The 49,380-nt window shown below is 70.6% G+C and carries 45 protein-coding genes (1 of these 45 running past the window's edge); 25 read left to right on the top strand and 20 right to left on the bottom strand.

The window, feature by feature from the left end; all coding sequences use genetic code 11:
• Positions 1-133 precede the first annotated feature (133 nt).
• The 9 genes from HNQ01_RS17115 to HNQ01_RS17075 all read left to right on the top strand — a co-directional run bounded on the left by HNQ01_RS17115 (position 134) and on the right by HNQ01_RS17075 (position 11,738).
• Positions 134-817 carry an acyl-CoA dehydrogenase family protein gene (locus tag HNQ01_RS17115; protein WP_173806633.1) on the top strand — a complete coding sequence of 228 codons (684 nt, stop codon included), beginning with the start codon at positions 134-136 and terminating at the stop codon, positions 815-817.
• Positions 818-835: 18 nt separating this feature from the next.
• Positions 836-2,251 carry a cytochrome c oxidase accessory protein CcoG gene (gene ccoG / locus HNQ01_RS17110; protein WP_173806632.1) on the top strand — a complete coding sequence of 472 codons (1,416 nt, stop codon included), beginning with the start codon at positions 836-838 and terminating at the stop codon, positions 2,249-2,251.
• Positions 2,252-2,280: 29 nt separating this feature from the next.
• Positions 2,281-2,787 carry an excalibur calcium-binding domain-containing protein gene (locus HNQ01_RS17105; RefSeq protein ID WP_217427586.1) on the top strand — a complete coding sequence of 169 codons (507 nt, stop codon included), beginning with the start codon at positions 2,281-2,283 and terminating at the stop codon, positions 2,785-2,787.
• A 242-nt stretch (positions 2,788-3,029) separates the two neighbouring features.
• Positions 3,030-4,874, top strand: coding sequence for a type I restriction-modification system subunit M (locus HNQ01_RS17100; RefSeq protein ID WP_173806631.1), 1,845 nt, complete (start codon positions 3,030-3,032; stop codon positions 4,872-4,874).
• A 35-nt stretch (positions 4,875-4,909) separates the two neighbouring features.
• Complete coding sequence (locus tag HNQ01_RS17095) at positions 4,910-5,179, top strand: DUF4160 domain-containing protein (protein WP_149503639.1); 270 nt, start codon at positions 4,910-4,912, stop codon at positions 5,177-5,179.
• 8 nt (positions 5,180-5,187) lie between these two features.
• The gene (locus tag HNQ01_RS17090) at positions 5,188-5,454 is read left to right on the top strand and encodes a DUF2442 domain-containing protein (RefSeq protein WP_173806630.1); all 267 of its coding nucleotides are present in this window, start codon (positions 5,188-5,190) and stop codon (positions 5,452-5,454) included.
• A complete protein-coding gene (locus HNQ01_RS17085; RefSeq protein WP_173806629.1) occupies positions 5,451-6,830 on the top strand; it encodes a restriction endonuclease subunit S in 1,380 nt (459 codons plus the stop codon). Before HNQ01_RS17090 ends, HNQ01_RS17085 begins: the two co-directional genes overlap by 4 nt.
• The gene (locus HNQ01_RS17080) at positions 6,808-8,616 is read left to right on the top strand and encodes an AAA family ATPase (protein ID WP_173806628.1); all 1,809 of its coding nucleotides are present in this window, start codon (positions 6,808-6,810) and stop codon (positions 8,614-8,616) included. Before HNQ01_RS17085 ends, HNQ01_RS17080 begins: the two co-directional genes overlap by 23 nt.
• Positions 8,613-11,738 (top strand): type I restriction endonuclease subunit R, encoded by a 3,126-nt coding sequence (locus tag HNQ01_RS17075; protein ID WP_173806627.1) that lies wholly within the window; start codon positions 8,613-8,615, stop codon positions 11,736-11,738. The genes HNQ01_RS17080 and HNQ01_RS17075 overlap by 4 nt, the downstream gene beginning before the upstream one ends.
• A 186-nt stretch (positions 11,739-11,924) precedes the next feature.
• Here HNQ01_RS17075 and speB read toward each other — a convergent pair whose 3' ends face one another.
• The 6 genes from speB to gabT all read right to left on the bottom strand — a co-directional run bounded on the left by speB (position 11,925) and on the right by gabT (position 19,333).
• Positions 11,925-12,875, bottom strand: coding sequence for an agmatinase (gene speB / locus HNQ01_RS17070; protein WP_173806626.1), 951 nt, complete (start codon positions 12,873-12,875; stop codon positions 11,925-11,927).
• A complete protein-coding gene (locus tag HNQ01_RS17065; RefSeq protein WP_173806625.1) occupies positions 12,872-13,705 on the bottom strand; it encodes an ABC transporter permease in 834 nt (277 codons plus the stop codon). Before HNQ01_RS17065 ends, speB begins: the two co-directional genes overlap by 4 nt.
• A 38-nt stretch (positions 13,706-13,743) precedes the next feature.
• A complete protein-coding gene (locus HNQ01_RS17060; protein ID WP_173806624.1) occupies positions 13,744-15,009 on the bottom strand; it encodes an ABC transporter permease in 1,266 nt (421 codons plus the stop codon).
• Positions 15,010-15,064: 55 nt separating this feature from the next.
• Positions 15,065-16,105 (bottom strand): ABC transporter substrate-binding protein, encoded by a 1,041-nt coding sequence (locus HNQ01_RS17055; protein ID WP_173806623.1) that lies wholly within the window; start codon positions 16,103-16,105, stop codon positions 15,065-15,067.
• An 86-nt stretch (positions 16,106-16,191) separates the two neighbouring features.
• The gene (locus tag HNQ01_RS17050; protein WP_173806622.1) at positions 16,192-17,274 is read right to left on the bottom strand and encodes an ABC transporter ATP-binding protein; all 1,083 of its coding nucleotides are present in this window, start codon (positions 17,272-17,274) and stop codon (positions 16,192-16,194) included.
• Positions 17,275-18,028: 754 nt separating this feature from the next.
• Positions 18,029-19,333 (bottom strand): 4-aminobutyrate--2-oxoglutarate transaminase, encoded by a 1,305-nt coding sequence (gene gabT / locus HNQ01_RS17045; protein ID WP_173806621.1) that lies wholly within the window; start codon positions 19,331-19,333, stop codon positions 18,029-18,031.
• Between the two features lie 177 nt (positions 19,334-19,510).
• On the opposite strand from gabT, the gene HNQ01_RS17040 reads away from it, so the two are divergent.
• Together HNQ01_RS17040 and alaS are read left to right on the top strand one after the other, a co-directional pair.
• Positions 19,511-20,965: an aminotransferase-like domain-containing protein gene (locus HNQ01_RS17040; protein WP_173806620.1), complete on the top strand. Its 1,455-nt coding sequence runs from the start codon at positions 19,511-19,513 to the stop codon at positions 20,963-20,965.
• Between the two features lie 57 nt (positions 20,966-21,022).
• Positions 21,023-23,749: an alanine--tRNA ligase gene (gene alaS / locus HNQ01_RS17035; protein ID WP_173806619.1), complete on the top strand. Its 2,727-nt coding sequence runs from the start codon at positions 21,023-21,025 to the stop codon at positions 23,747-23,749.
• Here the strand turns inward: alaS and HNQ01_RS17030 are convergent.
• The 3 genes from HNQ01_RS17030 to HNQ01_RS17020 are packed head-to-tail and all read right to left on the bottom strand — an operon-like array spanning position 23,722 to position 25,441.
• Positions 23,722-24,390, bottom strand: coding sequence for a cytochrome b/b6 domain-containing protein (locus tag HNQ01_RS17030; RefSeq protein ID WP_173806618.1), 669 nt, complete (start codon positions 24,388-24,390; stop codon positions 23,722-23,724). The genes alaS and HNQ01_RS17030 overlap by 28 nt on opposite strands.
• A 10-nt stretch (positions 24,391-24,400) precedes the next feature.
• Entirely contained in the window at positions 24,401-24,898 is a 498-nt protein-coding gene (locus HNQ01_RS17025) for a diheme cytochrome c (RefSeq protein WP_173806617.1), read from the bottom strand.
• Between the two features lie 54 nt (positions 24,899-24,952).
• Positions 24,953-25,441: a DUF1924 domain-containing protein gene (locus HNQ01_RS17020; protein WP_173806616.1), complete on the bottom strand. Its 489-nt coding sequence runs from the start codon at positions 25,439-25,441 to the stop codon at positions 24,953-24,955.
• Positions 25,442-25,557: 116 nt separating this feature from the next.
• Here HNQ01_RS17020 and HNQ01_RS17015 point away from each other — a divergent pair, with 116 nt between their 5' ends.
• Genes HNQ01_RS17015 through HNQ01_RS17005 form a run of 3 tightly spaced genes read left to right on the top strand, consistent with a single transcriptional unit; the run spans position 25,558 to position 28,030 of the window.
• Positions 25,558-25,884 (top strand): PepSY domain-containing protein, encoded by a 327-nt coding sequence (locus HNQ01_RS17015; RefSeq protein WP_353621730.1) that lies wholly within the window; start codon positions 25,558-25,560, stop codon positions 25,882-25,884.
• Between the two features lie 23 nt (positions 25,885-25,907).
• The gene (locus HNQ01_RS17010; RefSeq protein ID WP_173806614.1) at positions 25,908-26,579 is read left to right on the top strand and encodes a response regulator transcription factor; all 672 of its coding nucleotides are present in this window, start codon (positions 25,908-25,910) and stop codon (positions 26,577-26,579) included.
• Complete coding sequence (locus tag HNQ01_RS17005) at positions 26,576-28,030, top strand: sensor histidine kinase (RefSeq protein WP_173806613.1); 1,455 nt, start codon at positions 26,576-26,578, stop codon at positions 28,028-28,030. The genes HNQ01_RS17010 and HNQ01_RS17005 overlap by 4 nt, the downstream gene beginning before the upstream one ends.
• On the opposite strand, the gene HNQ01_RS17000 is transcribed toward HNQ01_RS17005, so the two are convergent.
• The 4 genes from HNQ01_RS17000 to HNQ01_RS16985 all read right to left on the bottom strand — a co-directional run bounded on the left by HNQ01_RS17000 (position 28,009) and on the right by HNQ01_RS16985 (position 31,613).
• A complete protein-coding gene (locus HNQ01_RS17000; RefSeq protein ID WP_173806612.1) occupies positions 28,009-28,815 on the bottom strand; it encodes a peptidylprolyl isomerase in 807 nt (268 codons plus the stop codon). The two genes, HNQ01_RS17005 and HNQ01_RS17000, sit on opposite strands and share 22 nt — an antisense overlap.
• 137 nt (positions 28,816-28,952) lie before the next feature.
• Entirely contained in the window at positions 28,953-29,219 is a 267-nt protein-coding gene (locus HNQ01_RS16995; protein ID WP_173806611.1) for a BolA family protein, read from the bottom strand.
• 86 nt (positions 29,220-29,305) lie between these two features.
• Positions 29,306-29,941 (bottom strand): septation protein A, encoded by a 636-nt coding sequence (locus HNQ01_RS16990; protein ID WP_173806610.1) that lies wholly within the window; start codon positions 29,939-29,941, stop codon positions 29,306-29,308.
• 145 nt (positions 29,942-30,086) lie between these two features.
• Complete coding sequence (locus HNQ01_RS16985; protein ID WP_173806609.1) at positions 30,087-31,613, bottom strand: protein adenylyltransferase SelO; 1,527 nt, start codon at positions 31,611-31,613, stop codon at positions 30,087-30,089.
• 208 nt (positions 31,614-31,821) lie between these two features.
• Between HNQ01_RS16985 and HNQ01_RS16980 the strand changes: the two genes are divergently transcribed.
• Positions 31,822-33,504, top strand: coding sequence for a 3-(methylthio)propionyl-CoA ligase (locus HNQ01_RS16980; RefSeq protein ID WP_286180919.1), 1,683 nt, complete (start codon positions 31,822-31,824; stop codon positions 33,502-33,504).
• Positions 33,505-33,641: 137 nt separating this feature from the next.
• Positions 33,642-34,475, top strand: coding sequence for a hypothetical protein (locus HNQ01_RS16975; protein WP_173806608.1), 834 nt, complete (start codon positions 33,642-33,644; stop codon positions 34,473-34,475).
• 9 nt (positions 34,476-34,484) lie between these two features.
• Here the strand turns inward: HNQ01_RS16975 and mdoH are convergent, their stop codons facing one another.
• Together mdoH and HNQ01_RS16965 are read right to left on the bottom strand one after the other, a co-directional pair.
• The gene (mdoH, locus tag HNQ01_RS16970) at positions 34,485-36,647 is read right to left on the bottom strand and encodes a glucans biosynthesis glucosyltransferase MdoH (protein WP_173806607.1); all 2,163 of its coding nucleotides are present in this window, start codon (positions 36,645-36,647) and stop codon (positions 34,485-34,487) included.
• Positions 36,644-38,158, bottom strand: coding sequence for a glucan biosynthesis protein G (locus HNQ01_RS16965; RefSeq protein ID WP_434801521.1), 1,515 nt, complete (start codon positions 38,156-38,158; stop codon positions 36,644-36,646). The genes mdoH and HNQ01_RS16965 overlap by 4 nt, the downstream gene beginning before the upstream one ends.
• A gap of 283 nt (positions 38,159-38,441) precedes the next feature.
• Here HNQ01_RS16965 and HNQ01_RS16960 point away from each other — a divergent pair, with 283 nt between their 5' ends.
• The gene (locus HNQ01_RS16960; protein ID WP_173806606.1) at positions 38,442-39,356 is read left to right on the top strand and encodes a YbgC/FadM family acyl-CoA thioesterase; all 915 of its coding nucleotides are present in this window, start codon (positions 38,442-38,444) and stop codon (positions 39,354-39,356) included.
• Here the strand turns inward: HNQ01_RS16960 and HNQ01_RS16955 are convergent.
• From HNQ01_RS16955 to ygfZ, 3 genes are read right to left on the bottom strand one after another with little or no spacing between them, the layout of a single operon-like run.
• The gene (locus HNQ01_RS16955; protein ID WP_173806605.1) at positions 39,310-40,347 is read right to left on the bottom strand and encodes an NRDE family protein; all 1,038 of its coding nucleotides are present in this window, start codon (positions 40,345-40,347) and stop codon (positions 39,310-39,312) included. The two genes, HNQ01_RS16960 and HNQ01_RS16955, sit on opposite strands and share 47 nt — an antisense overlap.
• Positions 40,322-40,663: a DUF4936 family protein gene (locus HNQ01_RS16950; protein ID WP_173806604.1), complete on the bottom strand. Its 342-nt coding sequence runs from the start codon at positions 40,661-40,663 to the stop codon at positions 40,322-40,324. The genes HNQ01_RS16955 and HNQ01_RS16950 overlap by 26 nt, the downstream gene beginning before the upstream one ends.
• Before the next feature lie 10 nt (positions 40,664-40,673).
• Positions 40,674-41,657 carry a CAF17-like 4Fe-4S cluster assembly/insertion protein YgfZ gene (gene ygfZ / locus HNQ01_RS16945; RefSeq protein WP_173806603.1) on the bottom strand — a complete coding sequence of 328 codons (984 nt, stop codon included), beginning with the start codon at positions 41,655-41,657 and terminating at the stop codon, positions 40,674-40,676.
• An 88-nt stretch (positions 41,658-41,745) separates the two neighbouring features.
• On the opposite strand from ygfZ, the gene mltG reads away from it, so the two are divergent.
• The 6 genes from mltG (at position 41,746) to HNQ01_RS16910 (ending at position 46,769) form a co-directional block, all read left to right on the top strand.
• The gene (gene mltG, locus HNQ01_RS16940; RefSeq protein ID WP_173806602.1) at positions 41,746-42,759 is read left to right on the top strand and encodes an endolytic transglycosylase MltG; all 1,014 of its coding nucleotides are present in this window, start codon (positions 41,746-41,748) and stop codon (positions 42,757-42,759) included.
• A 63-nt stretch (positions 42,760-42,822) separates the two neighbouring features.
• Positions 42,823-43,464, top strand: a complete 642-nt coding sequence (tmk, locus tag HNQ01_RS16935; RefSeq protein ID WP_173806601.1) for a dTMP kinase — start codon at positions 42,823-42,825, stop codon at positions 43,462-43,464.
• Entirely contained in the window at positions 43,461-44,486 is a 1,026-nt protein-coding gene (locus HNQ01_RS16930) for a DNA polymerase III subunit delta' (protein WP_353621729.1), read from the top strand. Before tmk ends, HNQ01_RS16930 begins: the two co-directional genes overlap by 4 nt.
• A 187-nt stretch (positions 44,487-44,673) precedes the next feature.
• Positions 44,674-45,015 carry a PilZ domain-containing protein gene (locus tag HNQ01_RS16920; RefSeq protein WP_173806638.1) on the top strand — a complete coding sequence of 114 codons (342 nt, stop codon included), beginning with the start codon at positions 44,674-44,676 and terminating at the stop codon, positions 45,013-45,015.
• A 31-nt stretch (positions 45,016-45,046) separates the two neighbouring features.
• Positions 45,047-45,826 carry a TatD family hydrolase gene (locus HNQ01_RS16915; protein ID WP_173806599.1) on the top strand — a complete coding sequence of 260 codons (780 nt, stop codon included), beginning with the start codon at positions 45,047-45,049 and terminating at the stop codon, positions 45,824-45,826.
• 202 nt (positions 45,827-46,028) lie between these two features.
• On the top strand, positions 46,029-46,769 hold the full coding sequence (locus HNQ01_RS16910; protein WP_173806598.1) for a glycoside hydrolase family 19 protein: 741 nt from the start codon (positions 46,029-46,031) through the stop codon (positions 46,767-46,769).
• An 18-nt stretch (positions 46,770-46,787) separates the two neighbouring features.
• Here HNQ01_RS16910 and HNQ01_RS16905 read toward each other — a convergent pair whose 3' ends face one another.
• A complete protein-coding gene (locus HNQ01_RS16905) occupies positions 46,788-47,348 on the bottom strand; it encodes a PAS and helix-turn-helix domain-containing protein (RefSeq protein ID WP_173806597.1) in 561 nt (186 codons plus the stop codon).
• Between the two features lie 78 nt (positions 47,349-47,426).
• Between HNQ01_RS16905 and HNQ01_RS16900 the strand changes: the two genes are divergently transcribed.
• Complete coding sequence (locus HNQ01_RS16900) at positions 47,427-48,128, top strand: CoA transferase subunit A (RefSeq protein ID WP_173806596.1); 702 nt, start codon at positions 47,427-47,429, stop codon at positions 48,126-48,128.
• 28 nt (positions 48,129-48,156) lie between these two features.
• Positions 48,157-48,795 (top strand): CoA transferase subunit B, encoded by a 639-nt coding sequence (locus HNQ01_RS16895; RefSeq protein WP_173806595.1) that lies wholly within the window; start codon positions 48,157-48,159, stop codon positions 48,793-48,795.
• 13 nt (positions 48,796-48,808) lie between these two features.
• On the opposite strand, the gene HNQ01_RS16890 is transcribed toward HNQ01_RS16895, so the two are convergent.
• A protein-coding gene (locus HNQ01_RS16890; RefSeq protein ID WP_173806594.1) for an arginyltransferase crosses the window boundary here: on the bottom strand, positions 48,809-49,380 show its 3' portion. 172 nt of this gene lie beyond the right edge of the window; only the last 572 of its 744 coding nucleotides appear in the window; the start codon falls outside the window, past its right edge — the gene reads right to left on this strand; its stop codon occupies positions 48,809-48,811.

The following is a 49,380-nucleotide window of genomic DNA, read 5'->3' as shown; positions in this document are numbered from 1 at the left end:
CCGCAAACCGCTCTCGGCTGATGTCACTCGCGTAGGCTTTTCTCGTCGGCATCCCCGCATTTTCAGGGCAGTCGGGATCGTGAACACGCTCTGAGTCTGTCGGATCAGAAGGGGCGCGCGCACAGTCGGCGCCATGCCTGCTGATCCTGTCTTTGCCGCCGTTCCTGTCCACCTGAACCCGGTCATCCAGGGTGATCTGTGGCTTTCCTGGATCGCCCGCGAGGGCCTGACCGCGCTGGCGCTGCCGCCCGAGGCCGGCGGGCAGGGCGGTACGCTGGCCGAGCTGGGCCGCGCGGCCCGGACGCTGGCGCGCCATGCGCCCGGCGCGGCGTGGGTGCTGTGGGCGCAGCGCCTGTGCATCGAGCAGCTGCACGCCGCGCACAACCGCGCGGTGGCCGACTACCTGCTGCCCGACCTGATCGCAGGGCACCGCGCCGGCGCCTGCCTGCTGCCGACCGACTCGGCGCCGGTGCCGCTGGCTGCGCGCCGGCTCGAGCGCGGCTGGCGGCTGCAGGGGGGGCTCGGCCTGGCGGCCAATCTGCAGTGGGCCGGCTTCGTGCTGGTGGCGCCCGCCTGCTTCGAGGGCGGCCGACGCGCGCGGGTGCTGCTCAGCGGCGACGACGACGGCCTGCGTCGCGGCCCCGACCGGCCCGAGGCCGACTGCCACGGCACCCGCACCGCCGAGCTGCAGGCGCAGGCGCTGTTCTTCCGCGACGACGAGATCCTCGATGCCGAGGACACGCCGCCCGATCCCCGCGTGACCGAGGTCGACCGCGTGCTGCGCGCCGCGCTGCTCGACGCCGGTGTCCCCGTCTGAATCTTCCTGTCGACGACCATGAAACCCGACGATGCCTCTCCCCGCGTGTCCCCGCGGGTGATCCCGATCCAGCCGGTCATCGAGCCGGCCCGCCGCATCCAGCCCCGCGCCACGCAGGGGCGCATCACCCGCTGGCGCTGGGCGATGGTGCTGCTGACGCAGGCCTTCTTCCTCGGCGTGCCGTGGCTGCAGGTCGACGGCCGCCAGGCGCTGCTCTTCCATCTGGAGCGCCAGCGCTTCGACGTCTTCGGCCTGGTGCTGTGGCCGCAGGACCTGATCTATCTGACCGGCGTGCTGGTGGCCTCGGCGCTGGCGCTCTTCCTGGCCACCGCGCTGGCCGGGCGGGTGTGGTGCGGCTTCAGCTGCCCGCAGACGGTCTACACCGAGATCTTCCTGTGGATCGAGCACCGCTTCGAGGGCGACCGCAGCGCGCGGCTGCGGCTGGATGCCTCGCCGTGGACGGCGGACAAGATCCTGCGCCGCGGCGGGCGCCATCTGGCCTGGATCCTCTTCAGCCTGCTGACCGGCTTCACCTTCGTCGGCTACTTCACGCCGATGCGCGAGCTGGCGGCCTCGGTGCCGGCGGGCACCACGGGGCCGTGGGAAGTCTTCTGGGTGCTGTTCTACGGTCTGGCGACCTGGGGCAACGCGGGCTGGCTGCGCGAGAAGGTCTGTCTGCACATGTGTCCGTATGCGCGCTTCCAGGGCTCGCTGATGGACCCGCGCACGCAGGTGGTGAGCTACGACGTGGCGCGCGGCGAGCCGCGCCAGCCGGGCAAGGAACGCACGCCCGGCGCCGGCGACTGCATCGACTGCACGATGTGCGTGCAGGTCTGCCCGGTCGGCATCGACATCCGCGACGGCCTGCAGTACGAGTGCATCGGCTGCGGCGTGTGCATCGACGCCTGCGACCGGGTGATGGAGCGCCTGCAGCGCCCGACCGGCCTGATCCGCTTCGCGGCCCGCGACGGTGCCGTGGCTGGCGGTCTGGCGGGGCTGCGCGGCTGGCTGGCCCGCCCGCGGGTGGCGGTCTACGCCGGGCTGCTGGCGCTGACGCTGGCGGCGATGGCCTGGGGGCTGGAGGCGCGCGCGCCGCTGGGCTTCGACATCCTGCGCGACCGCGGCGTGATGGCCCGTCCGGTCGAGGACGGCGCGGTCGAGAACGTCTACCGCCTGCGCCTGCGCAACCACACCGGCCGCCCGCTGGACGGCCAGCTCGTGGTGCGCACCGCCGACGGGCTGGCGCTGGTCGCCGAGCCCGCGCGCATCGCGCCGCTGCCGGCGGCCGGTGCCACCGACATGGCGCTGAGCGTGCGCCTGCCGGCCGAAGCCGCGCTGGAGCGCGCCGGCCGCACGCTGCCGGTCGAGCTGACCGTCACGACGCCCACCGGCGAGCGGGTGAGCGAGCGCAGCACCTTCATCGTGCCCGGATAATCCCGAATTGAAAATTTTCGGGAGGATCCATGACGAAGAAGACGATGGCGCTGCGCCTGGTGCCGGTGATGGCGCTGATGGCGGGCCTGCTGACGGCGGCGCTGCCCGCGCGGGCGCAGCTGATGTTCAAGTGCGTCAACGGGGGGCAGGTCACCTACCAGCAGACGCCCTGTCCGGGAACGGGTCCGGTGCGCAGCCTGGAGGCCGATCGTGCCGAGGCCGAGCGGCGCCATCGCGACCGCGACCCGCGCCCGGTGGCGCCGCGCCCTGCGGTGGCCGCTGCTGCCGCGTCGGCCGCACCTGCCGGGCGCCCGCCCGCGACAGCTTCGGCGACAGGCACCCCGCCGACCGCCGCGGCACCGTCCTCTCTGCCGACCGCACCTTCGCGCTGGCGCTGCGACGGCCGCCGCCATTGCTCGCAGATGAGTTCCTGCGAGGAGGCGAAGTTCTTCCTGGCCCACTGCCCCGGCGTGAAGATGGACGGCGACCATGACGGCGTGCCGTGCGAGGAGCAGTGGTGCCACAGCGGGTGGTGAGCCGGCGGGGCTGAGGGCGGGGCAGGGTGGCGGGCGTGGTTCCTCGCCTTCGCGAGGATGACGGGAGGGGGCGCGAAGCTGGTGGAATGGTTCGCGAGGCCGGCGGGAAGCCCCGATGACGGCGGGGCCGTTCCCCTCCGTCATGCCCGCGAAGGCGGGCACCCACGAGCGGCCGAGGCGCCAGGCCCGCGGCTATCATCGCCCGGCCCTGAAGCCGACCGGTCTGATCGCCGCTGCCTTGCATGAATTCCCAAGCCCTCTCGTCCTTCATCTGGTCGGTCGCCGACCTGCTGCGCGGTGACTACAAGCAGTCCGAATACGGCCGCGTCATCCTGCCCTTCACCGTGCTGCGCCGGCTGGACTGCGTGCTGGAGGCCACCAAGCCGGCGGTGCTGGCCGAGCATGCGGCGCGCACCCAGGCCGGGCTGAACCCCGAGCCCTTCCTGTTGCGCAAGACCGGCGTGGGCTTCTGCAACGCCAGCCCGCTGGACCTGCCCACGCTGCTGGGCGACCAGGACCACATCCGCCAGAACCTGCACGCCTACCTGCAGGCCTTCTCGCCGGCGGCGCGCGACATCTTCGAGCGCTTCGACTTCGCCAGCCAGATCGAGCGCCTGGCCAAGGCCGATCTGCTCTATCTGGTCACCGAGAAGTTCGCCCGCATCGACCTGCACCCGGACGTGGTCGACAACGCCACGATGGGCAGCGTCTTCGAGGAGCTGATCCGCAAGTTCGCCGAAATCAGCAACGAGACGGCCGGCGAGCACTTCACCCCGCGCGAGGTGATCCGGCTGATGGTGAACCTGCTGTTCATCGAAGACAGCGAGGTGCTGGCGCCCGGCCGCGCGGTGGTGCGCACCGTCTACGACCCGACCGCCGGCACCGGCGGCATGCTGTCGGTGGCGGCCGAGCACCTGCTGGCGCATAACCCACAGGCGCGCCTGACCATGTTCGGCCAGGAACTCAACGACGAGTCCTTCGCGATCTGCAAGGCCGACATGCTGATCAAGGGCCAGGACGTGGGCAACATCGTCTGCGGCAACACGCTCAGCGACGACGGCCATGCGCAGCGCCAGTTCGACTACATGCTCTCCAACCCGCCCTTTGGCGTGGAGTGGAAGAAGGTCGAGCGCCAGGTGCGCCAGGAGCACGAGCTGAAGGGCTTCGACGGCCGCTTCGGCCCCGGCCTGCCGCGGGTGAGCGACGGCTCGATGCTGTTCCTGCTGCATCTGGTGAGCAAGATGCGCCCGGCCGCCGAGGGCGGCAGCCGCTTCGGCATCGTGCTCAACGGCTCGCCGCTGTTCACCGGCGGCGCCGGCAGCGGCGAGAGCGAGATCCGCCGCCACCTGCTGGAGAACGATCTGGTCGAGGCCATCGTGGGCCTGCCGACCGACATGTTCTACAACACCGGCATCGCCACCTATGTGTGGATCGTCTCCAACCGCAAGCCCGAGGACCGGCGCGGCTTCGTGCAGCTGATCGACGCCAGCGGCTTCTGGCAGAAGATGAGGAAGAGCCTGGGCTCGAAGCGCCGGGAGATGAGCGACGAGCACATCGCCACCGTGACCCGCCTCTTCGGCGACTTCGCCGAGGCCGAACAGGTCACGGTGCTCGACGCCCAGGGCCAGTCGGTGGGCGAGCCGCGCCTGGTCACCGGCACCGACACCGCGCCGCGGCCGCCCGAGGGCGGGCGCCTGAAGCGCGTGCCCATCGCGCGCATCTTCAAGAACGAAGAGTTCGGCTACACCACGATCACCGTCGAGCGCCCCTTGCGCGACGCCGCCGGCGCGGTGGTCCTCGGCCAGAAGGGCAAGCAGAAAGGCCGTCCCCAGCCCGACAGCGCGCTGCGCGACACCGAGAACGTGCCGCTCGCTGACGACATCAGCGCCTACTTCGCCCGCGAGGTGCTGCCGCACGCGCCCGACGCCTGGATCGACGCCGAGAAAAGCAAGATCGGCTACGAGATCCCCTTCAACCGCCACTTCTACGTCTTCGAGCCGCCGCGCAGCCTGCACGCCATCGACGAGGAGCTGAAGGCGGTCTCAGTCAACATCATGGCGATGCTGGGCACCCTGGCCCAGGGCTGACGCACACTGAACACTCCGACGAAGGACTTTGCACCATGCCCACCATCAGCATGTTCTACGGCATCCTGGTTTTGATGTTCTACCGGGACAACCGACGCCACCATCTGCCGCACATCCACGTGCGCTATCAAGGGCAGGAAGCGGCCATCGCCATCGCCGATGGAACCGTGCTGGATGGCGCCATTCCGGCCCGACAGCTGAAGCTGGTGCTGGCATGGATCGAGATTCATCAGGAAGAACTGATGGTCGACTGGGACCTGGCCGTCAATGGCGACGAGCCCTTCCGCATCGCCCCGCTGCAGTGAGGTGCGCCATGTTGTTGGACGTGAAGACCATCGCGCCTCGGCCGGATTTCCATCTCGACCTCGAATTTGAAAATGGCGAGCGCCGCCGCTTCGACATGCGCCCGCTGCTGGCCATGAAGCCCTGGAACCGCATCGCCACGCCGGCCTTGTTCGAGCGCGTGCGTGTCGAATATGGCACCGCCGTCTGGCCGGGCGACATCGACATTGCGCCCGAAACGCTTTACGACGATTCCGTGCCCCTGCCGGACGATCAGCGGCAAGGTGCGTCCGAATGAGCTTGCCGAAATATCCGCACTACAAGCCCAGCGGCGTGCAATGGCTGGGGGACGTGCCGGCGCATTGGGATGTTGTTCCGCTGAAATATGTGGTTTCTATGCGCAGCGGAGGCACGCCCGACAAAAGCAATACTGATTATTGGGATGGATCGGTTCCCTGGGCGTCAGCCAAGGATCTGAAGGTTGATGATTTGTGGGATACGGCCGACCACATCACGGACGACGCTGTTTCCTGTGGCGCGGCGACATTGGTGCCCGTAGGTTCGGTTCTGGTGGTCGTGCGCGGCATGATTCTCGCCCGGCTGTTTCCCGTCGTGGTTGCCAAGGTTCCGATGGCCATCAATCAGGATCTGAAGGCTGTCATCGCGGGCGATCGGCTCTGTCCCGATTTTCTTGCGTGGCTGCTGCGCGGTTCTTCAGAGGAAAGCCTCAGTCGGCTGGACGAAGCAGGGCACGGAACCAAGGCTCTGCGCATGGATTCATGGAGCGCGATGCAATTGCCCGTGCCGTCGCTTCATGAACAAACCGCCATCGCGCATTTCCTCGACCACGAAACCGCCAAGATCGACGCCCTGATCGCCGAGCAGGAGAAGCTCATCCATCTGCTGGCCGAGAAGCGCCAGGCCACCATTTCCCACGCCGTCACGCGCGGCCTGAACCCCGATGCGCCGATGAAGGATTCCGGCGTGGCGTGGTTGGGGGAGGTGCCGGCGCATTGGACTGTGACGCCTCTCAAGCATCTTGTGAATTTTCGCAGCGGCGGAACCCCCAGCAAAGAAAAGCTGAACTACTGGAATGGCGATGTGCCTTGGGCTTCAGCCAAGGACATGAAAACCGATCGACTGGCCGATACCATCGATCACATCACGGCAGTCGCGATTGAGGAAAAGGCGGCCGATCTGGTTCCACGCGGTGCGGTTCTCGTCGTGGTTCGGGGAATGATCTTGGCGCGGATGTTTCCGGTGTCGATCGTGGACACGCCGATGGCGATCAATCAGGACTTGAAGGCGGTCATTCCGGGCGAAAGAATAGACGCCGAGTTTCTAGCTTGGCTGCTGCGCGGCACGTCCGATGATTCCCTTCGGCGACTGGATGAAGCCGGGCATGGAACCAAGGCGCTGAGAATGGATGCTTGGGCGTCGATGCTTCTGCCTGTTCCGCCCATTCCAGAGCAGATGCGTATTGCGCAATTCATTGAACAGGAAATGACAAGGCTTGCGCAGTTGCAGAACGAAGCCGAACGCGCCATCGCCCTGCTCAAGGAGCGCCGCGCGGCGCTCATCGCGGCGGCGGTGACCGGGCAGATCGACGTGCGGCAGAATTCGGAAATTCTGAACGGCGGGGAGGCGTGCGATGCGGTTGCTGCACTATCTTGAGATCCAGAACTTCAAGCGCTTCGGCGAGTTGCAGCGCATCGAGCTGGATCATCCGGCGGTGCTGATCGGGCCGAACAACTGCGGCAAGACGAGTGCCATCCAGGCGCTGGCGCTGTGGTCGCAGGCGGTGCAGACCTGGTTTGACGTGCGCAAGGCCTCCTCGGCGCGCGAGCGCACCGCCACCTCGCTGAACCGGCTCAACATCGTCGCAGTGCCGGTGCAGCGCACGCGTTTCTTCTGGCACAACACGCAGGTGCGCACCGGCAACCGCGACATTCCGCTGGTCATCACGGTCGGCGTGGAGTTTCGCGGCCAGGTGCGGCCGTTGTCGATGCGCTTTCGCAACCAGGGCGACGAGCTGGTCTACTGCACGCCCGACCCGGCCGTGATCGGCGACCTGGAGCTGATCGCCCACGCCGCCTCGCTGAACGTCGAACTGCTCTACCCGATGTCGGGCCTCGACACCGAGGAGCCGATCCTGCAGCCCGGCCGCATCGACGTGCTGCTCGGCCAGGGCCGCACCGCCGATGTGCTGCGCAACCTCTGCCTGAGCGTGGTGAAGTCGTCCGCCGACGACTGGCAGCGCATCACCACCTTGATGCAGCGGCTGTTTGGCGTCGAGCTGCAGCAGCCCCAGGAAACCGCACGCGGCAGCATCGCGCTGCACTATCGCCAGCCGGGCGCCAAGGAACTGCTCGACGTGTCGTCGGCCGGACGCGGCTTTCTGCAGATGCTGCTGGTGGTGGCCTACCTGTACTCGCACCCGCGCAGCGTGCTGCTGGTGGACGAGCCGGATGCGCATCTGGAGATCCTGCGCCAGAAGCAGGTCTACGTGCTGCTGCGCGACATCGCCAGCGAGAACGGCTCGCAGGTGGTGCTGGTGACGCACTCCGAGGTGATCCTCGACGAGGCACTCGACACCAACCTGACGCTGCTGCTGGACGGCCAGGCGGACAACCTGGCCAGGAAGACCGAGATCCGCAACAGCCTCAAGCACTTCGGCGCCGACCACTACATCAAGGCGCGAGAGCGTGGCTATGTGCTGTACGTGGAGGGCGGCACCGACGTGGACATGCTGCGCGCGCTGGCCAGGCGGCTGCAGCACCCGGCGGCGGCGTGCTGGGATGAGCGCGTCAATTCCTTCTACGTGCAGAACAACTACCCGGACCAGGACCTGCAGGCCGAGCTGGAGCGGGTGGAAGGCGGCTTCGGCATCACGCCCAAGGACCATTTCATGGGCTTGCGAAACCTGCTGCCCGAACTGCGCGGGCTGGCCATCCTCGACAACGACGGCCGCGACCGCCGATCCGTGCGGCTGGGCGGGCTGACCATCAGCTACTGGCGCCGCTACGAGACCGAAAACTATTTCGTCACGCCCGAGCTGCTGCGCCGCTACGCGCTGTCGTGCTACGCCGACCTCGATCTGTTCGACGCCCACCGCCTGGAAATCGATGCGGTGCTCGACGAGCTGGTGCAGGACCAGGTGTTCGACGGCATCGAAAGCGATTTCCGGATCTGGAAACAGTCCCCCCCGGAGGTGGCGCGCCTGGTCTGGGACACCAAGACCGAGCGCCGCAAGCTCAGTCGGCTGGCCGAGGAGTTCTTCCGCCAACTGGCTGCCCGGCTCGGCGGCCCCATGCTGCTGACCAAGGGGGAACTGCACCGTCTGGTCGCGCTCGCCCCGGTCGAGGACCTGCCCACCGAAGTGGTGGAAAAGCTCGATCTGCTGGCAGGATTGTTTGCGCAGGCGGTCCCGCCAGAGACCGAGGAGGCGAGCGAGACATGAGCAGCACGCTGCACCGCGAAATCCACTTCGAGACCGAGATCTGCCAGCACCTGGGCGCGCACGGCTGGCTGCACGAGGATCGCGCCGCGCGCGATTTCGACACCGCGCGCGGGCTTTATCTGCCCGATCTGCTGGCGTGGGTGCAGGACAGCCAGCCCGAGGCCTGGCAGCGCCTGACCCAAAGCCACGGCGCGGCCGCCGGGCGCGTGCTGGCCGAGCGGGTGCGCAAGCTGCTGGACGAGCGCGGCACGCTGGAGGTGCTGCGCCGCGGCGTGGAGATGCTGGGCCTGCGCGAGCCGCTGGCGCTGGCGCAGTTCCGGCCCGCGCTGGCGCTGAACCCGACCACCCAGGCGCGGCTGGCCGCCAACCGGCTGCGGGTGCTGCGCCAGGTGCACCACTCGCCCAACCAGCCGCGCGACGCGCTCGACCTGGTGCTGTGCCTCAACGGCGTGCCGGTGGCCACCGCCGAACTCAAGAGCGACTTCACCCAGAGCGTGCACGACGCGGTCGACCAGTACCGCCTCGACCGCCATCCCCACCCCAAGGGCGGCGTGCCCGAGCCGGTGCTGGGCTTCCCCGGCGGCGCGCTGGTGCACTTCGCCGTCAGCCAGAGCGAGGTGATGATGTGCACCCGGCTGGCGGGGGCGGCCACCCGATTCCTGCCCTTCAACCGCGGCTGCGAGGGCGGCGCCGGCAATCCGCCCAACCCCGAGGGCTTCGCCACCGCCTACCTGTGGAAAGAGGTCTGGGCGCGCGAGAGCTGGCTCGACCTGCTGCACCGCTACCTCACGCCCAGGCGCGACCGCAGGCAGCAGCTGCAGACCTGGATCTTCCCGCGCTATCACCAGCTCGACGCCACCCGCCGGCTGGTGGACGACGTGCGCCGGAGCGTCAACCGCGGCGAGGACGCCGGCGGCCTGCGCTACCTGATCCAGCACTCGGCCGGCTCGGGCAAGACCAACTCGATCGCCTGGGCCGCGCATTTCCTGGCCGATCTGCACGACGACCAGCACCGCAAGGTCTTCGACAGCGTGCTGGTGGTGAGCGACCGCAATGTGCTGGACGCGCAGCTGCAGGAGGCGCTGTTCGAGTTCCAGCGCACCACCGGCGTGGTGGCCACCATCACCAGCGAGTCCGGCAGCAAGAGCGGCCAGCTCTCGCAGGCGCTGGAAGAGGGCAAGAAGATCATCGTCTGCACGCTGCAGACCTTCCCGTTCGCGCTGGCGGCGGTGCAGGCGCTGGCCGCCACCGAGGGCAAGCGCTTCGCCGTCATCGCCGACGAGGCGCACAGCTCGCAGACCGGCGAGGCGGCCGCCCGGCTCAAGCAGCTGCTGTCGGCCGAGGACTGGGCCAGCCTGTCCGGCAGTCTTCAGGACGGCGGCGAGATCGACACCGAGGCGCTGCTGGCCGCGCAGATGACCGCCAAGGCCAGCCCGAAAGGCCTGACCTCCATCGCCTTCACCGCCACCCCGAAGGCCAAGACGCTGGAGCTGTTCGGCCGCCGCGACCCGGCCGACGGGCCCGACGGCCTGCCGCAGCCCTTCCACGTCTACCCGATGCGCCAGGCCATCGAGGAGGGCTTCATCCTCGACGTGCTGAAGAACTACACCAGCTACCAGCTCGCCTTCCGGCTGGCGCACGAGGGCCGCACGCTCGACGAGCAGCAGGTCGAGCGCAGCACCGCGATGAAGGGCCTGATGCAGTGGGTGCGGCTGCACCCGTACAACATCGCGCAGAAGGTGCAGATCGTCGTCGAGCACTACCGCGAGAACGTGCAGCCGCTGCTGGACGGGCGCGCCAAGGCGATGGTGGTGGTGGCCAGCCGCCGGGAGGCGGTGCGCTGGCAGAAGGCGATGCGCGCCTACATCGCCCGCCAGGGCTACGCGCTGGGCGTGCTGACGGCGTTCTCGGGCGAGGTGGACGATCTTGAGAGCTACCCGGCGCCGGTCGGCGAGGCCAGCGCCGACGTCAACCCGGCGCTGAAGGGCCGCGACCTGCGCGACACCTTCGCGCGGGAGGATCAGCACCTGCTGGTGGTGGCCAACAAGTTCCAGACCGGCTTCGACCAGCCGCTGCTGTGCGGCATGTATGTCGACAAGCGGCTCGGCGGCATCCAGGCGGTGCAGACGCTCAGCCGCCTGAACCGCGCCCACCCGGGCAAGGACACCACCTACATCCTCGACTTCGTCAACGACCCGGCCGAGGTGCTGGCGGCTTTCCAGACCTACTACCAGACCGCCGCGCTGGAGGCGCCCACCGATCCGAACCAGGTCTTCGACCTGCGCGCCAAGCTCGACGCCGCCGGCCACTACACCGAGGCCGAGGTCGAGCGCGTCGCCCGCATCGAGCTGGACCCGGCCGGCACGCAGAAGCAGCTCCACGCCGCCCTGGGCCCGGTGGCCGAGCGGCTGCTGCGCCGCTACAAGGCCGCGCAGGGACCCGAGGCCCAGGACATGCGCGACGCGTTGCTGCTGTTCAAGGGGGATCTCGGCGCCTATGTGCGGCTGTACGCCTTCCTCAGCCAGATCTTCGACTACGGCCAGACGGCGCTGGAAAAGCGCTTTCTCTTCTTCCGCCGGCTGCTGCCGCTGCTGGACTTCGGCCGCGAGCGCGACAGCGTCGACCTGAGCCAGGTGGTGCTGACCCACCACACGCTGAAGAACCGCGGAGCGCAGCCGCTGGCGCTGACGGCCGGCGGCCTCTATCCGCTCGCCGGCCTGGACGGCACCGGCACCGGCCAGGTGCAGGAAAAGCAGAAGGACTATCTGGCCGAGATCATCGAGAAGGTCAACGGCCTGTTCGAGGGCGAGCTGTCCGACACCGACCAGCTCGTCTACGTCAACGGCGTGCTGCGCGGCAAGCTGCTGGAGAACGCGCTGCTGGTGCAGCAGGCCGCCAGCAACAGCAAGGAGCAGTTCGCCAGCTCGCCCGACCTGCGCTCGGCGCTGCTCGACGCCATCATGGACGCGCTCGACGCGCACCAGACGATGAGCACGCAGGCCCTGGGCTCGGCGCGGCTGCAGGACGGCCTGTGCGACGTGCTGCTCGGGCCGGGGCAGCTCTGGGAGGCGCTGCGCGAGCGCGCGGGGGCGGGGCGTGGGTCCTCGCCTTCGCGAGGATGACGGGAGGCGGCGCGAAGCTGGTGGAATGGTTCGCGAAGCTGGCGGAATGGTTCGCGAGGGCGGCGGGAGGCCGCGAGGACGGCGGGGCCGTTCCCCTCCGTCATGCCCGCGAAGGCGGGCACCCACGAGCGGCAGAGGCCTCGGCTGGCGCTGGGCGCGGCGCTCCGGCGCCGGCCGCCCTGCATCTCACCGCACCGGCACGCCCGGCAGCACGCACAGCATCTCGTACAGCAGGTTGGCGCCCAGCAGCGCGGTGTTGCCGCTCGGGTCGTACGGGGGCGAGACCTCGACCAGATCGGCGCCCACCAGGTTCAGGCCGCGGCAGCCGCGGATGATCTCCAGCGCCTGCGGCACGTTCAGGCCGCCGATCTCGGGCGTGCCGGTGCCGCCGGCGTAGGCCGGGTCGATGCCGTCGATGTCGAAGCTGAGGTAGCAGGGCGTGTCGCCGATGACCGCGCGCACCTTGTCCATGATCGGCGCGAGCGACTGCCACCAGACCTCGTGCGCCGGGATGACGGTGAAGCCCTGGCGGCGCGGCCAGTCGAAGTCGTCGGCGGCGTAGCCCGAGCCGCGCAGGCCGATCTGCCAGACCTTGTTCGTCTGCAGCAGGCCTTCCTCGACCGCGCGGCGGAAGGGCGTGCCGTGCGCGATGCGCTCGCCGAACATCTCGTCGTTGACGTCGGCGTGGGCGTCGACATGGATCAGCGCGACCGGCCCGTGGCGCTCGGCCACCGCGCGCAGGATGGGCAGCGCGATGGTGTGGTCGCCGCCCAGCGTCAGCGGCACGCAGCCGTGGCCGAGCACCTCGCGGTAGAAGTCGGTGATGATGCCGACCGACTTCTCCAGCGAGTAGGTGTTGATCGGCACGTCGCCCAGGTCGGCGACCTGCAGCGCATCGAAGGGCGCGGCGCCGGTGGCCATGTTGTAGGGCCGGATCAGGCTGGACTCGGCGCGGATCTGGCGCGGGCCGAAGCGCGCGCCCGCCCGGTTGGAGGCGCCGATGTCCAGCGGCACGCCGATGAAGGCGGCGTCCAGGCCGGCGGCATGAGTGGCCACCGGCAGGCGCATCATCGAGGCCAGCCCGCCGAAGCGCGGCATCTCGTTGCCGCCGAGCGGCTGGTTCAGCGGGCGGCTCATGCGCGGCGGCCCCGGACCCACTCGAGCGCCAGCATCAGGCCGGTGGTGAAGATCGTCAGAAGCGTGGCCACCGCGGCGATGGTCGGGCTGATGTTCTCGCGGATGCCGGTGAACATCTGGCGCGGCAGCGTGACCTGGTCCGGGCCGGCGACGAAGAGCGTCACCACCACCTCGTCGAAGGAGGTCGCGAAGGCGAACAGCGCGCCCGAGATCACGCCCGGCGCGATCACCGGCAGCGTGATGCGGAAGAAGGTCTCGACCGGGCCGGCGCCCAGGCTCAGCGAGGCGCGCACCAGGTTGTGGTTGAAGCCCTGCAGCGTCGCCAGCACGGTGGTCAGCACGAAGGGCGCGCCCAGCGCGGCGTGCACCACGATCAGGCCGAGGTAGCTGTCGGCGAAGCCCAGCCTGGCGAAGAACAGGTAGCAGGCCACGCCCACCACCACGATCGGCACCACCATCGGCGCGATCAGGATGCTCATCAGGAGGCCCTTGCCGGGAAAGTCGGTGCGCGACAGGCCCACGGCCGCCAGCGTGCCCAGCACGGTGGCCAGCACGGTGGCCGCCGGGGCGACGATGAAGCTGTTGCGCGCGGCGCGGCCCCATTCCGGCGCGTGGAACAGGTTCTCGTACCACTGCAGCGACCAGCCCGGCATCGGATACGCCAGGAAGGAGCTCGACGAGAAGGACAGCGGCACGATCACCAGGATCGGCAGCAGCAGGAACACCAGCATCCCGATGCAGAACAGGCGCATCAGCCACCAGCCGAGCTTGTCGGCCAGCGTGGCGTAGGCCGGGAACTGCGGGTTCATCGCGGACAGGATCGCGTTCATCGGTCGTCTTCCTTCTTCTTGCTTGGTGCGGGCGGCGATCAGCCCAGGCTCAGCTCGGACTTCACCACGCGGCGGTAGACGCCGTAGAGGATCAGCGTGGCGGCGAGCAGCACCGCGCCCAGCGCGCAGGCCATGCCCCAGTTGATCTCGACGTTGGTGTACTGGGCGATGTAGTACGACAGCATCTGGTCGTCGGCGCCGCCCAGCAGCGCCGGCGTCACGTAGTAGCCGATGCTCAGGATGAAGACCAGCAGCGCGCCGGCCCCGACGCCCGACCAGGTCTGCGGCACGTAGACGCGGAAGAAGGCCGCCAGCGGCGAGCTGCCCAGGCTGATGGCCGCGCGCAGATAGGTCGGCGGCACCGACTTCATAACGCTGTACAGCGGCAGGATCATGAAGGGCAGCAGGATGTGCACCATCGCGATGATCACGCCGGTGCGGTTGAACAGCAGGGTCAGCGGCTCCTCGATCAGGCCCATGCCGACCAGCGCCGAGTTGACCAGGCCCTCGCGCTGCAGCAGCACGATCCAGGCCGCCACCCGCACCAGGATCGAGGTCCAGAACGGCACCAGAACCAGGATCATCAGCAGGTTGGCCCGGCGCGCGTCGAGCGTCGACAGCCAGTAGGCCAGCGGGTAGGCCAGCAGCAGGCACAGCACCGTGACCACCGCGGAGATGTTGAAGGTGCGCAGCAGGATCTTGCCGAAGACCGCCTGCTCGGCGGGCATCGCCTCGATGTGGCCGGCCGCGTCGCGGTGCAGGTCGACCGCGGCGAGCAGGTAGTCGGGCGTCCAGCGGCTGGCGTTCTTGGCGATCGCCTGCCAGTAGAGCGCCTCGCCCCAGCGGGCGTCGACCTCGAGCAGGCGGTCGCGCGTCTGCTCGGGGCTCAGGCCCTCGCCCAGCGGCAGCGCCCGGTAGGTCTTCATGACCAGCGAGCGCGCGCCCGGCACCTCGGAGTTGAGCCGGCGCGCCAGCGTGCCGGCCTGCGCGCTGTCGGGCAGCGCGCCCAGGTCGCGTGCCAGGCCGGCGAAGGCCGCCGGCGGCGGCAGGTCCTGGCGGTTCCAGCCCGACAGCGCCGTGCCGGTGTGCACCAGCACGTCGGCCACCTCCGGGTTCTCGACCGCGCGCTTGAGCAGCGCGCCGATCGGCACCAGGAAGGTCAGCAGCAGGAAGACCAGCAGCGGCAGCGTCAGGCTGGCGGCGGTCAGCTTGCGGCGCCGCTCGGCGCGCTGCAGCGCGCGGGCAAGGTCCTGGCCGCCCGCGCGGGCGGAGGCAGCATGGTCGTCGAGGGCGAGGCTGTGCATGGTGTCGATCGGACGGGAACTCGGGAGGGGCAGGCGAGGGCGGCGCGCGTGCGGCTTACTGGGCGGCCCAGGCGGCGAAGCGCTTCTCCAGGGCCTCGCCCTGGTCGGCCCAGAAGCTGATGTCGAACTTCAGCGCGTCGTGGCTGTTGGCCGGCGAGGTCGGCAGCAGCGCCAGGGTCTTGGCATCCAGGCTGCCCAGGGCCTTGTTGTTGGTCGGGCCGTAGGAGATCAGCTTGGCGTATTCGGCCTGGGCGGGCGCCTGCGAGGCCGAGGCGATGAACTTCATCGCCAGGTCCTTGTTCGGCGTGCCCTTCGGGATGACCCAGTAGTCCAGGTCATAGATGCCGCCGGTCCAGCTGATCTTCAGGTTCTTGCCTTCGCGCTGCGCCGCGTCGATGCGGCCGTTGTAGGCGGTGGCCATCACCACGTCGCCGGCGACCAGGAACTGCGGCGGCTGCGCGCCGGCCTCCCACCACTGGATCGAGGGCTTGAGCTCGGTCATCTTCTTGAACGCGCGCTCGGCGCCGGCCGGCGTGCCCAGCACCTTGTAGACGTCCTTCGACGGCACGCCGTCGGCCATCAGCGCGAACTCGAGGTTGTAGCGCGCGCCCTTGCGCATGCCGCGCTTGCCGGCGAACTTCTTGGTGTCCCAGAAGTCGGCCCAGGTCTTCGGGCCGTCCTTCAGCTTGTCGCCGTTGTAGGCCATGACGGTCGACCAGATGAAGATGCCGACGCCGCATTCCTGCACCGCCGCCGGCTGGAAGTCGGCCTTGTTGCCGACCTTGGCCCAGTCGATCTTCTCGAACAGGCCTTCGTCGCAGCCGCGTGCCGCGTCCGGGCTCTCGACCTCGACGACGTCCCAGGTCACCTTCTTCGTCTCGACCATGGCCTTGATCTTGGCCTGCTCGCCGTTGTATTCGACGCCGACGATCTTGGTGCCGGTGGCCTTCTCGAAGGGCTCGACATAGGCCTTCTTCTGCGCGTTGCCGTTGGCACCGCCGAAGTTGACGACGGTCAGCTGGCTCTGCGCGAGCGCCGAGCCGGCCAGCAGCGAGGCCGCGGCGGCCACGACCAGGGAAACGGTAGCGTTCTTCATGACGAGGGTTCCTCAGTGAGAGCGGAAGGGGCGGGGGAAAACCGGAAGAGACAGGAAGGAAAGAGGGTGCGGCCGATCGGGCGTGATCAGGCGTAGACGCGCAGGAACTGCGGCGCGATGCGCAGCCACACCGGCTGGCCGGCCTGCGGCGCCTGGTCGCCCAGCGGCACCTTGACGGTGGCCTGGGCCTGGCCGGCCACCGCGCAGCGCAGGCGCAGGTGGTCGCCGAAGTAGATGACGTCGTTGATCGCGGCCTGGATGATGTTGTCGTTGGCCGCCGGCTGGGTCAGCATCGCCTCGATGCGCTCCGGGCGGACCGATGCGGTCACGCGGCTGCCGGGCTGGACCTGGTTGACGTTGACGCCGGCCAGGCGCTCGCCGGTGGGCAGCACCAGCTCGCAGCGGCCGTGGTGGTCGTCGGCACCGAGCGTGCCCTCCAGCACCGTGCTGTCGCCGACGAAGCCGGCCACGAAGCGGTTCGACGGCGTCTCGTAGAGGCGGTCGACGATGTCGATCTGCTGGATCAGGCCGTCGTTGAAGACCGCGACGCGGTCGCTCATCGTCAGCGCCTCGCCCTGGTCGTGCGTGACGTAGACGAAGGTCACGCCGAGCTGGCGGTGCAGCTCCTTCAGCTCGATCTGCATGTGCTCGCGCAGCTGCTTGTCGAGCGCGCCCAGCGGCTCGTCCATCAGCACCAGCTGCGGCTCGAACACCAGCGCGCGTGCCAGCGCCACGCGCTGCTGCTGGCCGCCGGAGAGCTGCGAGGGAAAGCGGTCGCCCTTGCCGCCGAGCTGGACCATGTCGAGCGCACGCGCCACGCGCTTGTCGATGTCGGCCTTCGGCACCTTGCGCACCGTCAGCGGATAGGCCACGTTGGCCGCCACCGTCATGTGCGGGAACAGCGCGTAGTTCTGGAACACCATGCCGAAGTTGCGCTTGTGCGGCGGCGTCTTCGTGATCGGCCGGCCGTCGAGCAGGATCTCGCCGGCGGTCGGCGACTCGAAGCCGGCCAGCATCATCAGCGTGGTCGTCTTGCCCGAACCCGACGGGCCCAGCAGCGACAGGAACTCGCCGCGGCGGATGTCCAGATCGAGGTTGCGCACCACCAGACTCAGGCCGTCATAGGTCTTCTGGACGCCTTTGAATTGAACCAGGGCAGGGTTGCTCATCGTCTTCGGGTGCTCGGGTGTGGATCGGGAAAGGCTCGACGCGGGGCGCGGCGGACAAGAAGGGGTCCGTGCTGCAGGACGCCCGGACTGTAGGAGGGGGCTTGTCGCGACAACATGCACAGACAGGGCCCGGTTCCGACGCACTGTGCAGGCGGTGCTGCCTGTACAGACTTGCCCTCTGTTCAAGAGCGGTGCGGCATGTCTGGCACTGGTGCGGTGCATGCCCCGAAAAGAGGCCCGGACACGGCGAAGCCTCATAGCAATCGTTTACGACGCGGCGGAAACGCACGAAATCCGCACCGATGCGCGCCATCAGGCCCAGGCGAGGGGCAGAAAATTTTTTCCGTCCCCCACGCCATGTTGCAGAAAGTTGACAGCGTGCCGGGGTGTCGCCGCCGCTGTGCCGGTCTGGAACAGGTCCGAGTTGCCGCCCTTTTGGATCATTTTAAATACTAACAGCTAAGCGGTTTGCAAATCGTCAAGATTCAAGCCACGCAACTCACTCAGGCATGGCTGAACCAATCCAGAGCCTTCCGGCTCCGCCGGCAGTCTTGACCAAGAAAAGCGCTTTTGCCGGCCTCGGGGTTGTCGGGCGAGGAGGAGGGCGAGAGCGAGAGGATGGATGAAACGGGGATGGGCTGTGGGGCTTCGTGGGTCCTCGCCTTCGCGAGGATGACGCGTAATCCGTCTCCGTCATGCCCATCCATTGCCGTCATGCCCGCGAAGGCGGGCACCCACGCGATCCCCTGGACCGTCAGGCCGTCGCGTCGAAGCAGTCCGACAGCACCGCCAGGCCTTCGTCGAGCACCGCATCGGAGGCGGTCAGCGGCACCAGGATGCGGATGACATTGGCGTACACGCCGCACGACAGCAGGATCAGGCCGCGGCGCAGGGCTTCCGCGACGATGCGGCGGGTGCGGTCGGCGTCCGGGCGGGCCAGGTCGCCGTCGGTGAACAGCTCGATGGCGATCATCGCGCCGGGGCCGCGGATGTCGCCGATCGCGCTGTGGCGCTCGGCGATCTGCTTCAGGCCGGCCTTCAGGCGTTCGCCCACCGCCTGGCTGCGCGCGAGCAGGCTTTCCTTCTCGAAGGTCTCGATCACCGCCAGCGCCGCGGTGCAGGCCAGCGGGTTGCCGGAGTAGGTGCCGCCAAGGCCGCCCGGGGCCGGCGCGTCCATCACCTCGGCGCGGCCGATGATCGCCGACAGCGGGAAGCCGCCGCCCAGCGACTTGGCCATCGTGATGATGTCCGGCGCCACGCCCGCCTGCTCGAACCAGCTTTCGCAGGCCAGCCAGCGGCCGGTGCGGCCGGCGCCGGTCTGCACCTCGTCGGCGATCAGCAGGATGCCGTGGCGGTCGCACAGCTCGCGCAGCGCCTTGACGAAGTCGATCGGGGCTTCATAGAAGCCGCCTTCGCCCTGCACCGGCTCCAGGATGATCGCGGCGACGCGCGAGGGCTCGACGTCGTACTTGAACAGCGCCTCGATCGAGGCCATCGCGTCGGCGGTGCTCACGCCGTGCAGCGCGCAGGGGAACTTGGCGTGGTAGACCTCGGCCGGGAAGGGACCGAAGCCGACCTTGTACGGCACGACCTTGCCGGTCAGCGCCATGCCCATCATCGTGCGACCGTGGAAGCCGCCGCCGAAGGCGATGACGGCCGAGCGCTTGGTGTAGGCGCGCGCGACCTTGACCGCGTTCTCGACCGCCTCGGCGCCGGTGGTCATGAAGAAGCTCTTCTTCGCGAAGGCGCCCGGCGCCATCGTGTTCAGGCGCTCGGCCAGCTCGACATAGGGCTCGTAGGCCAGCACCTGGAAGCAGGTGTGCGTGACGCGGTCGAGCTGGGCCTTGACCGCCTCGACCAGCGCCGGGTGGCGGTGGCCGGTGTTCAGCACCGCGATGCCGCCGGCGAAGTCGATCAGGCGACGGCCCTCGACATCCCAGACCTCGGCGTTCTCGGCCCGGTCGACGAAGACTTCGTGGGCCTGGCCCAGCCCGGCGGGCAGGGCGGCGCGGCGGCGGGCCATCAGGGCGGCGTTGGTCAGGTTCGGTTCGCGTTGCATCGGGGAGGGTCCTGGCAGAGTGAGTCGGGGTCGGGAATCGGAGGCTTCGACTCTAGGGGCGGGCCCGGGCACGGACCATGTACAGCGCGCGGGCTCGGCTTGCGCACTGTGCAGGTTCCAGCACCGGTACAGCCGTGGCGAGCGGGCGACGACACGGCGCTAGACTTGGCGGCAGCCATGTTCACCCTCCAGCCCCAGTCCTCCATTCCGCTCGTCACCCAGATCGTCGACGGCCTGCGCCGCCTGATCGACGACGGGTCCCTGCGTGCCGGCACCAAGGTGCCCTCGATCCGCCAGTTCGCCCATGCGCACGAGGTCAGCGTCTTCACCGTCGTCGAGGCCTACGACCGCCTGGTCGCGCTCGGCTACCTGGTCTCGCGGCCGCATTCGGGCTTCTTCGTGCGCAAGCGCGCGGCGGTCGAGAACCGCGAGTCCGGCCCGCCTGGCGTGCCCGGCGGCGGCTACAGCTTCGATTCGGCCTGGTATCTGCGCAAGATCTTCGAGAACCGCCACCTGTCGATGAAGGCCGGCTGCGGCTGGCTGCCGCACGAGTGGCTGTTCGAGGACGGCGTGCGGCGCAGCCTGCGCGCGCTGGCGGCCGACAGCATCGACCTGGGCGGCTACGGCGACCCCAAGGGCTTTCCGGCGCTGCGCGAGTTCATCCGCGACGCGATGGCCGAGCAGGAGATCGCCATCGCGCCCGAGCAGGTGCTGCTGACGCAGGGCTCCAGCCAGGCGCTCGACCTGGCCGCGCGCCGGCTGGTGCGCGCCGGCGACGCGGTGCTGGTCGACGATCCCGGCTACGCCAACCTGCTGTTCTCGCTGCGCTTCGCGGGGGCGAAGCTGGTGGGCGTGCCGCGCACGCCGCACGGCTACGACCTGCCCACGCTCGAGAAGCTCATCATCGAGCACCGCCCCAAGGTCTTCTTCACCCAGCCGCGCCTGCAGAGCCCGACCGGCTCGACCGCGCAGCTCGCGCACCTGCACCGGGTGCTGCAGCTGGCCGAGAAGCATGACTTCCTGGTCGTCGAGAACGACATCTATGTCGATCTGGATCCGGAGCCGCGCCCGTCGCTGGCCAGCCTGGACCAGCTTTCGCGGGTGATCTACGTCGGCAGCTACTCCAAGACCATCTCGCCCAACCTGCGGGTGGGCTATCTGGTGGCGCACCCGGACCTGATCGAGGACCTGGCGCAGCTGAAGATGATCTCGGGCCTGACCTCGTCGGAGTTCAGCGAGCGGCTGGTCTACGGCGCGCTGACCGAGGGGCGCTGGCGCAAGCACCTGAAGGCGCTGCGCGACCGCCTGGCCGAGGCTCACCAGCGGGTCGCGGGCCGGCTGGCGCGCCTGGGCTTCGAGATCTTCTCGGAGCCGAAGGCCGGCATGTTCCTGTGGGCGCGCCATCCGCAGCTGCCCGACGCCGGCGCGCTCTCCAACCAGGCCGCCGAGAGCGACATCATGCTCGGCCCCGGCCACCTGTTCACCGCCACGATGCAGTCCACCGCCTGGATCCGCTTCAACGTCGCCTTCTGCGGCGAGGAGCGCCTGTTCGACTTCCTGGCCGAGCGCATCCGCGCCGGCGGTCGTGACGGCGGCGACTCCGGCGACCGCCCCGAGGGCGAACTTCTATAATCGAAAACTTTGCTCCGCTCACCCCAGGCCACCCGGCCAGCCGTCGAAAGCCCAAGGATGAAAGCCTCCGAAATCCGTTCCACCTTCCTGAAGTTCTTCGAGTCGAAGGGCCACCAGATCGTCGCCTCCAGCCCGGTCGTGCCGGGCGACGACCCGACGCTGCTGTTCACCAACGCCGGGATGAACCAGTTCAAGGACGTGTTCCTGGGCTTCGACAAGCGTCCCTACAGCCGCGCCACCACCTCGCAGAAGTGCATCCGCGCCGGCGGCAAGCACAACGACCTCGACAACGTGGGCTACACCGCGCGCCACCACACGTTCTTCGAGATGCTGGGCAACTTCTCGTTCGGCGACTACTTCAAGCGCGACGCGATCTCGTTCGCGTGGGAGCTGCTGACCGAGCACTTCAAGCTGCCCAAGGACAAGCTCTGGGTCACCGTCTACTCCGAGGACGACGAGGCCTATGACATCTGGAACAAGGTGGTGGGCGTGCCGGCCGAGCGCATCGTGCGCATCGGCGACAACAAGGGCGGCCGCTACATGTCCGACAACTTCTGGATGATGGGCGACACCGGCCCCTGCGGCCCGTGCACCGAGATCTTCTACGACCACGGCCCGGACGTGGCCGGCGGCCCTCCGGGCAGCCCGGATGAAGACGGCGACCGCTACATCGAGATCTGGAACAACGTCTTCATGCAGTTCAACCGCACGGAAGACGGCGTGATGCACCCGCTGCCCAAGCCGTCGGTCGACACCGGCATGGGCCTGGAGCGCATCGCCGCGGTGCTGCAGCATGTGCACTCGAACTACGAGATCGACCTGTTCGTGAAGCTGCTGGCCGCGGCCAAGAACGCGGTCGACTTCGCCGCCGGCGTGACCGACGGCTTCGCCGGCTGCGACGCGGCCAGCCCGAGCCTGAAGGTCATCGCCGACCACATCCGCGCCTGCTCCTTCACCATCGCCGACGGCGTGATCCCGAGCAACGAGGGCCGCGGCTACGTGCTGCGCCGCATCGCCCGCCGCGCGATCCGCCACGGCTACAAGCTCGGCGCGCGCGCGCCGTTCTTCCACACGCTGGTGCACCCGCTGGCGGTCGAGATGGGCGACGCCTATCCGGAGCTGCGCCAGAGCGCCAACCGCATCTTCGCGGTGCTGAAGACCGAGGAGGAGCGCTTCTTCCAGACCATCGCCAACGGCATGGAGATCCTGGAGTCAGCTCTGTTCAAGATGGAGCACACGGCAGTAGGACGTTCTGCTGTGGTCGCGGAGAAACTTGAACTCATTCAGAAAGCTATCCCCGACTTTGGCAACCTTCCCAAGGTTCTGAGCGGCGACGTTGCATTTCAGCTGCACGACACCTACGGCTTCCCGGTCGACCTGACGGCCGACGTCTGCCGCGAGCGCGGCGTGACGGTCGACCAGGACGGCTTCGAGGCGGCGATGAACCGCCAGCGCGAGCAGGCGCGCGCCGCCGGCAAGTTCAAGATGGCCGCGGGCCTGGCCTATGACGGCGTGGCCACCGCCTTCCACGGCTACGAGCACCTGGTCTGCGAGACCTCGAAGGTGGTCGCGGTCTATGTCGACGGCACGCAGGTCGAGTCGGCGGGCGCCGGCGACGATGCGGTGGTCGTGCTCGACCACACCCCGTTCTATGCCGAGTCCGGCGGCCAGGTCGGCGACTCGGGCGAGCTGCGCAACGGCACGACCCGCGTCGTCGTCGACGACACGATGAAGATCCAGGCCGACGTGTTCGGCCACCAGGGCCGCGTCGTCGAGGGCACGGTGAAGGTTGGCGACGTGTTCGTGGCCAAGGTCGACGCCGAGCGCCGCGCGCGCATCGTGCGCAACCACAGCGCCACCCACCTGATGCACAAGGCGCTGCGCGAGGTGCTGGGCACGCATGTGCAGCAGAAGGGTTCGCTGGTCACGCCGGAGCGCACCCGCTTCGACTTCGCGCACAACGCGCCGGTGACCGACGCGCAGATCCGCCAGATCGAGGCGATCGTCAACGCCGAGATCCTCGGCAACGCCGGCACCGTCGCGCAGCTGATGTCGATCGACGACGCGCAGAAGACCGGCGCGATGATGCTGTTCGGCGAGAAGTACGGCGAGACGGTGCGCGTGCTGAGCATCGGCAGCACGCAGGAGCTGTGCGGCGGAACGCACGTCAAGGCGACCGGCGACATCGGCCTGTTCAAGATCGTCGCGGAATCCGGCGTGGCCGCCGGCGTGCGCCGCATCGAGGCGGTGACGGGCGAGGGCGCGCTGGCCTATCTGCAGTCGCTGGAGGCCACCGTCAACGGCGTGGCCGGCGCGCTGAAGGCCGCGCCGACCGAGGTCGAGGCCCGTGTCGGCGGCCTGCAGGAGCAGCTGCGCGCGCTGGAGAAGGAAGTCGCCGCGCTCAAGGGCAAGCTGGCTTCCAGCCAGGGTGACTCGCTGGTGGCGCAGGCGGTGGACGTGGGCGGCATGAAGGTGCTGGCCGCGCGCCTGGAAGGGGCGGATGCCGCGACGCTGCGCACGACCATGGACCAGCTGAAGAACAAGCTCAAGACCGCCGCCATCGTGCTGGCCGCGGTCGACGGCGCCAAGGTGCAGATTGCCGCCGGCGTGACCGCCGACAGCATCGGCCGCGTCAAGGCCGGCGAGCTGGTCAACTTCGTCGCCGGCCAGGTCGGCGGCAAGGGCGGCGGCAAGCCGGACATGGCCATGGCCGGCGGCACCGACCCGTCGAAGCTGACCGAGGCGCTGGCCAGCGTTCAGGGCTGGGTGGCCGCCAAGGTCTGAGTCCACTGCCAGCCCCAGAAGGCGATCACCGCGATCGCCATCACGGTCGCTGCCAGGGCGGCCGTGATCCTCTGGCGCCGGCTCAGCAGATCCGGCCCGGGGCCGGGCACCCGGCCGGTCAGCATCAGCCGGGCCAGGAAGCTGCCGCGCAGTCCGCTCAGGACCGCGATCAGGCCCAGGTGCAGCAGCACCAGCGCCAGCATCGCGTTGGCGGCCCCTTCGTGCAGCTCCTCGAGCGCTTCGCCGAGCACGCCGCCGCCCCAGTCCTGATCGGCGGCGAAGCCGCTCAGCGTCAGCGGCAGCACGGCGAGCAGCAGCAGCGCGATCGTCAGCGCCATCAGCAGGTTCTGCGCCTGACGCCAGTTCGGCCGGCCGGCGCGCAGGCCGTCGAGCCAGCCCGGCAGGCCGCCGAGCTTGCGTGCCAGCACCGACAGCCGCGCCGGTCGCGGCCCGAGCCACCCCCACAGCAGCCGGAACGCCAGCAGCCCGGCCAGCGTGTAGCCCAGCGTCACATGCACCAGCCGCCAGCGCTCGGACTCGGCGGTGAGCCAGGCGCCGGCGAAGGCCAGCGCGAACATCCAGTGGAAGGAGCGGACCGCCGCATCGGTGACATGACGGCCGGCGAGGGGAAAGGCGCTCATCGGGGAAACCTCATTTCGGGATGCGCAGTGCGTGTTCGTCGAAGCGGCCCTGCTCGGCACCGACATGGCAGGCGGCGCAGTTGGCCGGGCTGCGCACGCTGGCGCGCTTCCAGACCGACGGCGCGACCTCGTCGTGCTCGTGCACGAACCAGCTGCTGCGGGTGATGCGGTCCTCGGGCGGCGGCGTGCCGGCGCTGCGCCGGCCGGTGCCGGCGTTGGCGCTCAGCCAGCGCGTGATCAGCGCTGCCGACTCGGCGTCGAGCGAGGCATCGGTGCCGAAATGGCGCTCCAGCCCCTTCATCAGCCGCTGCCAGGATGCCGCCGGCAGCAGGCCGGGCGGGTAGGCGATGTGGCAGGAGGCGCATTCCTGCCGGTAGGCCGCCAGCATCGGCACGCGCGAGGCGCGGCCGCCATGCTCGTCATCGTCGGCCCGCGCCGCGGGCGCGCACAGCAGCGCCAGGGCCAGGGCCAGCGGCAGGCCGCCGGGAAGGGAGGGAGGCGTCTTCATCGTCGTCGATCCGAAAGGGAAACCGAAAGGGGGAGACAGGGCGTCCGGGCGTGGTCAGGGCCGAACCGGCAGCGCGACCAGGTAGGCGAGCACGTCGGCCTTTTCTTGGGGCGAGCATTCGCGGCTCAGCACGTCCTTGCAGTTGCGGCGGAACCATTTGTCGGTGCGGGCGCCGTCGGTGAAGGCGCGCGGGTTGGCCGCCGGCGCCAGCGGCGCGATCGTCTTCGCGGTGGCGGCATGGCGGCCCTCGCCGGTCGGCGGGTTGCCGTGGCAGGAGGCGCAGGACCATTCGCCGCCATGCGTTCGGGTGAAGAAGAGCCGGCCGCGCTCGGCCTGGCCGGGCGCGCCGGCCTCGGCGCTCCAGCGCTGCAGCTGCGCGGCGGCGCTGGTGTCGCCGGCCTGCGCCGCCGGGGCGAGGCCGGTCGCGGCCAGCAGCAGCGCCAGCGCGCCGGCCGGGAGCGGGGGCCGATTCCGGCGCAGGTTCGGGTGCAGGTTCCGGCGCGAGGGGCGGGGCGGAGGCAGGGAGGCGGGCGTCGTCGTCATGCGGTGCATTCTCGAAAGCCGTCGCTGTACGCGGCCTGAACCGGCCGTTCACCTGCGGTTCATGCAGCGCCGCGGACAATGCGGGCATGTTTCCGGCGTCGATCCTCCTGCGGTCCGTGGCGGCCCGCGTCCTGCCGGTGCTGGCCGCTGCGCTGCTGCTGGTCGCGCCGGCCGCGCCGGCGGGCGATCGCGACGACCATGAGCGCGCCCGCGCGGCGGTCGAGGCCGGCCAGATCCTGCCGCTGCGCGAGATCCTGGCCCGGGTCGAGCGCGAGGCGCCGGGCACGCGCGTGCTGGAGGTCGAGCTCGAGCGCCGCGGACCGCGCTGGATCTACGAGCTCAGGCTGCTGCAGCCCGGCGGCGTGATGCGCAAGCTGCGCGTCGACGCCCGCAACGGCGCGGCGCTGGCCGCCTCCGCCCCCGGCCGACACGAAGACGACTGAGAAACCGAGAAGGAGACGACACCATGCGCCTGCTGCTGGTCGAGGACGAGAAGGCACTGGCCGCCCGGCTCGAGCGGGTGCTGACCGAGGCCGGCTATGCGGTAGACCTCAGCCATGACGGCCATGACGCGCTGCACCGCGGCGAGGTCGATGATTTCGACGCGATCGTGCTCGATCTCGGACTGCCCGGTCTCGACGGGCTGACGGTGCTGCGGCGCTGGCGCGCCGCCGGGCGGCGCATGCCGGTGCTGATCCTGACGGCGCGCGACCAGTGGCACGAGAAGGTGGCCGGCATCGACGCCGGAGCCGACGACTACCTGGCCAAGCCCTTCCATGTCGAGGAGCTGCTGGCGCGGCTGCGCGCGCTGATCCGGCGCAGCGGCGGGCATGCGTCGCCGCTGCTGAGCTGCGGCCCGCTGCAGCTCGACACCGTCAGCGGCCGGGTCAGCGTCGAGGGCATGCCGGTGACGCTGACCAGCCACGAGTTCAAGGTGCTGGCCTATCTGATGCACCACCCGGGCCGCATCGTCTCGCGCGCCGAGCTCACCGAGCACATCTACGCGCAGGACTTCGATCGCGACTCCAACACCATCGAGGTCTTCATCGGCCGGCTGCGCCGCAAGATCCCGGCCGCGCTGATCGAGACGGTGCGCGGCCTGGGCTACCGGCTGGGCGAGGGCGCGCCGGCACCATGAACGCCGCGGCGGCCTCCCTGTCGCTGCGCTGGCGGCTGCTCGGGCTGACGCTGGGCGGCATCGTGGTGGCGCTGCTGCTGGCCGGCGTGGTGCTGGCCGACCTGTTCCGCCAGCAGGCCGAGCGCCAGTTCGAGGCGGCGCTGCGGGTGCAGCTCGACGGGCTGACCGCCGCCTTCGATCCGGAGGCGCCCGGCGGCCCGGCGCTGCGCCCGCCGCCGGCCGATCCGCGCTGGCAGACGCCCTATTCCGGCCTGTACTGGCAGATCGACGGCCCGGGCGAGGGCGGCACCGCGGCGCCGGTGCGGCGCCGCTCGCGCTCGCTGTGGGACGAGGCGCTGGCGGTGCCGGCCGACGTGGCGCCCGACGGCGGCGTGCATGTGCACGAGACCCGCGGTCCGGGCGGCGTGCGGCTGCGCGTCGTCGAGCGCGCGGTGCGCACCGCCGAGCGGCCGGAGCGGGTCTGGATGCTGCGGGTCGCGCAGGACACCGCCGAGCTCGATGCGGCGATCGGCGACTTCGTGCGCACGCTTGCGCTGTCGCTGGGCGTGCTGGCGGTGCTGCTGGCCGCGGCGGCGCTGGCGCAGGTGCACCTGGGGCTGGCGCCGCTGCGCCGGCTGCAGCAGGCGCTGGCCGATCTGCGCGCCGGGCGGCGTCACCGCCTCGGCGGGGACCAGGCGCTGCCGGCCGAGCTCGCGCCGCTGGTGGGCGACTTCGACGCGGTGCTCGAGCGTCACGCGCGGGTGGTCGAGCGCGCGCGCACGCAGGCGGGCAATCTGGCGCACGCGATCCGCACGCCGCTGGCGGTGCTGGCGGCGGCCGCGGCCGATCCGCGCTCGGCCGATTCGCTGGCGCCGCTGATCGAGGAGCAGGTCGCGCAGGCCCGGCGCGAGGTCGACCGGCATCTGGCGCGGGCGCGGCTGGCGGCATCCGGCGCCGGCGGCATGCCGGGCCAGCGCGCGGCGATCGCGCCGGTGGTCGCCGGCCTGGTGCGTGTCGTCGAGCGCATCCATGCGGCGCGGCACCTGGACCTCGACGACCGCTGCGCCGAGGCCGCGGCGGCCGGGCTGCAGTTCGCCGGCGAGGCGCAGGATCTTCAGGAGATGGTCGGCAACCTGCTCGACAACGCCTGCAAGTGGGCGAGGACGTCGGTGCGCACGTCGGCGCGGGTCGAGACGACCGGCGCGAGGGGCGGCGCGGCGCAGGAGCCGGTGCTGTGCATCGTCGTCGAGGACGACGGACCGGGGCTGGACGAGGACAGCTGCACCCGGGTGCTCGCGCGCGGCGTGCGCGCCGACGAGCAGGTGCCGGGCAGCGGGCTGGGCCTGTCGATCGTCGACGAGCTGGCCCGGCTGCACGGCGGCAGCGTCACGCTGGACCGCTCGCCGGAGCTGGGCGGCCTGCGCGCGACGCTGCGGCTGAGGTCAGCCGATCACTGGGCGCCGAACTTGTAGTCGGTGCGCGCCTTGTTGCGCAGGTCGTCGCGGAACTTGGCCAGCTTCTGCTGCTGCGCGCGCTGCGCCAGCTGCGGCTTGACTTCGTCGAAGGACGGAAAGGTGGCGGTGCGGGTGTCTTCCAGCAGGATGATGTGGTAGCCGAACTGGCTCTTCACCGGGGTCTCGGTGAACTTGCCCTTCTGCAGCTGCGTCATCGCCTGCGAGAACTCGGGCACGTAGTTGCCCGGCGAGGCCCAGTCGAGGTCGCCGCCGTTGGGCGCCGAGCCCGGATCCTTCGAGTTGGCCTTGGCCAGCTCGGCGAAGCTCGCGCCGCCCTTGAGCTGCGCGATCAGCGACTTGGCCAGGTCCTCGGACTCGACCAGGATGTGGCGCGCGCGGTACTCGCTGCCGCTGTTGGCCGACTTGATCTTCTCGTACTCGGCCTTGAGCTCGTCGTCGCTGACGGCGTTCTTGGCCTGGTAGTCGTTGAACAGCTCGCGGATCAGCAGGCTCTGGCGCGCGACTTCCATCTGCGACTTGTATTCCTCGCTGCGCTGCAGGCCGCGACGCTCGGCTTCCTGCACGAAGATCTCGCGCAGCACCAGCTCGTCCTTGACCTGCTGCTCCAGCTCGGGCGTGCGCTGCTGGCCGCCTTGCTTGGTGATCTGCGTCATGAACGATTCGAAGCGGGCCTTCGGCACCGCCTTGCCGTTGACGATGGCGATGTTCTGGGCCGAGGCCAGTGCCGGCAGCAGCGCCGCGGCGAGGGCGACGGCGGACACGGCAGTCGAGAGCTTCTTCATGGAATGGGGGACCTTTGTTCAGCGAACGGGAAGCTAGCGGAAGGGAGGCAGGTCCGGCCCCGGGTGGCGCGGTGATCGCGCAGCCGGCGCCGGCTGCACGCGCCCGAGGAGATCGAGCGGCCCGGCGACGACGCCGCTCAGGCTGCTTCGGCCTCGATGGCCAGGGCATGGATGCCCTGGGGGATCAGCGCGGCGAGGGCATCATACACGAGGCGATGACGGGCAATCCGGCTCGATCCGGCAAAGCGCGGGCTGCGGATCAGCACCCGGTAATGTCCGCCGGACGAGGCGCCGGCGTGGCCCGCGTGCAGGTGGCTCTCGTCGATGACCTGCAGCGATTCGGGGGCCAGCGCCTCGCGCAGCGCCTGCTCGATGGCGGCGACGGGGACTTTCGGTGCATGCATGGGGAGGGTCCTTCTCGGGTCCTTCTCGGGTCCTTCTCGGGTCCTTCTCGGGTCCTTCTCGGGTCCTTGTCGGGTCGTTGCCGGCGTCAGCGGGTCTCGTCGCTCTCGACCGGCTTGAGGTGTCGGCTCAGGTAGACGCCCTGCGCGACCATGAACACCAGCATCAGGCCCATGCCGCCGAAGGACTTGAAGGTCACCCAGGTGCTGGTGTCGTAGGTGTAGGCGATCCAGAGGTTGAGCACGCCCATCACGCTGAAGAACGCGATCCAGGCCAGGTTCAGGTTGCGCCAGGCGAAGGCGGGCAGCTCGATCTGCTCGCCCATCATCATCTTCAGCAGGTTGCGGCCCGACAGGATCGGGCTGAGCCAGAAGGCCGCGGCCATCACCCAGTACAGCACGCTGGGCTTCCACTTGATGAAGGTCTCGCTGTGGAAGTAGATGGTGGCGCCGCCCATCACCGTGACCAGCCCGAGGCTGATCCACAGCATCGTGTCGACCTTCTGGCCGCGCAGCTTCAGGTAGACCACCTGCAGCACGGTGGCCAGGATGACGACGATCGTCGCCAGCAGCACCGGCGCCTCCTTGGGGCCGACGGCGCCGCCCGAGATCATGAAGCCGAACCAGTCGGTGGCCAGCGTGGCTGCCTCGTCCGGGCGCTTCTCGGCCTGGTTGAAGGTCAGGAAGAACAGGACGATCGGCAGGAAGTCGAGCAGGATCTTCATCGGGCGGGGTACGGCGGGTCGGAGGACGGCCCGCCCGCGGGGCGGGCCACCCCGGAGTCTAACGAAGGTGGAGGACCGGATTCCCGCCTGTCCACGGGAGAGTGGCCGTGAAATCGTTCACGGTGTCGCGGGTCGACTGCGGACCTCAGGACGAGCACGACACGGCCAGCGTCTGCGCCCAGTCGGGCGGCAGCGCGGCGCAGTCGGCGTGCTCGGGCTGCTCGTCGAAGGGGCGCGACAGCACCGCGAGCAGCCGCTGCACCTCGGAGAAGTCGCCGCGCTCGGCGCGCTGGATCGCGATCTCGGCCAGGTGGTTGCGCAGCACGAAGCGCGGGTTGACCGCGTTCATGCGCTCGCGCCGCTCGGCGTCGACGCTGCCCTCGGCACGCAGCCGCGCGGCATAGCGCACCGCCCACGCATCGAAGGCGGCGATGTCGACGAAGAGATCGCGCGCGGGCTCGGGCGTGGCGGGCGCGCCGCCGTCGGCGCGCTGATCGGCCAGCCGGCGCCAGACCAGCGTGTGGTCGGCGCGGTAGCGCGCCATCTCGCGCATCAGGTCGTCGAGCAGCTCGCGGTCGCCGTCCTGGTGCGTCGTCAGGCCGAGCTTGGCGAACAGGCGCCGGCCCATCGCCGCCTGCAGCGTGTCCGGATAGGCGCCCAGCGCCTCGCCGAGCCGCTCGGCCGCCTCCTCGGGCACGCTGCCGGCCAGCGGCACCAGCGCCTGCGCCAGCGCGTGCAGGTTCCACCAGGCGATCTGCGGCTGCTGCGCGAAGGCGTAGCGGCCCTGGTGGTCGGAGTGGTTGCAGATGTGCTGCGGGTCGAAGCCGTCGAGGAAGCCGAAGGGGCCGTAGTCGATCGTCAGGCCCAGGACGGAGAGGTTGTCGGTGTTCATCACGCCGTGGCAGAAGCCCACCGACTGCCAGGCGGCGATCATCTCGGCGGTGCGCCGGGCGATCTCCGCCAGCATCGCCACCGCGGGGAATTCCGCCTCGCGGCAGGCAGGATGGTGGTGCTCGATGACGAAGTCGAGCAGCTGCTGCAGCGCGCGGTGGTCGCCGGCACGGGCGTGATGGCAGAAGTGCTCGAAATGGCCGAAGCGCAGGAAGCTCGGCGCGGTGCGCACGACGATCGCGCCGGTCTCGACCCGCTCGCGACGCACCGGCAGGGACGAGCCGATCAGCGCCAGCGCACGCGTGGTCGGGATGCCCAGAGCGTGCATCGCCTCCGAGCACAGGAACTCGCGGATCGACGAGCGCAGCACCGCGCGGCCGTCGCCCCGGCGCGAATAGGGCGTGCGGCCGCTGCCCTTGAGCTGGATCTCGCGCGGGCCGGCGGGCGTGTCGACCTCGCCGAGCAGCAGCGCGCGGCCGTCGCCGAGCTGGCCGGCCCACTGGCCGAACTGGTGGCCGCTGTAGACGGTGGCCACCGGCGCCATGCCCGGCCAGGGCGTGCCGGCCGAGAAGGCCTCGAGCGCGCCCGGCGCCTGCCACCAGTCGGCCGGCCAGCCCAGCTCGGCGGCCGCCGCGTCGCTGGTGGCGATCCAGTGCGGCGCCGGCAGCGCCTCGCCGGCCTGCGGCGTGGCGAACGGGGCCTGCAGGCGCGCATGGCGGTTGATCCATGTCAATGAAGAGGGATCGAGCTCCTGTCTTTCGCGGGCGTGGTCGGCATTCATGCGGCGCAGTGTAGGACAGGGGCCACACCGCCTGTCACCCGAGGGACATCGCGATACCCCCTCGGGAGTCCATGCTTGTGGCCGCGCCTCGGGATCGACGCCAGATGGTCATTCGGACGACATTCATGCGGGTCATGCCCCTGAAGTGGCTTCCCGGTGACGCTGTGCGAGCGCTCCCGGGCCACGACTGCACCGTGGAGAGACCGACATGAGCATGACCCAAGAAACTTCCTCGAAGACCCCCGCCGGCGCGCTGGCCGCGCGCATGATGACGATGCCGCTGATGATCTCGTCGCTGCTGGTCCATGCGGCCCGCCATTCCGGCGACACCGAGATCGTCTCCCGCCGTGTCGAGGGCGACCTGCACCGCTACACCTACAAGGATGCGGAGCTGCGCAGCCGCAAGGTCGCCCAGGCGATCGAGCGGCTGGGCTGCGGGGTGGGGGACCGGATCGGCACGCTGGCCTGGAACGGCTACCGCCACTTCGAGCTGTACTACGGCATCTCGGGCTCGCAGCGTGTCTGCCACACCATCAACCCGCGGCTCTTTCCGGAGCAGATCGCCTGGATCGTCGCCGACGCGCAGGACCAGGTGCTGTGCTTCGAGCTGACCTTCCTGCCGCTGGTCGAGAAGCTCGCGCCGCACCTGACCGGCGTGCGCCACTTCGTGCTGCTGACCGACCGCGCGCACATGCCGGCCGAGACCAAGATCCCGAACCTGCTGTGCTACGAGGAGCTGGTCGAGGCCGAGAACGGCGACTACGTCTGGCCCGAGTTCGACGAGCACACGGCCGCGTGCATCTGCTACACCTCGGGCACGACCGGCAATCCCAAGGGCGCCGTCTACAGCCACCGCTCGACCGTGCTGCATGCCTGGGCCTCGGCGCTGCCCGACGCGATGGACTGCTCGGCCTCGGACTCGATCCTGCCGGTCGTGCCGATGTTCCACGTCAACGCCTGGGGCCTGCCGTACAGCGCGCCGCTGGTCGGCGCCAAGCTGGTCTTCCCCGGCCCGCACCTGGACGGCAAGTCGCTGCACGAGCTCTTCGAGAGCGAGAAGGTGACCTTCAGCGCCGGCGTGCCGACCATCTGGCTGGGCGTCATCAACCACATGAAGCAGAAGGGCCTGCGGCTCTCGACCCTGAAGCGCACCGTCATCGGCGGCTCGGCCTGCCCGCCGGCGATGATGCGCACGCTGGAGAACGACTACGGGCTGGAGGTCATCCATGCCTGGGGCATGACCGAGCTGTCGCCGCTGGGCTCGCTGTCCAAGCTCAAGGCCAAGCACCGCGAGCTGCCGCTCGAGGAGCAGCACCGGCTGCTCGAGAAGCAGGGCCGCAGCCTCTACGGCATCGACATGGAGATCGTCGGCGCCAGCGGCGAGCCCCAGCCCTGGGACGGTCATACCACCGGCGACCTGCTGGTGCGCGGCCACTGGGTGGTCAGCGGCTACCACGGCCGCGACGAGTCGCCGCTGCAGCAGATCGGCGGCAAGGCCTGGTTCCCGACCGGCGATGTCGCCTCGATCGACGCCGACGGCTTCATGCTGATCACCGACCGCAGCAAGGACGTGATCAAGTCCGGCGGCGAGTGGATCAGCTCGATCGAGCTGGAGAACATCGCGATGGCGCATCCCGACGTGCTGGAGGCCGCCGCGATCGCCTGCCATCACCCGAAGTGGGACGAGCGCCCGCTGCTGGTGGTGGTGCGCAAGCCCGGCCGCGAGCTGAGCCGCGAGCAGGTGCTGGACTTCTACGAAGGCCGCATCGCGAAGTGGCAGATCCCCGACGACGTGGTCTTCGTCGACGAGATCCCGCACACCGCCACCGGCAAGATGCTCAAGGCCCGGCTGCGCGAGATGTTCCGCGAGCACCGGCTGCCGGGCGTCTGAGGCGGGTCGGCCGGCTGCCTTGCGGCAGATCATGGCCGCCGGGCACCCGCCGGCCATCATGAGGATGGACAGTGCGGAAGCAGCCTGTCCGATCCTGTCCAGCCGGACATCAGGGCCTTCCGCAGAGGGAGAGTCTGATGAAGAAGTCCGGTTGTCGCGCGTTTCGTCGCGTCACGGGAGCGGCAGCGCTGCTGCTCGCCGCCGCCCTGTCAGGGTGCGGTGGCGGCGGCGGGGAGGCCGCAGCGTCCCCGTCCGGCTCCGGCCACTCGATCGTCGGCCTGTGGGCGGCATGGTCCGTGGACTCGTCGCACCTGAGCGGCCAGCAGTTCTGGTTCACCTCGGGCGGGCGCTTCCTGATGATCGATCCGGTCGGCGACGATGAGGCGGCCGCTGCCGGTCGTGCCGGCTGCGGCGGCCCGGGCCTGGAATCCGGAACCTATGCCTGGGATGCGAGCTCGGGTGCGCTGCGCACCACGCTGGCGCTCGACACCAATGGTTGCGCCGGCACGGGCTCCGGGGCGACTCCGGGCTCGGGCCAGGCGACCCTCACGCTGTCCGCCGACGGACAGTCGGCCCTGGCCGACGGGCTCAGGAAACTGACACGGGTCCAGGACAGCCTGTCCGGATCGTCGCCGATCACCGGCGTCTGGGCGCTGGGCTCGCCCACGGGGACGCAGCAGTTCTGGTTCACCTCGGGGGGGCGCTTCATGATGATCGACCCCGTCGGCGACCTGGGGTCGGCCACGCACGCCAGCTGCGGCGGTGCCGGGATCGAGGCGGGCACCTATGCCTGGAACGCCACCACCGGTGTGCTGGTCACCACGCTGTCGCTCGACACGAACGGCTGCGCCGGCACGAGCGATGTCCGCAGCCTCCAGCTCACGGTGGCGGCGGACGGCAGATCGGCCACCGTGCAGATGACCGACAGCAGCGGCGCCTCGGTGCTGCCGATCTACCGCCTGTCCGAGTGAGACCGCGACTCAGCCGGCGCGATGCCTCCGGGCGGGCCGCCGGGGGCGGCTGCCGTCCTTCATCATCGCCAGGTCGAGGCGGCGCAGCTCGGCGGCCGCGCCGATCTGCGCCGACACGACCGGCGCGGGCTCGGGCATGAGCACCGGCGCGGGGGCCGGGCGCGGCAGCTCGCTGGTGGCCGGCGTGCCCAGCGCCACGGCCAGCATCGGCAGGCCCAGCGCCAGCGCCGGCAGGCGGCTCAGGCCGTAGGCGGCGCGGCGCGGCAGCGGCGTGCCCAGCGCGCCGGCGGCGTGGCGGGGCAGGGTGCGCAGCGCCGACGACAGCCGCAGGCCCTGCAGACCGGCCGAGCGGCGCAGCACCCGCGGCGGGCGCTGCTCCTGCGGCACATGCCACAGGCCGAGGCGACCGAGCCAGCGGCCCGGCGCGGCATGGCTGGTGGCCACCACCAGCGGCACCGCCAGCATCAGCGGCACCGTCAGCAGCGCCAGCCGCAGCGCCATGGCCGGTTCGGCCAGCGCCAGCACGGCGGTCAGCGCGGTGGCGCCCAGCGTCCACGGTCCCAGGCGCTGCCAGGCCTCGCGCCAGCCGACATGATGGCTCTGGCGCAGCGGCGACTTCCATTCCAGCTTCCATCCGGCCAGCGCGACCAGCACGAACAGCGTGTGCGCGACCATGCGCACCGGCGCCTGCAGCGTGGCCAGCAGCGCCTCGAGCAGCGCGCCGCCCAGCAGCGCGCGCCGGCCGCCGAAGGCCGCCGTCTCGCCGCGCTGCCAGACCGCCAGCACGCCCAGCAGGCGCGGCAGCAGCAGCATGACGCCGGTCATCAGCCACAGGCCGACGGTGCCGACCTCCGCTCCGGCGCCAGGCTGCAGCGCGCGGCCGTCGACCAGTCCGAGCACCACATAGGCCAGCCACAGCGGTGCGCTCAGGTAGGACATCGCGCCGGTGGCGAAGAGCGCGCGGTGCACCGGGCGCAGCCCCGGCTCGGCGATCAGGCGGGCGTTCTGCAGATTGCCCTGGCACCAGCGGCGGTCGCGCTGCAGCTCGTCGAGCAGGTCGCCGGGGAGCTGCTCGTAGCTGCCGTCGAGCTCGGGCACCAGCCAGACCTCGAAGCCGGCGCGGCGCATCAGCGCCGCCTCGACGAAGTCGTGCGACAGGATCTCGCCCGAGAGGCCGCCCCGTCCGGGCAGCCGCGCCAGCGCGCAGTGCTTCATGAAGGGCTCGACGCGCAGGATGGCGTTGTGGCCCCAGTAGTGCGAGTCGCCGAGCTGCCAGAACTGCAGGCCGTGCACATAGAGCCGGCCGAGCACCCGGCTGGCGTACTGCTGCGCGCGGGCGTGCAGGCTCTGGTGGCCGCAGCCCACCGGCGCGGTCTGGGCGATGCCGACCTGCGGATGCGCCTCCATCAGCTCGACCAGCCGCGTCAGGCAGCGTCCGCTCATCACGCTGTCGGCGTCGAGCACCACCATGTAGCGGAAGGCGCGGCCCCAGCGGCGGCAGAAGTCGGCGACGTTGCCGGCCTTGCGGCCGCTGCGGCGCCGGCGCCAGCGGTAGTGCACCGGCGGCAGGTCGTGCTCGCGCGCATGCGCGGCCAGGCGCTGCCAGGCCTGCTGCTCGTCGGCCAGCAGCCCCGCGTCGCGGGTGTCCGACAGCACGAAGAACTCGAAGCCCGCGCCGCGCCCGGTCAGCGCCAGCGATTCGGCGGTGGCGCGCAGGCCGGCGAAGACCGAGTCCACGTCCTCGTTGCAGATCGGCATGACGATGGCGGTGCGCGCCGCCGGGTCCGGCAGGGTGCCGGCCGGCGCCGACAGCGCCTGCGCGTCCCCCGCCAGCAGCCGGCGCCAGCCCATCAGCGCGGTCACGAAGCCGGCCGAGACCCAGGCGAACAGCAGCGCCAGCAGCGCCGAGCGCACCAGCTCGGCCGCGCTCATCTCGGCGGGCGGATGCTGCGACCACTGCAGGCCCAGCGCCAGCAGCGTGACCGCCAGCATGGCCAGGCCGAGCGCGCCGCGCCGACGCCGTGCCGCGGCCTGCCAGCGCGGTGGCGGGGCCTCGTCACGGGGCCCGTGCGTCGGCCCGGCGCGTCTGGCGCGCCAGCCCTGCCACGGCTGCGGCGTCATGTGGCCGCGCACCAGCGCCGGCATGGCGGATGCCCTGAAGTGCTTCTTCATCTTTTCTGTTCTCCCTCCGGCGGCAGCGCCAGGCTCCAGGTCTCGGTCAGCACGTCGCGGCCCTGCATCAGGTAGCCGCGCAGCTCGACCGGGCGGTCGGCCTGCAGGCGCTCGACGCGCAGCGTCATGCGCCAGCCCGGCGTCTGTCCACCGGCCTGTCCGCCCGCCTGCGGGTGCGGCTGGACCCGCACCTCGCGGATGCGGGCATTGGCCAGGGCCTCGACCTGCGGGCGCACCGGCTCGGCGCCGGCGCCGGTGCGCACCGCGTCCAGCGCCGGACCGGCGAAGTCGACATGGAACTGCAGCTCGTCGCCCTGCGCGGTGTCGTAGCCGTGACCGCGGCGGGTCTGCACCGTCCAGCCGCCCGGGCGCGCCGGCGGCTGCTCGCCGAACCAGTGCAGCGTGTAGGCCAGATCGATCGGCTGCAGCGGCGTGCCCGGCGCCGGCAGCGTCTCGGGCACCCAGTAGGCGGCGATGTTGTCGTGCGTCTCGTCGGGCGTCTGGAACTGCAGCAGCTCGACGCGGCCGGGGCCCCAGTCGCCGCGCGGCTCGACCCAGGCGCTCGGGCGGCGCTCGTAGTGCGCCTCCAAGTCCTCGTAGCTGGCGAACCGGCGGTCGCGCTGCAGCAGGCCGAAGCCGCGCAGCGCCTGCGGCCCGTCGAGCCGGAAGGAGGTGACGAAGGCGCCGGCGCGCGGGTTGTTCAGCGGCCGCCAGATCCACTCGCCGCGGCCGGTCAGGATCTGCAGGCCGTCGGAGTCATGCACTTCGGGGCGGAAGTCGCCGGGGCGCGGCTGGTTCTCGCCGGACAGGAACATGCTGGTCAGCGGCGCCAGCCCCAGCGTGGCGACGCGGCCGCGCAGGAAGAGCCGCGCCTGCACGTCCACCCGGGTCGTGCCTTCGGGGCGGCGGCCCGGCGTGATGTCGAAGCGGTAGGCGCCGGTCACGCGCGGCCCGACCAGGCGCGCATAGAGCGTCATGCGCGTCGCATCGGGCGCGGGCTTCTCGAGCCAGAAGCGGTCGAAGCGCGGAAATTCCTCGCCCTGGCCGCCGGTGGTGTCCACCGCCAGGCCGCGGGCCGACAGGCCGTACTGCTGGCCAGCCCCCAGCGCGCGGAAATAGCTCGCGCCCAGGAAGACGATCAGCTCGTCGCGGTAGTCCGGACGGTTCAGCGCGGTGTGCAGTCGAAAGCCCGCGACCTCGGCCGCCGCGCCCGGGCGCATCAGCGCCGGCAGCTTCGCGGCATTGCGGCCGTAGTCGAAGGCGGAGGCCGGCACCTGCAGCGGCTGCACCCGGCCCTGTGCGTCGATCTCCTCGATCTGCAGCGGCTGCGAGAAGCCCCGTCCGGCATGGAAGAACATCAGCTCGAAGGGCCGGTCCTGCCACAGGGCCTGCTCCGGGCGGAAACGGATGTCGCGGTAGTCGTCGTAGCTCAGGTCGAGCAGCGCGCGGTGGCGGCTGGGCGGCGCGTCGCGCCAGGGCTGCAGCGCCAGCGCGCGGGCCTGCTCGGCCACCTCGTCCAGACCGAAGGCGCGGGCTGTGCCGGTGGCGGCCAGCAGCGCCGCGGCGGCACAGAGGATACGAAGCGTTCCGATGCCCGGATGGACTCGGCGATACTCCAGGGTTGCCGTATTTTCCAGTTTGATCCTCCGTGACGTTCGGTTTTCCTTCAGTCTGGGGATCAAAAATTAAGGTTTTCCCGGATCGATTCTCCTAGCCGTTCGTGATGAGGCGCGGCTTAAGCGCGAACAAATCTGATACAAATAGTGCGGACGAACATGCCATGAAAGGGTCCCGATGACGCTGCGACGCCACTACCGCTTTTCCCACCGCCTGCGCGTGCGCTGGGCCGAGGTCGATGCACAGCGCATCGTGTTCAACGGGCATTACCTGATGTATTTCGACACGGCGGTCGGGGATTACTGGCGTGCGCTCGGTCTGCCCTATCAGGCGACGATGGATCATCTGGGCGGGGAGCTCTACATCCGCAAGACCACGCTCGACTACCACGCCAGCGCGCATTACGACGACCTGCTCGACATCCATGTGCGCTGCGAGCATGTCGGCAACACCTCGCTGCGCATCCATTGCGCCGCCTACCGCTCCGAGGTGCTGCTGGTCAGCGGCGAGCTGGTCTATGTCTTCGCCGATCCGGCGACGCAGAAGAGCAGGCCGATCCCGACGGCGCTGCGCGACGTGGTGCTCGACTACGAGGCCGGAGCGGACATGCTCGACGTGCAGGTCGGCCACTGGCCGCAGCTCGGCCTGTCGGCCCAGGAGGTGCGCCAGGAGGTGTTCGTGCGCGAGCAGGGCATCCCCAAGGACATCGAGATCGATGACGCCGACCAGGAGGCGGTGCATGCGCTGGTGCTCAACCGGCTGGGCATGCCGCTGGCGACCGGGCGCCTGATCCGCCAGTCCGCCGGCGTCTCGCGCATGGGGCGCATGGCGGTCATCGCGTCGATGCGCGGCAGCTCGGTCGGCAGCCGGGTGCTCGCTGCGCTGCTCGATGTCGCCGAGCGCCAGGGCGACCACAGCGTCGTGGTGCATGCGCAGCTGTCGGCCGCACGCTTCTACCAGCGCTTCGGCTTCGTCGAGAGCGGTCCGCACCACGAGGAGGCCGGCATCGTCCATGTGACGATGGTGCGCCGGCTCGACCCGGCGCTCAGGCCCGTGGGGTCCCCGGTGGCGCCTTCGGGCGGGCCGGCTTGATCAGGCTGCGCACCCGCGGCACGACCACCCGCGAAGCGCTCCGGTCAGCGGCGGCGTCCTCGCCGCGGCTGTCGCGCTCGTCGAGCGCGTCGTCGTGCACCGGCGAGTCGAGGCTGCCGCGGTGCGCGCGCTGGCGCGCCTCGACCAGCACCGGCTCGGTCTGGTAGCGCGGCGGCCAGTCCTTCAGCGTCGCGCGGCGCATCAGCGCCAGGCCCGGCCCGGCCGGATGGCTGCGCTCGTAGACCTGCGTGACCAGGTGGCGGCCGACCCGCTCGGTGATCAGCACCGTCGAGCAGCGGGTGCCGTAGCGGCCGTCGCCGGTGCGGATGAAGGTGGCCGAGAGCTCGCGCTCGAGCTCGAGCGGCACGCCGGTCGAGGGCAGCTGCTCGTCGGGCGCGATCTGCCGGTCGGCCAGCAGACCGAGCAGCTGCTGGGCCAGCCGGTCGGAGGCGGGCGCCGGATCCACCGAGGCCGCGGCCTCGCCCATCGCCTGCTCGACCTGGGTGCGCAGGCGCACCACCTTCGGCCAGGGCTCGTCGAGCCCGCCGTTGGACACGGCGAACAGGCCGCGCTCGAGCCGCACCGGCGAGCGCGCCTGGTTGCTCATCCACCAGCAGTCGCCGCGCGCGAAGTCGGCGGCGAGCAGGTTGAAGCCGTTGTGGCCGCGCAGCGCGCTGCGCACCCAGAAGCGGTCGGGCGGGCTCTCGGTCGTCAGCCACTCCGGCACGATCGTGCCGCGCGAGGGCGCCTGCGCATCGTGCCGGCGCGGATCGCGCACGTTCGTCAGCAGCGCCAGCCGGCCGGTCGAGCTCAGGCCCAGCCAGGTGCCGCCGGAGGACTGGTCGCGGCCGGAGAGGATCTCGGTGCCGCAGCCCGGCGGCGTCCACCAGCCCATGCGCGAGGCCGGGCGGTCGAAGAATTCGTCCCGGTTCGAGACGAGAACCAGCGGGAAGCGGCGGCTGTGGTCAATCGCGAGGAGGGCGATGCACATCGTGACAGGGCGGGACGGTCGTATCGTTGTCGGCGGTGAGGGCGGTGAAGACCTCGACGTGCCGCGGACCGGCCCGAACGGACGGCCACGGTGACAGCACCGTGAGAATATCCGTCACCAGGGCCTCGCCGAGGCCGTCAGGATGGCGGTGGATCTCCATGATGGTGAGCATTCCGTCACGGGATTGTGGCCTTTGCAGCCACCGACTGTGCAGCCCGGGGAAACGCGCGGCCAGCACGGGTACCAGTTCGTCCAGTTCGGCGGCGAAGGCGGCCGCGTCGCCTTCGCCGATGCGGTAGTAGATGTAGAGCTCCACGACCGGCGGATCAGCCCGCCGCGGCGGGCTCGGCCTCGTGCGGCAGCGCGTAGGGCAGGGGCTGCAGCGCCAGCACCGGGCCGTCGGCGGCGCCCAGGTGCAGCGTGCCCGACTGGGTGACGGCGATCTTCAGCTCGGCCAGCGCCACATGGCCGCCGCCGAACTCCGGCGCGGCCGCGGCGATCAGGCCGGCGGGCTGGCCGGCGTCGCCGCTCCAGTACACCTCCTGCCCCGGGCGCATCGCCGCCGCTCCGGCGAGCAGGAAGCCGCGGCGCTTGAGCTTGCCCAGGTACTGGCTGCGCGCGACGATCTCCTGGCCGGGATAGCAGCCCTTGCGGAAGTCGACGCCACCGACGAGCTCGTAGTTCAGCATCTGCGGCACCAGCTGGCCGGAGGTCGCCGCGACGATCTGCGCCACGCCGGTGGCCAGCTCGATGCGCTGCCACTGCGCCGCGTCGAGCGCCGGCAGCGCCGCCTGCAGCGCCTCGGCCTGCGCGACCGGGCCGATCCAGAGCCAGGCCGGAACGTCCGTGCCGTCCTGTCGCGCCGGCAGCAGCCGGATCACGATCGCGCCGTCGCGATCGGCCTTGTCCCAGGGCGCGGCCGGAGCCGCCTCGCCCAGCCAGGCCGCGGCCGCCTCGCCCGCCAGGCCGATCACCGCCAGCTCGGCGCTGGCGTCCGAGAGCTTCGCCTGGGCGCGCATCACGAACATCGACAGCCGCTTGAGCGTCGGCGCGAGCACGTCGGCGCTGGTGCTCAGCCACAGCTCGCCGGCGCCGGCGCGCGCGTAGACGAAGCTCGCCAGCATGCGCCCCTGCGGCGTGCAGTAGGCGGCCAGCCGGGCGTGCGCGGCATCGAGCCGGCTGACGTCGTTGCTGAGCTGTCCGTGCAGGAAGCTGGCCGCATCGGCGCCGCTGGCGCGGATGACGCCGCGGTCGACGAGACGGCAGGCGCCGCCGGACGGGAGGGGTGAGTGCGGGGTCGGGGTGTCCATGGGCCTCATTATGATGAGCGACCATGCATCGTGCTTCCGTCCTGTCCGTCCCGCACGGCCGTGCTCGGCCTTGTGCCCGTCTCCGCCCATGAAGGTGCGTCGTTCGTGGGTGATCGGCCTCGCCGCGCTGGCGATCGCCGCCGTCGTGGCCACGGCCGCCGTCTGGAGCTGGCTGATCTCGCCGATGCCGCAGGCGCAGTCCGGCGTCGAGCTCGAGATCGAGCCGGGCCGCTCGCCGCGGCAGATCGCCGCCGACGCGGTCGACGCCGGCCTCCAGGTCTCGCCCTGGCTGCTCTACCAGTGGTTCCGCTGGTCGGGCCAGTCGCGGCTGATCCGGGCCGGCAGCTACGAGATCGAGCGCGGCACCAGCCCGCGCGAGCTGCTGCGCAAGCTCGTCGACGGCGACCAGACGCTGGCGCGGGTGCGCCTGATCGAGGGCTGGACCTTCCGCCAGTTCCGCGCCGAGCTGGCGCGCTCGCCCGCGCTCAAGGCCGACAGCGCCGCGATGAGCGACGCCCAGCTGATGGCGGCGATCGGCGCGCCCGCGGGCACCGCGCCGGAGGGGCGCTTCTTTCCCGACACCTACGCCTACGCCCGCGGCAGCAGCGACCTGGCGGTGCTGCGCCGCGCCTGGCAGGCGATGGAGCGCCGGCTGCAGGCGGCCTGGTCGCAGCGGCCGCAGGACCTGCCGCTGCGCGATCCGGCCGAGCTGCTGACGCTGGCCTCCATCGTCGAGAAGGAGACCGGCCGCAGCGAGGACCGCACGCAGGTCGCCGCGGTCTTCGTCAACCGGCTGCGCCTGGGCATGCCGCTGCAGACCGACCCGACGGTGATCTACGGCCTGGGCCCGTCCTTCGACGGCAACCTGAGAAAGCGCGACCTGCAGGCCGACACGCCCTACAACACCTACACCCGCAAGGGCCTGCCGCCGACGCCGATCGCGATGCCGGGCCAGCAGTCGCTGGAGGCGGCGGTCCGGCCCGCCGGCACGAAGGCGCTGTACTTCGTCGCGCGCGGCGACGGCAGCAGCCAGTTCAGCGAGACGCTGGCCGACCATAATCGGGCAGTCGACCGCTACCAGCGCGGCGGCGCCTCGCGCTGACCCGGCCTCGCCGCCGTGCTCTCGCCGTCTCGCGTTCGTTTCCCGCTCCTTTCCGCTCCTCGCATGTCCTTCGTGTCCTCTCCCGCCTCCGGCCCGCGCGGCCGCTTCGTCACCATCGAGGGCATCGACGGTGCCGGCAAGTCGACCCAGGTCGAGCGCATCGCCGCGCGCTGGCGTGACGCAGGCCTGGAGGTGGTGCGCACCCGCGAGCCTGGCGGCACGCCGCTGGCCGAGCGGCTGCGCGAGCTGGTGCTGCACCAGCCGATGGACACGCTGACCGAGACGCTGCTGGTCTTCGCCGCGCGGCGCGACCACCTGCGCGAGGTGGTGGAGCCGGCGCTGGCGCGCGGCGCGGTGGTGCTGTGCGACCGCTTCACCGACGCGACCTTCGCCTACCAGGGCGGCGGGCGCGGCTTCGACCGGGCGGTGCTGGCGCAGCTCGAGGGCTGGGTGCAGCAGGGCCGTCAGCCCGATCTGACCTTCTGGTTCGACCTCGCGCCCGAGATCGCCGCGCGCCGGCGTGCCGCGGCGCGCGCCCCCGACCGCTTCGAGAGCGAGGACATCGCCTTCTTCACCGCGGTGCGCGCCGGCTACGCGCAGCGCTTCGACGCCACGCCGCAGCGCGTCGCCCGCATCGATGCCGAAGTCGGCCCCGAGGCCGTGGCCGCGCAGATCGACGCCGCGCTGGAGGCGCGCGGGTGGTGAGCGCCGGCCTGCACCCCTGGCTGCGCGCGCCGCTGCAGCAGGCGCTGGCGACCCGGCATGCGCATGCGCTGCTGGTGCACGGCGCGCAGGACCGCGGCCCGCTGGACTTCTCGATCGCGCTGGCGCAGGCCTGGCTGTGCGAGACGCCCCGGCACGAGCGCGAGCACGGTCTGGCCTGCGGGCGCTGCGGCGGCTGCCATCTGGTGCTTGAGCGCTCGCACCCGGACCTGCGCCTGCTGGTGCCCGAGTCGCTGCGCGAGGCCGCCGGCCTGCCGGCCGACGAGTCGGGCGAGGGCAGCTCGAAGACCCGCAAGCCCAGCCGCGAGATCAAGGTCGACGCGGTGCGCGCCGCGCTCGAGTTCGTCGGCCTGACGCCCTCGCGCGCGCCGCTGAAGGTGCTGCTGATCCACCCGGCCGAGGAGATGAACGCGGTGGCCGCCAACGCGCTGCTCAAGACGCTGGAGGAGCCGCCCGGGCCGATGCGCTTCGTGCTGGGCTGCGGCGCGCCGCAGGCGCTGCTGCCGACCATCCGCAGCCGCTGCCAGATGCTCGCGCTGCCGCGCCCGCCGCGCGAGCCGGCGCTGGCCTGGCTGCAGGCGCAAGGGCTGCAGGACGCGGCGATCGTGCTCGATGCCTGCGGCGGCGAGCCGCTGCGCGCGCTCGAGCAGGCCCGCGAGGGCCGCGATGCCGAGGCCTGGCGGCGCTTTCCGGCGCAGGTGATGCAGGGCGACAGTGCCGCGCTGGCCGGCTGGCCGCTGCCGGTGCTGGTCGAGGCGCTGCAGCGCCTGTGCGAGGACCGCCTGCGCCAGGCGCTGGGCCTGGCGCCGCAGTCCTTCCCGCTGCTGGAGGCGCCGCGCGGCGCGCTGCCGGTCGATCGACTGATCGCCGCGCTGACCGAAACGGCCGCCTGGCTCAGGGCGCGTGCCCGTCATGCCGATCACCCGTGGAGCGCGCCGCTGGCGGTCGAGGCGCTGGTGCAGCGCACCCGCGCGGCGCTGGCGGCACGGCCGCAGCCCGCCTGAGCGCGCGCCTGATCGATTGCAGTACTCTCCCGGTTTCCCACTGATTTCTCTGAACCGCCCGCACGCCACGAAGTCCGACATGAGCAGCGAATTCAACCCCCGATCCGGCGCGATGCCGCTTCCGGCCAGCGCCGGCGTGCCCGCCGGCTCGCCAGCCCCGGCTCCGGCTCCGGCTCCGGCTCCGGCTATGCCGCGCCCCAGCGTCATCCAGCTGGTGTTCAAGGAGAAGGGGGCGCTCTACGCGGCCTACATCCCGCTGTTCTCCGAAGGCGGCCTGTTCGTGCCGACCCCGCGCGAATACCGCCTGGGCGACGACATCTACCTGCTGCTGACGCTGCCGGAGGATCCGCAGCGCTATCCGGTGGCCGGCAAGGTGGCCTGGATCACGCCGCCGAATGCCTCGGGCGGACGCACCCAGGGCGTGGGCGTGCGCTTTCCCGTCGACGAGAAGACCCGGGTGCTGCGCGTGCGCATCGAGGAGATCCTCGGCACCGCGATCCACTCGGCCAAGCCGACGCAGACCATCTGACCCGTCCCTGACCCGTCCCTGACCCTGTTCCATGTTCATCGACACCCACTGCCACCTGACCTTCCCCGAGCTGCGCGAGCGCTGGGACGACATCCGCGCGGCGATGCGCGCGGCGCAGGTGGAGCGCGCCATCGTCATCTGCACCACCATCGAGGAGTTCGAGACGGTGCATGCGCTGGCCCGGACGCATGATTTCCTCTGGTGCACCGTCGGCGTCCATCCGGACAACGAGGACGTGCACGAGCCCGACGTGGCCGAGCTGGTGCGGCTGGGCCGGCGCGACCGGGTGGTGGCGGTGGGCGAATGCGGCCTGGACTACTACCGCCTGGGCGAGCGCACGCTGGCCGACATGGAATGGCAGCGCGAGCGTCTGCGCACCCATGTGCGCGCCGCGCGCGAGCTCGGCCGCCCGCTGGTGATCCACACCCGCAGCGCTTCCGAGGACACGCTGCGCATCCTGCGCGAGGAGAACGCGGCCGAGGTCGGCGGCGTCTTCCACTGCTTCACCGAGACGGCCGAGGTCGCCCGCGCGGCGCTGGACCTGAACTTCTCGATCTCCTTCTCGGGCATCCTGACCTTCAAGAACGCGGCCTACCTGCGCGATATCGCCGCGCTGGTGCCGCTGGAGCGCTGCCTGATCGAGACCGACAGCCCCTACCTGGCGCCGGCGCCGCACCGCGGCAAGCTCAACACCCCGGCGCTGGTGCCCTTCGTGGCCCGGCAGCTCGCCGAGACCAAGGGGCTGGATCTGGAGACGGTCGCGCGCACGACCTGGGACAACGCCTCGCGCCTGTTCGGCCTGCCGGCCTGAGTCGGCCCGAGGCTCGCGCCTCGAGCCTGCAGACCCCGTCGCTCAAGCTCGCGGAAACATTTCTTCAGGAAGTTACCCCCTCGTACAAAAGGGGGGCGGATGGCGTGAGAATTGACGCTTGCCGCCTCGCCGGGCTGGAAGGAAAGTCGCTGTCGTTACACGATCACGACAATTTCCAGGCAACAAGAGGAGGAGGGTCACCATGCTGACCGACGCTCACCTGAAGGCGATCATGCCGCTGATGCCGGCCGATCGACGCAGCCGCTTTCTTCCGTCGATCAACCGCACGCTGCAGATCTACGGCATCCACACGCCGCGCCGGGCGGCCGCCTTCCTCGGGCAGCTGGCCCATGAGTCGTGCGAGTTCCGCTACATGGAGGAGCTCTGGGGGCCGACGGCGCAGCAGAAGCGCTACGAGCCGGTGACCGAGCTGTCGATCCGGCTCGGCAATGTGCGCGCCGGCGACGGCCACCTGTTCCGCGGCCGCGGACCGATCCAGATCACCGGCCGCGCCAACTACCAGCGCTATGGCAGGCTGCTGCAGCTCGATCTGGTCGCGCAGCCGGACCGGGTGGCCACGCCCGAGGTCGGCCTGTCGGTGGCGGGGCTGTACTGGAGCAGCCAGGGCCTGAACGCGCTGGCCGAGCTGCTCGACGACCGCGAGATCACGCGGCGCATCAACGGCGGCTTCAATGGCCTGGCCGAGCGCGTGGCCTACAGCGAGCGCGCCCGTGCGGTGCTGGCGCGCGACTTCGTCATGGCGACCACCCCGCGCGCGCTGGCGCGCGAGACGGCGCAGCGCGATCGCCAGTCCGAACGCACCCCGTACGCGGTGCCGCTGCGCATTCCGCGCCGGCCGCTGCCGCGCGGCCATGCCGCCGAGGAGCACGAGGTGCAGGTGCTCGAGGTGGGTGGCATGCTGCGCGAGCCGGCGCTGCCCTGAGGCCTGCGGGGCGCCGGATCAGGCGCTCAGCAGCCGGTTGACCAGCTCCGGCGTGGTGGCCGCCTCGTACTTGCGCATCAGCCGCGCGCGATAGACATCGACGGTACGCGGGCTGATGCCCAGGCGCCGGCCGATCAGCTTGCTGGTCAGGCCCTCGACCAGCAGCGCGGCGATCTCGCGCTCGCGCGGGGTCAGGTCGGTCTGGATGCTGCGCTTCTCGGAGAGGTCCTCGAAGGTCCAGATGCCGGCCGCGTGCGGATCGTCCGGATCGAGCGCGCGGCCGCTGACATGGCACCAGAACAGCTCCTGCTGGCCCGGCGCGGCCCGCAGGCGCTTCATCACCCGGTCGTCGGCGTAGCGTCCGGCGGCGTCGAGGCGGGCGACGATGCGCTCGCCGGTGCGCTGGAACTCGTCGCTGCTCGGATAGAGCACTTCGAAGCTCTGGCCGACCATGTCCTGACGGGTCGCGCCGAACATGTCGAGCACCAGCCGGTTGCAGTCGACCATCAGCCGGTGGCGCGACAGCACCAGCCCGACCGGAGCCAGATCGAAGGCGATGCGGTAGTCGAGGTCAACCATTACTCAATTCTACGTAGCCCCTACGTAAGGCATTACGCATTACATTCTGCCCGTCCGAATTTTCCGGAGACAGAGCGCATGAACAAGGTTTACCCGAGCGCCGCAGCGGCGCTGGAAGGCATCGTCCGCGATGGCCAGCTGATCGCCGTCGGCGGCTTCGGCCTGTGCGGCATTCCCGAGGCGCTGATCGACGCGCTCAAGGACAGCGGCGTGAAGGACCTGACGGTCATCTCGAACAACGCCGGCGTCGACGGCTTCGGCCTGGGCAAGCTGCTCGAGACGCGCCAGATCAGGAAGATGATCTCGAGCTACGTCGGCGAGAACAAGGAGTTCGAGCGCCAGTTCCTGGCCGGCGAGCTGGAGCTGGAGTTCACGCCCCAGGGCACGCTGGCCGAGAAGCTGCGTGCCGGCGGCGCCGGCATCCCGGCCTTCTTCACGAAGACCGGCGTGGGCACCATCGTCGCCGAGGGCAAGGAGCTGCGCCAGTTCGACGGCGAGACCTACGTGATGGAGCACGCGCTGACGCCCGAGGTCGCGCTGGTCAAGGCCGATGTCGCCGATCTTTCCGGCAACTTGCGCTTCAACAAGACCGCCCGCAATTTCAATCCGGCCGCGGCGATGGCTGGCAGGATCTGCGTCGTCGAGGTCGAGCGCATCGTGCCGACCGGCTCGATCGAGCCCGACGACGTGCATCTGCCGGGCATCTACGTGCACCGCATCGTGCACAACCCGACGCCCGAGAAGCGCATCGAGAAGCGCACCATCCGCGACCGCAAGTAATTCGAAGCCCCCTAGGAGAGCATTCATCATGGCCTGGACCCAAGACCAGATGGCCGCCCGCGCGGCGCAGGAACTGCAGGACGGCTTCTACGTCAACCTCGGCATCGGCATCCCGACGCTGGTGGCCAACCATGTGCCCGACCACATCGAGGTGTGGCTGCAGAGCGAGAACGGCATGCTGGGCATCGGCCCGTTCCCGTACGACGACGAGGTCGACCCCGACCTGATCAACGCCGGCAAGCAGACGGTCACGACGATCAAGGGCTCGTCGATCTTCGGCAGCCACGAGAGCTTCGCGATGATCCGCGGCGGCAAGATCAATCTCAGCATCCTGGGCGCGATGCAGGTCACCGCCCAGGGCGACCTGGCCAACTGGATGATCCCGGGCAAGATGGTCAAGGGCATGGGCGGCGCGATGGACCTGGTCGCCGGCGTCAAGCGCGTGATCGTGCTGATGGAGCACGTCGCGCGCAAGAAGGACGGCACGACCGACATGAAGATCCTGCCCGCCTGCACGCTGCCGCTGACCGGCCAGGGCGTGGTCGACCGCATCATCACCGACCTGGGCGTGATGGACGTGACGCCCGAAGGCCTGAAGCTGGTCGAGCTGGCCCCGGGCGTGACCCGCGAGGAAATCCAGTCGAAGACCGGCGTGCCGCTGATCTGAGCGGCGTGCGTCGTCAGTCGCGCCGGACCCAGCGTCCGGCGCTGAGCACCTCGTGCGGCCGGAAGCGCTCCTTGTAGGCCATCTTGGCGCTGCTCTCGATCCAGTAGCCGAGGTAGACATGGGGCAGCTTCAGGCCGCGCGCCTGCTCGATCTGCCACATGACGTTGAAGGTGCCGTAGCTGGCGTCGCGGTCGTCCGGCTCGTAGAAGGTGTAGACCGCCGACAGGCCGTCGTCGAGCACGTCCAGGATCGAGATCATCTTCAGCGCGCCCGGCCGGCCGTCGGGCCCGGCCGGCGCGCGGAACTCCACCAGCCGCGAGTTGACCCGGCTCTGCAGCAGGAACTGGGTGTACTGGTCGACCGAGTCCTGGTCCATGCCGCCGCCGCTGTGGCGGGCGGTCTGGTACTTCAGGTAGAGCGCGTAGTGCTCCGGCACGAAGCGCAGCCGGGTGACCGCCACCTGCAGGTCGGCATGGTCGCGCCAGGCGCGGCGCTGGCTGCGGCTGGCGCGGAAATCGTTCACCGGGATGCGCAGCGGCAGGCAGGCGCGGCAGCCGTCGCAGTGCGGCCGGTAGGTGAACAGGC

The organism is Sphaerotilus uruguayifluvii (assembly GCF_013294065.1).
Lineage (GTDB): Bacteria > Pseudomonadota > Gammaproteobacteria > Burkholderiales > Burkholderiaceae_C > Sphaerotilus > Sphaerotilus uruguayifluvii.
The sequence above is the reverse complement of the archived record's forward strand: the minus strand, read 5'-3'. Positions and strand labels throughout refer to the sequence as shown.

Bases quoted from the DNA above. Each gene is read 5' to 3' on its own strand.
- HNQ01_RS17115 (WP_173806633.1), top strand. From the start codon at position 134: ATGCCTGCTGATCCTGTCTTTGCCGCCGTTCCTGTCCACCTGAACCCG.
- ccoG (WP_173806632.1), top strand. From the start codon at position 836: ATGAAACCCGACGATGCCTCTCCCCGCGTGTCCCCGCGGGTGATCCCG.
- HNQ01_RS17105 (WP_217427586.1), top strand. From the start codon at position 2,281: ATGACGAAGAAGACGATGGCGCTGCGCCTGGTGCCGGTGATGGCGCTG.
- HNQ01_RS17100 (WP_173806631.1), top strand. From the start codon at position 3,030: ATGAATTCCCAAGCCCTCTCGTCCTTCATCTGGTCGGTCGCCGACCTG.
- HNQ01_RS17095 (WP_149503639.1), top strand. From the start codon at position 4,910: ATGCCCACCATCAGCATGTTCTACGGCATCCTGGTTTTGATGTTCTAC.
- HNQ01_RS17090 (WP_173806630.1), top strand. From the start codon at position 5,188: ATGTTGTTGGACGTGAAGACCATCGCGCCTCGGCCGGATTTCCATCTC.
- HNQ01_RS17085 (WP_173806629.1), top strand. From the start codon at position 5,451: ATGAGCTTGCCGAAATATCCGCACTACAAGCCCAGCGGCGTGCAATGG.
- HNQ01_RS17080 (WP_173806628.1), top strand. From the start codon at position 6,808: ATGCGGTTGCTGCACTATCTTGAGATCCAGAACTTCAAGCGCTTCGGC.
- HNQ01_RS17075 (WP_173806627.1), top strand. From the start codon at position 8,613: ATGAGCAGCACGCTGCACCGCGAAATCCACTTCGAGACCGAGATCTGC.
- speB (WP_173806626.1), bottom strand. From the start codon at position 12,875: ATGAGCCGCCCGCTGAACCAGCCGCTCGGCGGCAACGAGATGCCGCGC.
- HNQ01_RS17065 (WP_173806625.1), bottom strand. From the start codon at position 13,705: ATGAACGCGATCCTGTCCGCGATGAACCCGCAGTTCCCGGCCTACGCC.
- HNQ01_RS17060 (WP_173806624.1), bottom strand. From the start codon at position 15,009: ATGCACAGCCTCGCCCTCGACGACCATGCTGCCTCCGCCCGCGCGGGC.
- HNQ01_RS17055 (WP_173806623.1), bottom strand. From the start codon at position 16,105: ATGAAGAACGCTACCGTTTCCCTGGTCGTGGCCGCCGCGGCCTCGCTG.
- HNQ01_RS17050 (WP_173806622.1), bottom strand. From the start codon at position 17,274: ATGAGCAACCCTGCCCTGGTTCAATTCAAAGGCGTCCAGAAGACCTAT.
- gabT (WP_173806621.1), bottom strand. From the start codon at position 19,333: ATGCAACGCGAACCGAACCTGACCAACGCCGCCCTGATGGCCCGCCGC.
- HNQ01_RS17040 (WP_173806620.1), top strand. From the start codon at position 19,511: ATGTTCACCCTCCAGCCCCAGTCCTCCATTCCGCTCGTCACCCAGATC.
- alaS (WP_173806619.1), top strand. From the start codon at position 21,023: ATGAAAGCCTCCGAAATCCGTTCCACCTTCCTGAAGTTCTTCGAGTCG.
- HNQ01_RS17030 (WP_173806618.1), bottom strand. From the start codon at position 24,390: ATGAGCGCCTTTCCCCTCGCCGGCCGTCATGTCACCGATGCGGCGGTC.
- HNQ01_RS17025 (WP_173806617.1), bottom strand. From the start codon at position 24,898: ATGAAGACGCCTCCCTCCCTTCCCGGCGGCCTGCCGCTGGCCCTGGCC.
- HNQ01_RS17020 (WP_173806616.1), bottom strand. From the start codon at position 25,441: ATGACGACGACGCCCGCCTCCCTGCCTCCGCCCCGCCCCTCGCGCCGG.
- HNQ01_RS17010 (WP_173806614.1), top strand. From the start codon at position 25,908: ATGCGCCTGCTGCTGGTCGAGGACGAGAAGGCACTGGCCGCCCGGCTC.
- HNQ01_RS17005 (WP_173806613.1), top strand. From the start codon at position 26,576: ATGAACGCCGCGGCGGCCTCCCTGTCGCTGCGCTGGCGGCTGCTCGGG.
- HNQ01_RS17000 (WP_173806612.1), bottom strand. From the start codon at position 28,815: ATGAAGAAGCTCTCGACTGCCGTGTCCGCCGTCGCCCTCGCCGCGGCG.
- HNQ01_RS16995 (WP_173806611.1), bottom strand. From the start codon at position 29,219: ATGCATGCACCGAAAGTCCCCGTCGCCGCCATCGAGCAGGCGCTGCGC.
- HNQ01_RS16990 (WP_173806610.1), bottom strand. From the start codon at position 29,941: ATGAAGATCCTGCTCGACTTCCTGCCGATCGTCCTGTTCTTCCTGACC.
- HNQ01_RS16985 (WP_173806609.1), bottom strand. From the start codon at position 31,613: ATGAATGCCGACCACGCCCGCGAAAGACAGGAGCTCGATCCCTCTTCA.
- HNQ01_RS16980 (WP_286180919.1), top strand. From the start codon at position 31,822: ATGAGCATGACCCAAGAAACTTCCTCGAAGACCCCCGCCGGCGCGCTG.
- HNQ01_RS16975 (WP_173806608.1), top strand. From the start codon at position 33,642: ATGAAGAAGTCCGGTTGTCGCGCGTTTCGTCGCGTCACGGGAGCGGCA.
- mdoH (WP_173806607.1), bottom strand. From the start codon at position 36,647: ATGAAGAAGCACTTCAGGGCATCCGCCATGCCGGCGCTGGTGCGCGGC.
- HNQ01_RS16960 (WP_173806606.1), top strand. From the start codon at position 38,442: ATGACGCTGCGACGCCACTACCGCTTTTCCCACCGCCTGCGCGTGCGC.
- HNQ01_RS16955 (WP_173806605.1), bottom strand. From the start codon at position 40,347: ATGTGCATCGCCCTCCTCGCGATTGACCACAGCCGCCGCTTCCCGCTG.
- ygfZ (WP_173806603.1), bottom strand. From the start codon at position 41,657: ATGGACACCCCGACCCCGCACTCACCCCTCCCGTCCGGCGGCGCCTGC.
- mltG (WP_173806602.1), top strand. From the start codon at position 41,746: ATGAAGGTGCGTCGTTCGTGGGTGATCGGCCTCGCCGCGCTGGCGATC.
- tmk (WP_173806601.1), top strand. From the start codon at position 42,823: ATGTCCTTCGTGTCCTCTCCCGCCTCCGGCCCGCGCGGCCGCTTCGTC.
- HNQ01_RS16920 (WP_173806638.1), top strand. From the start codon at position 44,674: ATGCCGCGCCCCAGCGTCATCCAGCTGGTGTTCAAGGAGAAGGGGGCG.
- HNQ01_RS16915 (WP_173806599.1), top strand. From the start codon at position 45,047: ATGTTCATCGACACCCACTGCCACCTGACCTTCCCCGAGCTGCGCGAG.
- HNQ01_RS16910 (WP_173806598.1), top strand. From the start codon at position 46,029: ATGCTGACCGACGCTCACCTGAAGGCGATCATGCCGCTGATGCCGGCC.
- HNQ01_RS16905 (WP_173806597.1), bottom strand. From the start codon at position 47,348: ATGGTTGACCTCGACTACCGCATCGCCTTCGATCTGGCTCCGGTCGGG.
- HNQ01_RS16900 (WP_173806596.1), top strand. From the start codon at position 47,427: ATGAACAAGGTTTACCCGAGCGCCGCAGCGGCGCTGGAAGGCATCGTC.
- HNQ01_RS16895 (WP_173806595.1), top strand. From the start codon at position 48,157: ATGGCCTGGACCCAAGACCAGATGGCCGCCCGCGCGGCGCAGGAACTG.